Genomic DNA, 56,739 nt, shown 5'->3' with positions numbered 1-56,739 from the left:
ATGGCGAGCAGAGCGGCCCACGGCATGTCCCACCACGGGTCCGGCGCCGGGATGCTCTCCGTCCACGCCTTCGCCGCGCTGGCCTCGGCGGCGTGGCTGCACCGCTGCGAGACCGGGTTGGCCGGGTTCCTCGACCTGGTCGCCGCCGTGTTCACCGACCTGCTCTGGACCTGCCGTTACCTGGGGCGACGTCCGATGCTGCCGCGGCTCGTCCGGGTCCTTCCGGACTCCGGCCGGGGCCGCTGCGTCACCGTCGAACTGACCTCGATCCGGCCCCTGAGGGGGCCGCCTTCCGCCGCCGCGCCCGCTTAGCCGGGCGAACAGTCATTCACCTGTTTCAAGGCAACGAAGAAGGATCCATCAAATGCCAATTCCGAACCGCGCCCTGCCCTGGGCGCGCAAGACCGCCGCCGTGTCCACCGCCGGACTCCTCGTCCTCGGCATGGCCGCCTGCGGCGCAGACGACGAGGGCGGCGCCGAGGACGGGGACGCGCTGACCGTCTCCGACCCCTGGGTCAAGGCCACCGACGGCGAAATGGTCGCCGCCTTCGGCGAGATCGTCAACGACACCGGCTCCGACGTCCACATCACCGGCGCCTCCAGCGAGGTCGCCGGAATGGTCGAACTGCACGAGACCGTCGACGAGAACGGCCAGTCCGTCATGCGGCCCATGGCCGACGGGATCGAGCTCGCCGCCGGCGAGACGTTCGCGCTGGAGCCCGGCGGGGCCCACATCATGCTCATGGACCTGGGAGAGGAGCTCCAGGCGGGCGACGACGTCGTCGTCACCCTCGACCTGGAGGACGGCTCCGAACTCGAGTTCACCGCGCCGGTCAAGGACTTCGCGGGGGCCGACGAGGAGTACCAGAGCGGATCGGGGAACTGATCCCATGGGCGACAAGGGAATATCCCGGCGCGGACTGATCGCGGCGGGAGCCTTCGGAGTGGCCGGGGGTGCGGCCCTCGGCGTCGGCGGGACGGCCCTGGCGCTCGACGCGGAACGACCGGACAGCGGGCCGGAGGTCGGCACCGCGACGGTCCCGTTCTACGGCGAGCACCAGGCGGGGGTGGAGACGCCTCCTCCCGCGCACGGCCTGTTCTTCGCCCTGGACCTGAAGAAGGGCACCGACGCCGACCGGTTCGCGCGCATTATGCGGCTGCTGACCGACGACGCCGCCCGCCTGACGCAGGGACGGGCGCCGCTGGCCGACACCGAGCCGGAGCTGGCGGAGCTGCCGTCGAACCTGACCGTCACTTTCGGCTTCGGCCCGAGCCTGTTCGCCAAGCTCGGGCGCGAGGACGCCATGCCGGAGAACTTCGCCGGGCTGCCCGCCTACGAGTCGATCGACCGGCTCGAGGATCGGTGGAGCGGCGGGGACCTGCTCGTCCAGGTGTGCGCCGACGACCTCATGGCCGTCGCCCACGCCCAGCGGATGCTGCTCAAGGACTCCCGGTCGTTCCTCGGCGTCCGGTGGGTCCAGCGCGGGTTCCGCAACTCGGCGGGCGTCGTCGAGCCGGAGAAGACGCAGCGCAACGTCATGGGACAGCTCGACGGGTCGGCCAATCCGCGCCCGGGGAGCGAGGAGTTCCGCGAGACGGTGTGGGCCGGAGGGTCCGGGCCGTTCGCCGGCGGGACCACCTTGGCGCTCCGGCGGATCCGGGTGGACCTGGAGACGTGGGACAAGCTCGACGTCGGTTCCAAGGAGGTCCACGTCGGCCGCCGCCTGGCCGACGGAGCGCCGCTGACCGGCGGGAAGGAGTCCGACGACCCGGACCTGGAGGCGAAGGAGAACGGCCTGGAGGTCATCTCTCCCAACGCGCACGTCCGGCGCTCGACGGCTCCCGACGGCCGGAAGATCTACCGTCGCGCGTACAACTACGACGACGGCCCGACCTCCGAGGGCACCAGCGAGACGGGTCTCCTGTTCGCCTCCTACCAGGCCGATCTGGAGCAGTTCACGGTGATCCAGGAGCGGTTGGCGGAGTCCGACCTGCTCAATAACTACACGACGCCGGTCGGTTCGGCCGTCTTCGCGATCCCGCCGGGGTGCGAAGAGGGCGGATGGGCAGGGGAGACCCTGTTCTGAACCGGTGAGGTTCCGGGGGCGGTGTCGCCGCCCCCGGAACCTCCGCCGTTCCCGCAACGGCTTGTGGCGAACAGCGGCCATGCTGGAACTATGAGTGACATCCCCCGGTCATTGACCTTCCCGCTGCGCGAATTCGCCCGCATGCAGGACATCGAGTACAGCTATTGGAGCCACCGCCTGGCGGCCGACTACCTGGAGCACCGTCGCCTGTGGAGGGCCGTGCCGCCGCTTCTTTGCCTGGCCCTCGCGGCCATCGGCGAGGGCGAGGCCTCCGACTTCTTCTTCATCCTGGTCTTCCCCGCCTGGTGGGCCGGCGCGGTTCTCGCCGAGCTGTCCCTGGATTACCGGCTCCGGCGACGCTGGATCCTGGTGCCCTCGGGGCGCCGCAGCATCTTTTCCTACCAAGCTCCCTGGACTTACGCGCTTACTCTGGCCGCCGCGCTGTTCGCGATACCGGAGTTCCCCAGCCCCACACTTGCCGTGGCCGGGATCTGGGCATTCGGCGTCTGGTTCGTCGCCAACCGGCGGCAGATCGGCGGCGAGGACAGGGCGATGGCCGAGGTCGACGAGGCCATGCGGGCCCGGTCGATCCACGCGCTCACCGGAGGGGCCTTCCTGATGTTCGCCATGATCGCCGCCTCCGACGTGGAGTTCGGCCTGTCCCTGGTCGTCGTCGTCCCGGTGGCGCTGTGGATCGGTACGCGCCCCTGGAAGGTCGTCATCGCCGACGAGGCGCGCCAGGAGGCTTAGCCGCCGAATCGGTCCCCGGTAGGACGCCCTTGTCGGCGCGGCGGGCTAGATTGGAGGGAACACCACCGTAAGGAACACCTGAACACACCACGGAGTAGAAGATGGCTGACACGGCCGTAGATTCAGCGCGCCCCGAAGAGGGGGCACCGGACGCTGCGCCGGCGGAGAAGGCGCCGATCAGCCGACTCTGGTATTACGCCCGGTTCCACCTCAAGGCGCTCCTGGTCGGCGGGGCGCTCACCTTCCTCGGCAGCATCCTCGGGCTCGTGCAGCCGATCATCGCGATGCAGCTGATCGAGACGCTCGGCGAGGGCGGGAGCCTGCGCACCCTGCTCGTCCTGCTGGCGGCGGCGGTCCTCGCCGGCGCGGTCCTGGAGGCCTTCGGGCCCTACATCATGCAGCGGGCCGGACAGGACATCATCCTGACCGTGCGGCGCCGCCTCGTCTCGCAGCTGGTCCACCTCAAGGTCCCCGAAGTGGACCGCCTCAAGCCCGGCGACCTGGTCTCCCGCCTGACCTCTGACACGAACCTGCTGCGGACGGTCGCCAGCACGACCGTCATCGGCGGCGTCACCGGCCTCATCATGCTCGTCGGCGGACTGGTCGTCATGGCGTGGATCGACATCGTCCTGTTCGGCATCACCCTGGCCATGGCCCTGCTGGTCACCGTGGTCATGCTGTTCGTCATGCCGCGCATCGGCCAAGCCACGGAGGCCTCTCAGACGGCCCTCGGGCAGATGGGCGCCGTGCTGGAGCGCATCTTCACGGCCTTCCGCACCGTGAAGGCCTCGGGAGCGGAGGAGCACGAGATCGGGAAGCTCGACGAGGCCGCGATCCGAGCCCGCGACAAGGGCGTCATGGTCGCCGTATGGGAGGCCCTGGCGGGAGTGCTCGCGTTCCTGCCGGTCAACATCGCCTTCCTGATCGTGCTAGGCGTCGGCGGCTCGCGCGTCGCCACCGGCGACATGACCATTTCCTCGCTGATCGGCTTCCTGCTCATGCTCTTCTACCTGATGGGGCCGATCACCTCGCTCACAGCGGCGCTGTCGCAGCTGCAGACGGGGCTGGCGGCGGTCCGCCGCGTCGAGGAGGTCGCCGACCTGGACGCCGAGGACCTGAACCACGGCCGCAGGACGGCCGGCGACGGACCTGCCGCGGTGGTCTTCGACGACGTCGAGTTCCGCTACGACGAGGGCCTCGAACAGGTCCACCACGGCGTCAGCTTCACCGCCTCCGGCAAGGGCCTCACCGCCCTGGTCGGCCCGTCCGGAGCGGGCAAGACCACGGTCTTCTCGCTGATCGAGCGGTTCTACCCGGTCAACTCCGGGCGGGTGCTGGTCGACGGGACCAATGTCGACGACTGGCCTCTGGGGGACCTGCGCCGGACCATCGGCTACGTCGAGCAGGACGCGCCAGTCCTGCACGGCACGCTGCGGGACAACCTGATCATGGCCGCCCCGGACGCCACGGACGAGGAACTCCACGACATTCTCGGCCGGGCCCGCCTCTCGGGGCTCGTCGAGCGCCTGCCTGACGGCATCGATTCGCTGGTCGGCTACCGGGGCCTGACGCTGTCGGGCGGCGAGCGGCAGCGCATCGCCATCGCCCGGGCGCTGCTGCGCCGCCCGCGCCTCCTGCTGATGGACGAGGCGACCTCGCAGCTCGACGCGGCCAACGAGGCGGCCCTGCGCCAGACCATGATGGACGCGGCGGAGCAGACCAACGTCATCGTGGTGGCCCACCGGCTCTCGACGGTCACCAGCGCCGACCGGATCGTCGTCATGGACGCCGGTCGGGTCCGCGCCATGGGGACTCACGAGGAATTGCTGGAGGAGGACAAGCTCTACCGCGACCTGGCGGCCGAGCAGTTGCTCACTTCCGAAAAGGACTGAAACAGTGGGTATTGCCCGATCGATGTATCGACGGTAGGGTATGCGCGTGAGTCCAGATCCAGGCCGAGAGGAGACCCCTGTGGCCACGACCGCGTACCCCACGCGTCCCGCCCCGCGCTTCGACATAGAGCCCGACCGGGCCGTGGAGATAGCCCGGGAGTTCCACGAGGTGATGGCCGAGCGCCGCACCGTCCGCGAGTTCTCGCCCGAGCCGGTCGACATGGCCGTCGTCCGCGAGGCCGTCGCCGCAGCGGCCACGGCGCCCTCCGGAGCGAACCTGCAGCCGTGGCGGTTCGTCGTGGTCACCGATCCGGACCTCAAGCGCCGCATCCGCGAGGAGGCGGAGGCCGAGGAGCGCGAGTTCTACCACCGCCGCGCCTCGGAGGAGTGGCTGGAGGCGCTGGCGCCCTTGGCGACCGACGAGCACAAGCCCTTCCTGGAGAAGGCTCCGGCGCTCATCGTGGTCTTCGAGGTCCACAAGAGCGAGACCGAGCCGCGGCCCTACTACGTCAAGGAGTCGGTGGGCATCGCGGTGGGCTTCCTGCTGGCGGCCCTGCACCAGGCGGGCCTGGCGACTTTGACGCACACTCCGAGCCCGATGAAGTTCCTCGGCCCGATCCTGGGCCGCCCCGCGAACGAAAGGCCCTATGTGGTCGTTCCGGTGGGGCGCCCGGCCGAGGACGCGACGGTCCCGGACATCACGAAGAAGGACCTCTCGGAGGTTCTGGTAGAACTCTGAGGGTGTCCTCCCTTTTCAGTTTCTTCGCGGCCGCCGCGATCACGGCCGGTATGACCGTTGCGGCGGCCGTCTCGGTCTTTCCCGTCGGCGGCCTGCTGTACATGGCCAAGACTCCCAAGGAGAAGAGGTCGTGGTCCGGCTTCGCCGTCCAGCACGCCGCCGTCACCGGACTGATGACCGCGGCCTGCCTGATCTACTTCACCGGCGCGCTGAACGTCGAGAACGGCGTGTTCAGGGCGGCGGCGGTGCTGACGCTCCTCCTCGGAGTACCCGCCGCGATGGCGTCGTGCACGGCGCTGCTGGTCGGCAAGGCCGGACGGGGACGCCCGAAGGGATTACCGGCCCGCCGACAGCCGCAGCGACCTCGGCGGACGCGTGATACGGGAGAGGCGGCCGGAGCGTTTACTCCCTCGAACCGAGTTGCCGCTGGAACTTCAAGGCAGCCAGGGCCAACCCGGCGGTGAAGCGCGGGTTGGCCTCCATCTGCGGCTTGACGCGCGCCAGCGCTCGCCAGGCGGTGTCCTTGTAGCGCTCCTCGCCGGTCTCACTCCAGGCCTTGACGAACGCCTCGGCGGCGAGCGCCCAGCCGGAGGCGGTGGGGCCGTCGTGGATCTCGGACAGGCGCGTCACGAGCCGCTCGGCGTCGTCGGCGGTGTCGAAGAACCCGCCCTCGCCGTCGGCGAAGTGCGTCTCGACGCGGTCGAGGAGGACCTTGCCGAACTCGGTCCACTCGCCGCCGATGTCGAAGGCGGCCAGGGCGAGCGCGGCGTAGTCCTCCAGGACGCCCTGGTTGTCGCCGACTCTGCCGTCGAGGCTGGTGCGCTTCAGGCGCCCGTCCGCGAAGTGGTTCTCGCGCAGGAACCGCGCGGCGGTGAGCGCCCGCTCGCGGGCGTCGGGGCGGTCGAACTTCGCGGCGTAGCGCAGCAGCGAGCGTACGGCCAGGGCGTTCCAGGCCGTCACGACCTTGCCGTCGCGGTGCGGTTGCGGCCGTTGGTCCCGGGCGGCCAGGAGCGCGTCGCGGACGCGGCGGTGGCGTTCGGGGTCGTCGACGCCGCGGCGGAGCGTGGGAACGTTGGCGACGTCCTCGAAGTTGGGGCTCGCGTCGGAGATTCCGAACGTGCGCGCTGCCCAGTCGGCGTCGTCCTCGGAGAGGACTTCGCGCAGTTGGGGCTCGGTCCAGACGTAGGTGAGGCCCTCTTCGCCCTCGGTGTCGGCGTCGAAGGCGGCGGCGAAGGCGCCCTCGCCGGTCGCGAAGTGGGAGGCGAGGAATCCAGCGGTCTCGGAGGCGATCTCCTCCTCGCCCAGCTCGGTGTAGAGGTCGAGCAGTTCGGCCTGGTCGTAGAGCATCTTCTCGAAGTGCGGCACGGTCCAGTCCCGGTCGACGCAGTAGCGGGAGAACCCGCCGGCGAGCTGGTCGCGCATTCCGCCGGCGGCCATCTGGTGGGCGGCGAACTCGACGGTGCGCCGCGCTTCGGGGGAGTCGTACTCCCACAGCAGCCGGAGCATCGGCACGGCCGGGAACTTCGGTGCGGCGCCGAATCCGCCGAACTGCGGGTCGGCCTGGTCGAGGAGGTCGGTGACGGCGTTGTCGACGAGGTCGCGGTCGATCGGGGGAGCGGGCGGGCAGGGGCCGTCGAGGGGGCAGGCGACGGTGACGTCGGCGAAGTCGGCCCCGCCGGTGGCGGAGGCCTGCACGATGGCAGCGCCCTGGAGCCGCAGCTCCTCGCGCTTGTCCTCCCACGCGGTGACGACGGCGCGGAGGAGCTGGAGGAAGTTGGGCTTGGGGAAGTACATGCCGGCGTAGAAGGGCGTCCCGTCGGGGAAGGCGAAGACGCTCATGGGCCAGCCTCCCTGGCCGGTCATGGCGAGTGTGGCCCTCATGTAGACGCCGTCGACGTCGGGGCGTTCCTCGCGGTCGACCTTCACGGAGGTGAAGTGGTCGTTGAGGTAGGCGGCGACCTCGTCGTCCTCGAAGGACTCGTGCGCCATGACGTGGCACCAGTGGCAGGTGGAGTAGCCGACGGAGACGAAGAGCGGGCGGTCGTGGGAGGCGGCGTCGTCCAGGGCCTCCTGTCCCCACGGCCGCCAGTCCACGGGGTTGTCGGCGTGCTGGAGCAGGTACGGCGAGCTGGCTTTCCCGAGTCGGTTCATGTCCCCAGCCTCCCACAGGAACGGCGGCGCGGCCACGAGCCGTGGGGCGGCGGCCGGGACGGTTCGAACGCAGTTTCGCCGCCTCCCCGCGCACTGGAGTGGGCCCGCGCTTACAATTCCATTCCATGGACGCTGATCCCCTGAGTAGGAGGCGCTGTGGAGCAGCGCCGACCGAACCTTCGACCATGGCGTGCGACTCGGGTCCGGTGGGGACCGAGTGACCGAGGCCTGGATTCTCCTCTCCCTCGTCGTGGTTCTCATCGCGGCGAACGCGCTCTTCGTGGCGGCCGAGTTCGCCCTGGTCACCGTCGACCGCCCGACCATCGCCCGCATGGCCGACGAGGGCGACCGCCGCGCTGACTCGGTGAGGTCGGCCCTGAAGACCCTGTCCACGCAGCTTTCGGGCGCGCAGTTGGGCATCACCGTCACCAGCCTGGTCGTCGGCGCCATCGCGGAGCCGTCGATAGCGACGCTCCTCAGGGGAGGGCTGGGGGCGCTGGACCTGCCGGAGGGCACGGCCCTCGCGGTGTCGGTCACCGCGGCGTTCCTCATCGCCACCACCGCGCAGATGGTGTTCGGGGAGTTGGTTCCCAAGAACTGGGCCATCGCCGAGCCGGTCAGGGTCGGCCGCGCCGTCGCCGGCGCACAGCGGGCCTTCAGCTGGGTCAGCAGGCCTCTGCTCGCCTTCCTCAACGGGACGGCCAACGCCATCGTGCGCCGTCTCGGCATCGAGCCGAAGGAGGAGCTCGCCTCGGCCCGCTCGGCGCAGGAGCTGGCGGCGCTGGCCTCGCGGTCGGCCGACCAGGGCCTGCTCGAAGGGGACATCGCCCAGCGGGTCGCACACTCGGTCGCTCTGGGGGAGCGCACCGCCTCGGACGCCATGACCCCGCGGCCCAGGGTTCACTTCGTCCAGGCCGACGACAGCGCCGCCGACATCCTCGACCTGGCCGCCCGGACCGGTATCTCCCGTTTCCCTGTGGTGGGCGAGACGGTCGACGACATCATCGGGGTCGTGCACTTCAAACAGGCGCTCACCGTGCCCCGTGGGGAGAGGTCTACGACCGGTGTCGCCGACATCGCCGCTCCGGTGAGGTCGCTGCCGGGGGTGATGCCGCTCGATTCCGTCCTCGAACAGCTGCGGGAGAGGATCGCCCTGGCCGTGGTCGTGGACGAGTACGGGGGCACTGACGGCATCGTCACCCTCGAGGACATCATCGAGGAGGTCGTGGGCGACATCGCCGACGAGCAGGACCCCGTCGGGGACGCTGTCCGTAGCCTAGAGGGCGGGCGCTGGTCGCTGCCGGGGATGATGCGCCCGGACGAGGTCGGCGAGGCCACCGGGCTCCGGCTGCCCGAGGGCGAGGAGTCGGACACCCTCAGCGGTCTGCTCACCGAGAGGCTGGAGAGATTTCCCGAACAGGGGGACGAGGTCACCGTGGACGCCTTCGACGTCGACCGCGCCGATGACAGCGGCCTTCCGCGCCCTGTCGCGGTCCGCTTCACCGTGGAGTCGGTGAGCGACCACCGTGCCGAACAGGTGGTCGTGGAGCGAGTGGAACCGGTGGAGGACCCCGATGAATGACCTGTACGCCGTTCTTTTCACCGTGGTCCTGCTGGCGGGCAACGCCTTCTTCGTCGGTTCCGAGTTCGCGCTCCTGGCCGTCAGGCGCTCGCAGATCGAGCTGCGCGCCGCCGAGGGCTCGCGCGTCGCCCGGCTGACCCTCAAGGCCCTGGAACAGGTGTCGCTGATGATGGCCGGCGCGCAGCTGGGCATCACGGCCTGTTCCCTGGGCCTCGGCGCCGTCGGCGAGCCGGCCATAGCCCACTTGATCGAGAAGCCCATGGAGGCCGTCGGCATCACCGGCGCCGCGCTGCACGGCATCGCGTTCGCCATCGCCATGAGCATCGTCGTCTTCCTGCACATGGTGCTGGGGGAGATGGTCCCCAAGAACATCGCCATCGCGGGGCCGGAGCGTTCGGCGATGGCGCTGGGACCGGTCCTGTACGGGATCGTGTTCCTGCTGCGGCCGTTCATCGCGCTGCTCAACGGGCTGTCCAACCTCGTGCTGCGGATGCTTCGCGTGTCGCCCAAGGACGAGGTGGCCTCCGCGTTCACCGCCGAAGAGGTGTCGGCGTTCATCGCCGAGTCCCACCGAGAGGGGCTGCTTGACGAGGAGGAGCGGCGTCTCCTGACCACTGCTGTGGACATGGACAGGGAGACGGTGGCGTCCACGCTGGTTCCGCTGGAGGAACTGGCCGTCCTTCCGCACGGGGCGACGCCGGAGGCGGCCGAGGAGGAGTTCCTGCGGACCGGTTTCTCCCGCTTCCCGGTGTTCGGGGCGGACGGGTCCATGACCCGCTATATCCACCTCAAAGACCTGCTGAGTCTTCCGTCGTCGGAGGCCGGGGAACCGATCCCGGCGTCGAGGATGCGGCCCCTGTCCACCCTCGCGACGGACACGGCTCTGGACGACGCGTTGGACCTCATGCAGGCGCAGGGCGCCCATCTCGCGCTCGTGGAGCGCAACGGCGCGGTCGTCGGCGCCGTCATGCTGGGCGCCGTCGTGGACCGCCTGGCGGGGACCCGCTAGGCCGACGCAGCGAATCCGCTCGGCGGGACCGGTTCCGCCGAGCGGGCCTCACGGCGCCGGGTTCAGCGCTTCGGCCAGTTCCTGTTTCGTGTACTCCGGCAGGCCCGGGGGCTCAGCGATGCGCCGGAGCTCCTCTCGGTCGCGCATGTACGCGCGGAAGAAGCGGGCGACGGTGACTCCGTGCCCGGGTTCGCCGAGGACGGTGATCGCGTCGCCGGCGCGAATCTCCCCGGCCTCGGCTACGGCGAAGTAGGTTCCGGGGCGTTCTTCGGCGGTGAACGTCTTCAGCCAGCCGGGCACGTCCATCCAGCCGCGGAAGGTCCCGCAGGGGATGCGCGGGCCGGTGGCCTCCAGGACCACCGAGGGCCCCACTCGGATCCGCTGTCCGAGGACCAGGCTGTTGAGGTCGACCCCCTCGGTCGTCAGGTTCTCGCCGAACCGGCCCGGGCCGAGGTCGCGGCCGAGTAGCTCGGAGAAGAAGCCGTAGTCCTCGCTCGCGTAGGCGTACACGGCTTGCGCGGGTCCGCCGTGGTGCTCGCGGTCGCCGATGAAGTCGCCGCCCGCTCCGCTTCCGGAGGGGGAATCGGGCGCGGAGACGGCGACCGGCCCCGTGACGGGGCGCTTGTCGATGCCGGTCTTCGCGGCGCTCTTCCAGGGGTTCGAACGGGGGCGGGCGATGTTGACCGATACGGCGTGCATCGTCTCAGTCTAGAAGGGACGCCGTGCGGGGGAAATCGATTTTCCCTCGCTAGGAGGCGAGTTTCCGCTCCAGGTAGGCGGCCACGTACTCGGGCAGTCCCGGCGCGGCGTTCATGTCGTGGAGGATCTTCTTGTCGCGCATGCGGCCCTCGAAGTACTTCGCGATGGTGTAGCCGTGGGCGGGCGCCTCCAGGGGTTCGATGGCGTCGCCGGCCCGCACCTCGCCCTCCTCGATCACGCGGAAGTAGGCGCCGGGTTTCATCTGGGCGGTGAAGGTCTTGAGCCATCCGGCGGTGTCCATATATCCGCGGAAGGTGTTGCAGGGGATGCGCGGGGCGCTGGCCTCCAGGACGACGTCCGGACCGACGCGGACGAGCTGGCCGAGGACGAGCGCGTTGACGTCGAGGCCCTCGGTCGTGAGGTTCTCGCCGAAGGCGCCGGGGGCGAAGGTCCGGCCGGTGATCCGCTCGAACAGCCGGTAGTCCTCCGCCGCATAGGAGTACACGGCCTGAACGTGGCCGCCGTGGTGCTTCTTGTCGCCCAGCTCGTCGCCGGCCACGCCGCTCTCGCCGAGTTCGGAGGGGGAGTGGAGTGCGACGGGACCCTGCACGGGGCTCTTGTCGATGCCGGTGTGCTCGTAGTCCTGCCAGGGGTTCTCTTGCAGCTTGCCGATGTTGACCGAGGAGACTCTCATGGCGGACAGTCTACTCCGGGGAGGCGTGGATTTCGAGGTGGCGGAACGCGGCGGAAGCCTCGGTCGACCGCCCATAGGTCGGACGCGGAGCGGGAGCCGGGTCGGGGCCGCATTGGTCGGTGATCCGCCGTCCGTCGCCGAACTCGGGCCGTTTCCGCCGTCGGGCCTCCCTCTACCGGGTGTCCGGCTCCAGCGTGTTGTAGCGCCCCTCGGCGCGCGGTGCGGTATCGTCGGGATTGACCAGCGCGCAGTTCTTGGCTGAGAGGCAGCCGCAGCCGACGCACCCGTCGAGGTCGTCCCGCAGGGTCACCAGTGTGGCGATCTTGGCGTCGAGCCGCTCGCGCCAGATCGTGGAGATCGACTGCCAGTCCTTCGGGGTGGGGGTCCGGTTCCCGGGGAGCCGGTCGAGGGCCTCCTTGATCTCGGCCAGCGACATGCCGACCGCCTGCGAGGCCCGGATGAAGGCCACCCGGCGCAGTTCGCGGCGGTGGTAGCGGCGTTGGTTCCCGGACGTGCGGTGGGACCGGATGAGCCCCTTGTCCTCATAGAAGCGCAGCGTGGGCTGCGAGGCGCCGCAGCGGTCCGAGAACTCTCCTATGGTCATCTCCGACAAAACCATGTGACCTCCATCACCAGATGCTTGATCTCAAGTTAACTTTAACTTTAATACTGAGTGGCATGCGCACCGTAGATTTCACCACTCTCAAGAACTTCGCAGGAGAGCTGCAGCCCGACAACCGCTACGTCGACGACCACTACGCCCTCGACCTCCACTGGACCATGTACGACCGGGTCCTCGACATCACCCCGGCCACGGTCGACAGCCCCTACCGCGACCGCTACTTCATCTCCAAGGGGCACCGCGCCACCGCCCTCTACATCGTCCTGGCCCGCAAGGGGTTCATCCCCTTCCACTGGCTGGAGTCGATGTACGAGCCCGAGTCGCCCCTCGGGGGCCACCCCGACCGGCTCCGCATACCCGGCGTGGAGATCTCCTCCGGCTCGCTGGGCCACGGACTCCCGCTGGCGCTCGGCTCCCTCGCGGCGATGCGGGCTCAGGGGCTCACCAAGCCGCACATGTACGTCGTCATCGGCGACGGCGAACTCGACGAGGGCAGCAACCACGAGGCCATCGCCTACGCCGGGCTGACCGGCACCGCGGGGCTGACCGCCATCGTCCTCGACAACGACTCCGCCTCCCACGGCTGGGGCGGGGACCTCCCGGGCCGCTTCACCGCTCACGGCTGGACCGCCGAGACGGTGGATACCTCCGACCACGACGCGCTCGCCCGGGCGGCCCTGGACCACCGCGCCGACGGCCCCAAGGTCGTCGTCGCCCGCTACCGCGCCTGACCGGCGAACAATACTCAAAGAAGAGGAACGAGACCATGCGCAACGTCATCACCGCCGCCGAGATGCGCGAGACCTTCATGCAGACCACCGCCGAGCTGATGGACGCCGACTCCCGGCTCAGCCTCGTCCTGGCCGCCATCGGGGCGGGCGGGGACCAGCTCGGGCCCCTGCTCCGGAAACACCCCGAGCGCGCCTTCGACGTCGGCATCCGCGAACAGCTGATGGTCGGGATGGCCGCCGGCACCGCCCTGGAGGGCTACCGGCCGATCCTGCACTCCTACGCGCCCTTCCTCGTGGAGCGGGCCTTCGAGCAGATCAAGCTCGACTTCGTCCACCAGGGACTCAGCGGGATCCTGGTGAGCACCGGCGCCTCCTATGACTGGTCGCAGGGCGGCTACACGCACTACAGCCCCTCCGACGTCGCGCTGCTGGGCTCGATCCCCGGGTTCACCGTCCACGTCCCCGGGCACGCCGCCGAGGTCGACGCGGTGCTCCGGGAGGCCGCCGGGAGCGAGGAGCGCGTCTACGTCCGCCTGTCCACCCGCTCCAACGCGGAGCCGTTCCCCGAGGGCATCGGCGGCTTCGCGCCCTTCTCCCAGGGGCGGCAGGGCGTCGTCGTGGCCGTGGGGCCGATGCTCGACCCGGTTCTGGAGGCCGTGCGGGACCTCGACATCACCGTTGTCTACACCGCCACGCCGAGCAACCTGGCGAAGTTCCCCGTCGACGCCTTCGGGCGGGAGGCCGTCGTGCTAGTGGAGCCCTACCTGGAGGGGACGAGCGCGTCCCGGATCAGCGAGGCCATGGGCCGCAAGATGCACCGCCTCCTGTCGATCGGCGTGAAAAACCGCGACCTGCACCGCTACGGAACGCCCGAGGACCACGACCGGTGGAACGGGATCGACCCGCAGTCCATGCGCGCGAGGATCGTCGACTTCCTCTACTGAGACCGGTCCCCTTCGGAGGACACGGCACCCGGGTCCGCCGGACCCGCTCTCCTCCGGAGGGGACGCCCCCTGGAACGCCGAGAGGGGCCGGACGATACGTCCGGCCCCTCTCGGCGACTTGTCCTCCGCCGGCGACCCGGCGGTGTCTCCCGGTGAGTCCCCTGTGGAACTCTCCGGGAGCGCCCCTCACATGTAGGGGTGCTGCGGCTGCTCCTTGCGGAAGAACTCGTTGGCCTTCGGCAGGGCGAGGAAGATGATGATGAGCAGGGCGCCCAGAGTGGACATGATGAGCGCCAGCCACCAGACTCCGTTGACCCACGCGGGGATCAGCTCGTCGATCTTCTCGGCCGCCGCCTGCTGCTGGACCGCCGCGGCGTCGGTCGGAGGCGTGTCGCCCCCGAGGACCTCGCTGAGGCTGCCGAGCCCGCAGCAGGCCAGCATGATCGCCGACGTGATCCAGGAGAGGATGCGGGCCGGGTTCTTGCCCTTGGAGTTGAAGATCGCCAGGATCACGTGGACCGCGGCGAAGACGGCGAGGATGATGAAGGCGATGGTGGCGAACACGCCGATGACGCTGGCCAGGTTGTTCAGGATGTCCGTCTGCTCGGCCTGGGGCAGGTCGTCCCAGCCCTCCGACTGCGGCAGGAAGTCGCGCAGTCCGTCGGCCACGGGGTCCTTCAGGGCGAACAGGGAGATGCCCGCCAGGATCAGGACGGCGGCGGTCGCGTACTGGAGAAGGACGGCGACTGTGACGACGCCGGGGCGGGCCTTCGGCGCGGGTCCCCGTCCCGGTTCGGGTCCGGGGAACTGGGGCAGGTCGGGTTGAGCCATGAGAACTCCTCCTAATGCTCGGGCGTTCAAGGAGAACGGTAACAGTTGGTCCCGACCGCGCGGACGCTGAGTGGTCGGCGTACGACTGGCTTCATTCTAGGCGCCGCCCGCCGACCTCGCAGCTGGATCGGCGTCGGCGTCAACTGGCGGCGACGGCCGCGACGGCGCTCCGGAGCTCCGGCATGAACCCGTCGGCGTGCCCGGTCGCGTTGGGGTGGTAGGACTCCGCCAGGTCGGACTTGAGCCCGTTCACGTAGGACCCCGAGGCGCAGACGCCCCTGCCGTCGAACTCGTCGATCGGGTCGGCGAAGGAGAATCCGGCGCGTCCCGCCGCGGCGGCGACCACGTCGCGCAGCACGTAGGTGGCGTCGTTGATGAACTTCTGCTCGGTGGTGTTGATGCCCAGGTTCCCCCAGCAGGTCTGCTCGACGAAGAGGACGGGGTAGCCCACGATGAGGACGTCCGCGTTCGGGGCCGACTGGCGCACTTCGGCGTAGAGCGCGTCCAGTTCGGACGGCAGGTCCTCGGTGGCCTGCCGCTCGGCCTCGTCGACGCGTGCCTCACAGGTCGAGGTCCCGTTGAAGGTGCACGTGCTCAGCACGTCGGCGAAGCCGATGTCGTTGCCTCCCACCGAGAGGGTGACCAGCCCGGTGGAGTCGTCCAGGGCGTCGACCTGGTCGGCGTAGATGTCGGGGATCCGGGCGCCGCTGCAGGCCCGGAAGTCGAGGTCCGCCCCGAGCTCGGTGCCCAGCAGCGGGCCGTAGGCGTTCTGCGAGCGGTAGCAGCCGTCGCCCTTCTTGCTGGCGGTGTCGGGGTAGTAGGAGCCGGCCCCCGCGCCGGAGGCGAAGGAGTCTCCCATCGCGACATAGGAGGTCCCGTCGGCGGCGTGGGACATTCCGGGCATCAGCGAGGTGAAGAAGAGGACCAGGGCGGCGAGCGCGGCGGTCTTGACGATTCTCATGGGAACCTCCGGCGGGTCGGGAGCACGGGCCGTGCCAAATATTGGTAATTATCTATAGATGGTACCGATTAGGGATGAATACGGCGAGACCCCGCAGACGACGCGAGGCGACCATGGGGGAAAGAATAGGACAGAACGACCCCTCATGAGAGAACGGCAACGGCGCGCCGCGAACCGTCCCCGACTTGAGTTAGAATCGATCGGTTCGCGCAGAACCACGCGGCGAACCTCCACGAGACTCTCCGACCGGGGCCGCCCGGTCCGACCGGAGCCGCCCGGCCCCACAGGGCCGCCCGGCCGTCCGCCAACACCGCCAGAACACACCGCGATCCGTTCGGGAGCAACGAGTGCCAGCCACACCCGCCGACCACGGCCCATCCTCCGCGCCCGCCCTCACCGCGCTGCTCGAAGCCGAGGGCGCCAACCCGCGACTCCAACGCCTCGCCGCCCTCGCCGGAGAACGCCGCGACGACGTGGACATCGTGACTGTCCCCGCCGCCCAGTCCCTCGCCCTGGCCCACCTCAGCCGCCGCGCCGAAGGCGACGGCAGGCCCTACCGGCCCCTCGTCGCCGTCACCGCGACCAGCCGCGAGGCCGAGGAACTCGTCGAGGCCCTCACCTCCTACCTCGACGAGGACTCCGTCGCCTACTACCCCGCCTGGGAGACCCTCCCCCACGAACGCCTCTCCCCGCGCTCCGACACCGTGGCCCGCCGCCTCGAGCTCCTCCACCGCCTCCACACCGGCGACGTCCCCCGCGTCATCGTCACCCCCGTCCGAGGCGCCCTCCAGCCCCAGATGAAGGGCCTGGGCGTGCGCGCCCCGCTCGAACTGCACGCCGGCGACGACCACGACCTCGACGACCTCACCGCCCGACTCGGCGAACTCGCCTACGAGAGGGTCGACCTCGTCGAGAAGCGCGGCGAGTTCGCCCTGCGCGGAGGCATCCTCGACCTCTTCCCGCCCACCGCCCCCCACCCAGTCCGCATCGAGTTCTTCGGCGACGAGATCGACTCCATGCGCGAGTTCTCCGTCGCCGACCAGCGCTCCCTCGACGAAGTCCGCTCCGTGCGCGCCGTCGCCTGCCGCGAGCTCCTCCTCACCGACGAAGTCCGCCAGAAGGCCGCCCACGTCGCCGAGGAGTACCCCGGACTGGCCGACACGGCCGAGAAACTCTCCCAGGGCATCCCGACCGACGGCATGGAGTCGCTCATCCCGCTGCTGGTCGGAGCCGACAACCTCGAACTGTTCAACGAGACGCTCCCCTCCGACACGCTCGTCGTCGCCATCGACCCCGAGCGCATCAAGGCCCGCGCCGTAGACCTGACCCAGACCTCCACCGAGTTCCTCAACGCCTCGTGGGAGGCCGCCGCCGTGGGCGGACAGGCCCCCGTCGACCTCGGCGCCGCCGTCTTCCGCGACCTCGCCGACGCCCGCACCACCGTGCTGGCCAAGGGCCAGAACTGGTGGACGCTCTCCCCCTTCGCCGCCGCCCCGGACACCGACCTCGACCCCGTCGCCGCCGAACTCGCCGACATCACCGGCGAAGGCGGATCCTCCTCCGTCGCCGAGTTCGGCACCACCGTCGACCTCGGGATCGCCTCCACGCCCCGCTACCACAACGACGCCGCGAAACTCGTCGCCGACATCCGCGGCCACCTCGGCGAGGGCTACTCCGTCGCCGTCGTCTACCCCGCGCTGGGCGGAGCCGAACGCGCCGCCGAACAGCTGAAGGAGGCCGGAGTCGGCGCCCACGTCGCCACCGTCCCCGAGGCCTTCCCCGCCGGCGAGGTCACCGCCTGCGTCGGACACCTCCAGCAGGGCTTCACCGACCCCGTGGCCAAGACCGCCGTCGTCACCGCCGCCGACATCCTGGGCGGCAAGGCGCTCGCGGCCGTGCGCCCGCGCCAGGGCAAGGCCGTGCGCCGGCGCGGCACCGTCAACCCCATGGAGCTCAAGCCCGGCGACTTCGTCGTCCACGACTCGCACGGCGTGGGCAAGTTCGTCGAGATGGTGCGCCGCGCCATCGCCGGGGCCGAGCGCGAGTACCTCGTCCTGGAGTACGCGCCCTCCAAGCGCGGCCAGCCCGGCGACCGGCTCTTCGTGCCGACCGACGCGCTCGACCAGCTCTCCCGCTACGTCGGCGGGGAGTCGCCGTCGCTGCACAAGCTCGGCGGGTCCGACTGGCAGAAGACCAAGCGCCGCGCTCGCAAGGCCGTCAAGGAGATCGCCGGCGAGCTGATCCAGCTCTACGCCCAGCGCCAGGCCGCGAAGGGGCACGCCTTCGGAGCGGACTCGCCGTGGCAGCGCGAGCTGGAGGACGCCTTCCCCTACATCGAGACGCCCGACCAGATGTCGGCGATCATCGACACCAAGTCCGACATGGAGGCCGAGATGCCGATGGACCGGCTCGTCTCCGGCGACGTCGGCTTCGGCAAGACGGAGATCGCCGTGCGGGCCGCCTTCAAGGCCGTGCAGGACGGCAAGCAGGTCGCGGTGCTCGTGCCGACCACCCTCCTGGCGTCCCAGCACTACAACACCTTCGTCGAGCGCATGGGCCAGTTCCCGGTCAAGATCCGGCAGCTCTCGCGCTTCCAGACCACGCGCGACGCCATGGAGATCCAGAAGGGTCTCACCGACGGGTCGGTGGACATCGTCATCGGCACGCACCGCCTCCTCCAGGCCGAGACGGTCTTCAAGAACCTCGGACTCATCGTCGTCGACGAGGAGCAGCGCTTCGGCGTGCAGCAGAAGGAGCAGCTCAAGGCGCTCCGCGCCTCGGTCGACGTGCTCACCATGTCGGCGACGCCCATCCCCAGGACGCTGGAGATGGCGGTGACCGGCATCCGCGAGATGTCCCAGATCGCCACGCCCCCCGAAGAGCGTCACCCGGTCCTGACCTACGTCGGCGCGTGGGAGTCCAAACAGGTCGCCGCCGCGATCCGCCGCGAGCTGCTGCGCGACGGCCAGGCCTTCTACCTGCACAACAGGGTCGAGAGCATCGACCGCGCCGCCGAGCGCCTGCGCGAGCTCGTGCCCGAGGCGCGGATCGTCGTCGCCCACGGCAAGATGTCCGAGAAGGAGCTCGAGACGATCATGCAGGGCTTCTGGGACGGGGAGTACGACGTCCTGGTGTCCACCACCATCATCGAGTCGGGCATCGACATCCCCAACGCGAACACGCTGATCGTCGAGCGCGCCGACGTGCTGGGCCTCTCCCAGTTGCACCAGATCCGCGGGCGCGTCGGACGTTCCCGCGAGCGCGCCTACGCCTACTTCCTCTACCCGTCCGAGACGCCGCTGTCCGAGACCGCGCACGAGCGGCTCGCGACGATCGCGCAGCACTCCGAGCTGGGCGCGGGCATGTACGTGGCGATGAAGGATCTCGAGATCCGCGGCGCGGGCAACCTCCTCGGTGCTGAGCAGTCCGGCCACATCGCCGACGTCGGCTTCGACCTCTACCTGCGCATGGTCGGAGAGGCTGTGCAGCAGTACAAGGAGGAGGGCGCGCCGCCGGCCGAGCCGATCAAGGTGGAGCTGCCGCTCAACGCGAGCATCCCGATCGACTATGTGTCGGTGGAGCGGCTCCGCCTGGAGGCCTACCGGAAGATCTCGGAGGTGCGGAGCGAGGGCGAGCTCAAGGAGGTCGAGGAGGAACTGTCCGACCGCTACGGGCCCGCTCCGGAGGAGTTGCAGAACCTCTACCACTTGGCGCGCTTCCGGATCATGGCGCGCAACGCCGGGCTCCAGGACGTGTCCGTGCAGGGGCGCAATCTGCGGTTCTCGCACGTCGACCTGCCCGAGTCCAAGCAGGTGCGTCTCAAGCGGCTCTATCCGGAGGCGACGTACAAGGCGCCCGCCGGGCTCATCTCGCTGCCGCGTCCGAAGGCGGGCGGCATGGGGGCGAAGCCGTTCGACGGCATCGAGCTTCTGCAGTGGTGCGCGACGTTCATCGCCGACATCATGCCGGCTCCGAAGGAGGCGGCCGTATGAGCGTGACCGTACTCAGAGCGTCGAGCGCCGTCGCTCCGGGGCTCTATTCCGGTGCGGCGTGGAAGGCTCTGTTCGCGGCTCCGACCGTGGCCGCGTCGCGGGAGAGCGAGGCGACCGAGGCCGTCGTGGCGGCAGGGGTGGACGTCAAGGTCCTCGGTTCGGTTCGCGATCTGGACGAGGGCGTGTGGATCGAGAACGAGGGCGACGATCTCGGCGAAGCCGAGATACTGGAGGCCTCATGGGGGCGCAGAGGATCGCGCGTGCTCGACCTGGTCGACACAGTGGACGCTTTGCACGGCGCGGAGAAGGGCTGCCCGTGGCACAAGGGGCAGACGCACCAGACGCTGTCCAGGTTCCTGCTGGAGGAGACCTACGAGACGCTGGAGGCGATCGACGGCGAGTCCGCCGAGGACCTCGAAGAGGAGCTGGGGGACCTGCTGTTCCAGCCGATCCTGCACGCGCGCATAGCGGGGGAGTTCGACATCGACGCCGTGGCGGCCGGGATCGTCGACAAGATCGTCCGCCGCCACCCGCACGTCTTCGGCGATGCCGAGGCCGAGGATCTGTACGAGAACTGGGACAAGATCAAGGGTGCGGAGAAGTCCCACCGGACCTCGCCGGCCGACGGGGTGCCGAAGAACCTGCCGGCCCTCGCTTACGCGCAGAAGATCTTGCAGCGCACCGACTCAGAGTGGGCCGTCTCGGAGCATCCGGAGAACTACGGGTCCGCCGCGATGGCGGAGGAGGTAGGGGAGAAGTTGCTGGAGCTCGTGGACGAGGCCCGGAAGGGCGGAGTCGACGCGGAGACGGCGTTGCGGCAGGCCGTGGCCCGTCGACTGGAGTGATCCCTCCGATTGCTAGTTCTGGTTCGCACCAAGACTTTCTGCGCGGCGGCCGAGCATGATATTTCTGTGCCTTCTTCGACGGACCCTGACAAGTCCTACCAATCGTGCTCGTTTTCGTCGGTGGCCGACTCATCCACTGAAGCCGTCCCACAAGCATCGACACGCCGGCCTCAAACTCACCACGAGAGCTGCCACGGTCTTGTTCCACGCGGAACAACCTGCCCTCGCTTCGGCAATGGAGGTCGTCGTGGCCGCTCTACTTGGAGGGAGAGCAGTCGAACGATTCGGCGACTTTGGTGCCGCACAGCGCGTATTCCCACGTGTGTTGGAGGGTGAATTCGTCGCCGTTGCCGGTCCGATAATCGATCTCGATGTCGCGGATGTACGCCCCCTGTGGGCCCGCTTGGAGACTGATGATCAGTTCGTCGCGTTCGTCTGCTGTAAGCACATCATCGCACCGTGCAGTGACTTTGAAACCGTCGACGCCCTCTCGCATCGTCCCACCGATCTCGTAGTTGACCGGGTCATCAATCGTTCCGAGGAGTCCCTCGAAGCCGGTGTCGTCCGGTGTTCTTGTGAAGTGGCGAATGACGACACGGGATTCTTCTGGTTCGGTGCCTTCGGGACTATCCCAACGAATCTCTTCCAAAGTCAGGGATTCGCTGTCATCGACGACGCACGGTGTCATAGCTCCGAACAGGGCGTTCCATGACGCGTCTTCGGCGAGGCCTTCGGGTCGGTATTGCGCGTATGATCCCTTGTCTCCGCCATGTCTGAGCGAGAGGGGGTCGGTGGAGTTCTCGATGTGTTCTACTCGGCCGTCGTTGCCACAGGAAGTCATGGCAAGAATGACGGGCACGGTGATCAGCAGGCGTCGTTTCACGGTGGTCCTCGCTCAATGGGTGCGGTGCCCGCTCGGTTGAGCGGGCACCATGAAGCACGGTCTACTGGTAATTGAGCGCTAGGCGCCCGGCAAAGGCGGGGTCCGTCTCTTTCCCGCACATGGCCTTGTTCCCTCCGGTTACGTTGTAGTTGTAGATCTTCCCGCTGCTGAAATAGGAGATCACCTTCATATTGAACCCGAGGATGTCCTTGACCTTGAATCCTCCTGAATGCTCATAGGCCCTGTAGCCGCTGTATTCGCGTGTCCACGTACCGTTGCTCACCGCCTGGCAGTGGCGGTATTGGGGATGGCTACCGAGCTCCAACGTGCGGGTGCCGCCGGTCTCGTGGTGGGCCATCCAGGTGTCCTTGCGAATACTTCCGCACGCGACGTAAACCCGGTACTTACGGAATTCGACGTTGATTCGGTACTGCCGATACGTGTTCACGTAATTGAAGGTTTGGCCCCAGGTGTCCCTGCGGGTTCGCGTCTCGCTTGCGGAGTATTCTCCGCCGCCGTAGGAGACGGCCGCACCGAATGTGGTGCTGTGTTCCCTGCCGCTGTTGTAGATCATTTGTGCCGTACTGTCGCTGGTCTTCAACGTGAAGGTTTCACCAGTGGCGGCCCAGCGGTTTCGGGTGAGGAGATGCCGCGGCTTCGTAATCGGGCAAACGCCACCGCCCTCTTGGACAGTGACATCGCTCTTCAGGGACGCGAACTTCGCCTCGTCTGACAGGAGCTCATCCAGGTCCTCGGTGACTTTCACCTGCTTCATATCGACCGTTGCCGGTTGCTTCTGCTCATTGGACAGTGTCGCGACCTCACCTAGCTCTGGGGGAGTGTCGGCGGGATCGACCCAGCCCTCCCATGATCCGGCGGAGGCGAATCGGATAGTAGTCCCCGTGTCCGCCAGCTGGGGATCGCTACCAGCCGTCATGACCTGCACATTGATGTCGGCGAAGCCGGCTGTGTCCATGTAGTTGGCTGGAAATTCGGTAGGTTCCAGATAGACCCACACGGTATTCTGGCTGATGGAGAATTCTGGGATGATGCGATGGGCGGGGAGCTGCTCATCTGGGGTGAATTTTCCTTCGGCCTCCTGGGTCGGCCAGACATCGACCATGACCAACGTGTCCGTCTCGGAGGGAAGGTCGAATGGTACGGCGACTTCCAGGGCCTTAAGGTCTTCGGCCTCCAAAGTCTGGCTGTTCGCCGCAGGTGCTGCGGCCAGCAACGCGACGGCAGACATGGCCGCAGCACTAATTGCGGAAATGAATCTGGGTTTGACCGCAGCCGGGGGTCGGTTGGAGTCGTTCTGTTTCATATCAAACTTTCGAGTGGGGGTTGTCGGGGATCCTGAGCGTGTCCGACCAGGGGGATCCGGAGGCCGCGGTGTCCAGTCCGACGGGGGCCTCGACTCACGGGCACCACACGCACAAGTGTCAGTCTATGGATCCCCGGTAGCCCAGTCCAGTACCTTTCATTCTATTCATTGAGTGTTAAATAGCTATATGCTTTGTGCCATCATTGCGCATGCGCAAGGTTGACGGTCCTCGTGTTGAGCGTCCTGCAAGGCGTCCCGCAGGGCCTCGATTTTCTGACGCGCCTTCGTCGACTCCCTCTCTGCCTGGGTTTTGCTCGACTCGAATGGTGGACTTCCGCTCTCAGCCGTTTGATCATCCGGCGGAGGCCGGTGGGTTCCGCAGCCGGGACGAGGGTCGACAGCAGCTGTCGGTGCCGACCGATTCCCAGCCGGCGGTACCAACCTGTTGAACGCTTTTCCAGACGAGCAGCATGGATTTCACGGCAATGGCCACTATTCCGGTCCGAGAATTCTAGGGCTGTGATGAACGGCCCGAGGGCGAAAAGCGCTGAGGTTCCGCGAACAGGGCGGTGGCGGACGCGTCCGGCGTTGTGGAAGTCGCCCGATCGGCCCAGAGCCAGGGCTTTCGGCCGATGCGCGGGCAAGGGTCATCGCAGCGCTTTCTCCCGGTGCTCCGCCAATATTGGGCGCAGCAGTAGGATTCCCGTGAGTGACAGGGCGGCGGCACCCCAGAGGGCCTCCCGCACCCCCAACGGCTCGCCCAGAAAACCTCCGGCCAGAACTCCGGCCAGGGTCGCTCCGCTGGTGACGAGCCGCAGGGTCACGATGAACCGGCCGAGCCTGTTCTCGTCCGCCGCCACCCGCACGTCTTCGGCGACGCCGAGGCCGACGATCTGTACGAGAACTGGGACAAGATCAAGGGCGCGGAGAAGTCCCACCGGACCTCGCCGGCCGACGGGGTGCCGAAGAACCTGCCGGCCCTCGCTTACGCGCAGAAGATCCTGCAGCGCACCGACTCAGAGTGGGCAGTGTCCGAGAATCCGGAGAATTATGGATCCGCCGCGATGGCGGAAGAGGTAGGGAAGCGGTTGCTGGAACTCGTGGACGAGGCCCGGAAGGGCGGAGTCGACGCGGAGACGGCGTTGCGGCAGGCCGTGGCCCGCCGTCTGGAGTGAGCGGAACGGATTCCAGTACGGTGTCGCACCAGGGTGTTCAGAGCGGCGTCCGAACACGGCATTTCTGTGTCTTCTTCGACGGACCCGGCCAAGCTCTGCCTCCTGTTCGATTTCACCGGTGTCCGATATGGCACGGGAAGGCCGTGCTCGACTCCCAGTCGGGGCGTTCACGCCGGTTCTTCCTGTGCGTTTGAACCGCTCTGATTCACCCGACCGCGACGTGTACCGCTGCAAAAGCACCGGCGAAGACTGCCACGATGGCGATATTCCACCAATTGACGCGCCGCCGGACCTGTTCTCGATTGCCCGGACCGGAGCTCTCGAACCGACGCTCGTTGATCTCGTCGGCGCACCAGTCAGCTTGGGGAGCACCGAACCAAGTGTTCCAATCGGTTCGACCGAATGCCGCTCCCACCAATGACTTTCCGCCGCGAAGAATAATGAACAGTTCCCCCTTCGCCACGGTCGCCCTTGCGATGGCACTGTAGTCGACGTACTGAGTCACCCACTGGCTGACTATGACGACGTGATCGCGGTGGAGCTCGTACCGGGGTTGGATGAAACCAAGCCACCCCAAAAGACATCCCCCGATCGTAATGGCCAGTGCGATGAAGATGTCGCCGGGCCGGTGATTCGGGCTCAGGGCCTCGGCTACGAGGACGAACGTGACTATGATCGTGGCGGCCATGAAGATTCCCACTGTGATGCCACCGCTGATCACATAGGAACGGCGTCGGAAAATCAGGGGTTCGGAGCTCATATCGGATCTCCATATAGTGGTATTTCGGGGTGCCACCAGGCTACTGCAAAACTCTGAGTATCCTGTCCCGCATGCCGGTCGATACTCGCTCGGCCCAGTCGTCGACGGTATGTGACATGTCGGTGGAGGCGGATCGTTGAGAGCGGTAGCGACCCGTCCCCGATCGCTGTCACGCCTTTGGCTTACAGGTTGAACCGACCGGATCGATGTCCCAGCGGGCCCGCGACAGATCGTCTCTCTCGTCGGGGAACTCGTCCCAGAGAAGTGCGAGTCGTCGAGTCCGTTCTGCCCCGGCCTCAGTGAGCTCGAGATCGTTGAAGGGGAGGTCTCCTTCGAACCGATGGACTTGAACTCGTCGAGTCAGCGTCCGTTCTCGTCTCCGATCCTGATCCGGACCTTCCCCGCTCGCCAGAAGCCGACCGTAGCGCCGGTCCTGGACTGTAATAGCTCCAGGGAGGACATAGAACGGCCCCGCATCGTCCGGCACTCCTACTTGTTGAACTCCTGCCCAGACGAGCAGTGCGGACTTCACCGCAAGGGCCACCGTTCTGGACCGGGAGTTCTTGGGCTTGATGAACAGCTAGATGGCGATCCGCGCTGAGGTTTTGCAAACACGGCGATGTCACGCCGGCACTTTATCCCGGTGCTCCGCCAACAGTGGGCGCAGCAGCAGGATTCCCGTGAGCGACAAGGCGGCGGCACCCCAGAGGGCCTCCCGCACCCCCAACAGCTCGCCCAGAAAACCTCCGGCCAGAACTCCGGCCAGGGTCGCTCCGCTGGTGACGAGCCGCAGGGTCACGATGAACCGACCGAGCCTGTTCTCGTCCACCGCGGTCGTGATGAAGGTGGTGATGCCGATATTGTGCATGGAGCTGAGGAGGGCCGGCGCGGAGATCGCCATCGCCACCAACGCGACCGCCACTGGGAACGGCCCGGAGGCCGCCGGCAGCAGGACCACGCTCGCGGCCATACCGACTGCGGTGAACGTCGTAAGCTTCCGCGGGTCCATATCGGCACACCAGCGGGCGACGATGAAGGTCCCGGCGAAGGCGGCGGCGGTCGCCCCGATGAACATGAGCGAGTACCACTCCTCGCTGACGCCGATCACGGTGAGGATCAAGAGCGCCATGAGGGTGCGGGTGACGCCGCCGACGAATGACTGCAGCGAGGTGTAGGCGGTGTACCAGCGCAGGAACGTGTTCTCACGGAGCACGCGGAACCCCGCGAACACGTCCGACCAGAGAGACCTCTCCTCATCGGCCTTTTCGGGCGCGGGCGTTTCCGGCGTACGGATCCTCGTGAGGGCCAGAGCGCTGAGAACAGACGTCACCGTGTCCACTATGAACACCACGGGGGCTCCCAAAGCCACCAGCGGACTCGACGTCCCCTGCCCGAGGACTCGGGCGGTCTGCTCGCCGCCCTGCAGTCGCGCTCGCGCGGCCATGACGCCGTCGTCGGGGACGATGGACCGCAAGTGCGAGAAGTACAGCGACTCGATGGCGACGCCGACAGCGCCCAGCCCCAGGTTCACCGCTATCAACAGCCACAGCGACGCGCCGGAGGCCAGGATGTACAGGCCCGCCAGGGCGACGATCCCCGCGGAGGCCAGGTCGCAGGCGATCAGACCGGGCCGCTTGCGCCTCAACCGGTCGGTCCACGTGGCGATCAGGAGCCCGAAGAAAAGCATGGGGGCGATCGAGGCGGCCGTCAAAAGCGACACCTCGAACGGCCCGGCACCAAGCTCGCTGACGGCGATCAGTGGCACGGCGAACGTGACGACGGTGGCGCCGTAGACGGAGGACGTCTGTCCGAGGAGGTAGGTGCGGAGGTCGGGTGTCATCATCACGTCCCAATCCGGTCGGGGGTCTGCCGAGGCTCTGGCGTCTCTTGCGCCGACGAGGCGGGGTGGCACCGCGTCGGAACGAGCGATGCCATTGCGGCCGCCGAGGAGAGTCGGCGACCGCATGTCCGGGGGCGGGCGGGACGCGCCGTGCGATCCGGTCCCGCCCGCCCCCGGAGTCAGCCTGCTACTGGAGGGCCTGGTCGCCGCAGCTGCAGCTGGCCGTGGACCAGTTGGAGGAGGCGAGGACGCCGTCGTTCGCGTCGAGGTCGTCGTTCTCGATGGTCTGGAGGTCCAGCACGTCGATCATGGTCATATCCTTTCGTAGGGTTTCATCGATGTCATTCCGGTCGCGTCCGCCGGACGGCGGGGTGTTTCCGGAACTGTGAACTCGAAACCGGGGAGTTCACAAGTCTGTGGGCGGGAGAGCACCTCGTCGACCATGGCGACTCCCGCCGAACCCGTGGCCAGGTCGGTGGAGAGGCGCAGGCCGAATCTGCCGATGACGGCCGGTCCGTGCGGGCTCCGGCCGAAGTAGATCTCCTGCCGGCGGCGGCACTCCAGGGCGTCCCCATGGCGGTCGGGCAGGATTCTCGACGCCTGGGCAAGGAAGTAGGTGAGTCCGGCGCGCCCGTTGAACAGGCTCCCGTCGAGGACCACCCGGGCACGGGCCGCGTCCAGCGCCAGCCGCAGGTGTTCGGCCAGGTCATCGCCCAGTCGATCGTTCCAAGCCAGCAGGGCCAGGCCGTATCCGGCAGAACCGTTTCCCAGATAGGGGTAGAGGCCCGTCCTCTGCCGCAGACCGAGCGCGGTGCCGTGGGGATTGGTCTCGGCGTGCCGGGACTCGGCCTCCAGGGCGTCCAGGCCGGCCCGGACCCAGGACGGGTCGCCCGTCAACGCGTGGCAGCGGGCGAAGAGGAGGGCCGCCCCCGAATGGCCGTGGAGCGCACCCGGACCCGAGAACGCCAGAGGATCGTCGAGCGAGTCGGCGACCGCTCCGGCCAGCTGGAGCCCGTCGTCGGGGCGCCCCGTGTCCAGGCAGAGGTGGGCTCCGCCCACCGTCCCCGAGATCAGGCTGTGGGTCAGCCGCGAGCATTCCTCGACGACCCTGTCCCGGACTCGCCCTGCCGACGGGTGCCCCAGCCGGTGCAGGAGGAGGGCGGCACCGCCCAGCCCGTCGTACAGCCCCGGCGGAGTCCCTTTGGGGGCCGCTACCGCCCTGGCGGCGAGCCAGTCGACGTGGGCGCTCGGCGGTTTCCGGCCGCAGGCGAGCAACGCCAGGAACACCCCCGAAGCACCCCACGCGAGCCCCAGGTTGCCGCCGTCCTCCAAGCCGGCGGGGTCCCCGGGGTACAGCTGGTCGGTGCGCTCGCTCCGGGCGGAATCCAGAATCGCGTCGAGCAGGCCCGGCCGGGTAACCGGCAACGTCCGCCCGCCGATGTCGCGTCCTCCTCCTAGCCGGCTCCTCATCTGCGCGACGATGTCTCGGCGGCAGTCGAAGTCCTCCTCGACCACGGCCACCGCTTCGTCGATCGCCGTCGGGTTGAGGTGGAAGAGGGTGTTGAACGGTGCCATTGCCCCGATCTGGCAGGCGGCGAAGGCGAACCAGTCCTTCTCGACGGGGTCGTCGGTCGCGGTGGTCATGTAGCCGGGCACCCCGATGGCGAGGTCTTCGGGTGCGTCGATGCGCCCCGCCGCCTCGAAGTCGATGAGCTTCAACGATCCGCGCGGCGTGACGATGACGTTCTTTATGTGCAGGTCGCCGAAGTAGAGGCCGCGCTGGTGAAGGTCCTCCACGATCGCCTCCAACTGGGCAAGGTAGCAGAGTGTCTCATCGCGGTAGGCGCGCCGGTCCTCAATGGGCGGGTCGGGGTGGATGAGCGGGTACCCGTCCACGACGTACTGCTGCAGGGACTTCCCTTCGATGTACTCCATGGCCAGGAAGTGGTGCTCCCACACCTGGAACAGGCCGTGGACCTTCGGGGCCCACGCCGCGTCGGCCAGTCGGAGCAGCGTCTCGTACTCGTTCCGGAGCCGGGAGACCGCGTCCCGCCCGCGCCCGTCCACACCCGTGTGCGGTCGGGCCTCCTTCAGGACCACCGGGCTGCCCTGGTCGTCTTCGGCCAGGTAGACGCCGCCGGAGTTGGAGTAGTGCAGTGGCTTGAGGACCTTGTATCCGCCGACGCGTCGGTCGGGAACTCGGTCGGGGTCATGGCCGGTGCCCTCTTTGAGCCAGGCGGGCATGTCCACCCAGTCGGGGAGGGCGAACCCCGCTTTCCTCCTGTCGGGGGTCAGTTCGCCGTCCGGCCGCCGCAGCGCGGGGACGGGCCGACCCTCGCCGTCCAGGCAGACGAGGCGCGCGAAGGCTCCGTACCGCAGGTAGACCGGCACATTCTTCCAGCGGAGATCCGAGAGGATGTAGGGGCCTTCGCAGCCCTTCAGGGCGGACTCCAGGCGGTCGAGGAGTTCTTTCAAACATTGCTCTCCGTCCGGATAGACGGTGACCGCCTTCCCGCTTGCGCCGCGATGCGAGGCCTTGTCGTTCTGAGCGTTCAGAATCGCGGTGTGGGAGAGGAATTTCCAGGGGACGCGCATCTCGGAGCACACTTCCCAGGCCCTGTCGACGACCGCCTCGTGGTCGGCGGGCGTCGAGCTCAGGTGGACTTTCCAGCCCTGTTCGGGGAGAACGCACCCCACCGGGTTCAGCTCGGTCCAAATGCCGTGTGTGGAGCGGCTCCAGTCCTCGAGCGATTCCCGGGTGAGGCGGTGTGCGGAGCCCCGGCCGGCGAGTTCGGCGGGATTATCGAACCAGAAAGGATCCGCCAAAAGGTAGCTCGCTGAAATCGCTCTGTCCATAATGTTCCACTCCTTGCCGGCCGGTCTGGTGCGACTGCAATTCGATTCTGAGGGCAGTGGAAGTGGGATGGCAAGAGTCACAACAGGACCCGGATTCCATGTCCGGAATGGGAACCGGACACCGTCATGTCCTCAATAGGAAGTTCCTTTTGAGGACATGACGATCGTATTGACCCGCGAGCGGTCAGCCGATAGAACTGAGGAAGGCCGATCCGATAGGAGAACCCCTTATGTTCAAGATCCACCGGACCGCTCTCGCGGTCACCATGGTCGGAGCGTTCCTGCTGGGATTCGCGGGCACGCAGGCTCAGCCCGCGGCCGAGGCCGCGGACTCGAAGGTGCTGAACTGCGCCATCGCCTGGGAATGGTGCGACCCGGCTTAGGGATTCGCGTCGCGCGATAGAGGGCCGCGCCCGGAAGAAGGACCGTCCGGGTCGGCCCTCATACCGAGTCGTGCGGATCTATCCAGTTCTGGGACACGGCGAGGACGCCGGCCATGAACCGGCTCTTGGCGCCCATCTTGTCCATGAGGTCGGAGCTTATGCGGCGAATGGTCCGCGACGTCAGGCCCATCTTCCGGGCGACCGCGTCGTCCTTGAGACCCTGGCTCCACAGCCTCAGGACGTGAATTTCCTGGCGGGTCAGAGTTTGCTCTCCGCCACGGTGCCCGGTGTCGATGGGCGTGGACTCCCTCCAGACGTCGAGGAAGAGGGCGGCCATGGCCGTGACGACGTTCTCGTTGACCAGCAGGAGCGCGCCGTCCGAGCATCGTTCGTTCGCGATGGGGATGAGGGCCCGCGCCCGGTCGACGATCAGCATCCGGACGGGCAGTGAGGGAATGGTCCGCACTTGCCCGCCTTCGGCGGTCAGCCATCGCAAATGGTCCATGGTCGGCTTGTCCTGACGGACGGAGTCGAGGTAGACCGCCCGGATGCGGATGCCTCGGGCCAGCGACTGCCGGTAGAGGGGTCTGCTTTCCTCTATTCGCGTGGGCGGTAGGGAATTGACGGGGCTGAGCGACAGGACTTCGGACTCGCACTCGCTTTCGAGCCGCTGCAACCGCGATTGGATGTTCTCTCGGCCGAGGATCCTCTCCGCGTCGGGTTCGGGAGAGGAATCGTCTCCGCTGTAGCGTGTCAGCCAGGTGGCCACCGCCAGCCGCGATCGTTCTATGTCCTGTTGCCTGCGGACGAGGTCGGCGTGTTGGTTGGTGAGCATGGCGGCGAGACCGAGCTGAGGGTCGACCGCTGCCAGTCTCCCCAGTGAGTTCTCGACGATGAGTTGCATCTTGGCCAGGTTGTCGACGGTCTGGGCCACCGTCTCCTGCGCCAGTTTCAGGGATTGGGCGATCCCGTCGACACTGGTTTCTCGTTCTTCCAGGATTGCGGTGTAGACGACTTCGGTCAACTGATCGAAGCCCAATGGTTCCAGCATGCGAACCCTCCAAAGGGTGCCGGGACATTGCCGGCGGGGTAGCACCCCGTATTCGGAGTATTCGCTGGTCCTCATTCCGAGTGCGGGGTGTGGGGTGATTGACTCGGGCACAATCATCGTATCGGTTGGCGGAGTGGGAAAGCGAGGTTGGATTCTGCTGCCGTCCACTTCCCGTTCGTCCGGTGAAGAGGCTGAGGGGGTCGGCCGGACCGGCTGGACCGACCGACCCCGAACGCGCCCGTCCTACCGGGTGCGGCGTTGGACGTGGATCATGATGGCGTCGCGGATTTCGTTCTCCCAGTTGGGGAACGTGCGGGCTTGTTTGTAGAGTTCGTCGGAGTAGAGCGTGAGTTTGGCCCAGACTCCTTTTCCGCAGACGGCGATGACGGTCGGTACCCGTTGTTGGATCGGTGTGTCGTCGCTGGTGGGTTCGAGGAGGAAGACCGTGCCGGCCTCGGCGTCGTAATGGACGTCGAAGATGTGCTCGTAGTGGTGGAGCGTGCCGAGGTCGGTGGTGTTAGGTGGCAAGTACAGCACGGTCACGGCCCACCTCCTGACACTGACCCTGAGGCTGCGGTCGGGGACGCGAATGCGACGGTGGCGGCGGTTGCGTCCACACCTGCGGCTGAACCTGCGGTTGCCGGTGTTGTTGTGCTCGCTCGTCCGGTGAGACGTACGGGTCTGCGGTCCAGACTTCTTCGTGGAAGCGTGGTGGGAGGTCGGCTCCGAAGACGGCGCGGTCGATGACGGCGTAGACGCGTTGTTCGAGCGCGAATTTCAGGCGACTGTTGTCGGTGAACAGTGCGTGTCGTTTGGGGTCGGGCGACCAGTAGACCCTGCCGGGGTAGCCCCAGCCCCAGTCGGCTTCCCCGACGATGAGACGGTCTCCGCCGGGTTCGATGGCGATGATGACGCCCGTATAGACGTCGATCTCGCGGACCTCGAACGTCCGCGCCAGAAACGACACCGCCCCCAAGACAGTCCCATCCGTACGCACTGTTCGGGCCCGAGCGCGACCCGACACACGCCCGGCCGGTCGCCCGTGGCGGTGGGCTCGCCCGTGGGCCGTGTTCGCACTGGTGGCTTGGTCGGACGACTGTTGGTCGTTGTGGCCGTAGATGTTGCCGTGGTAGACGGCAAAGGCGTACAGGCCGATCGCGACGACGAAGACAATGGCGGCGTAGACGTAATCGGAGTGCTCGGAGAACTGAGTGATGAAGGAGTTCATTAGGGGTGGACTCCTTTCGCGAAGCAGTAGGCGACGAAGTGGGAGTGGGCGCGCATGGTCTGCTCCAGCAGCCAGTCGGCGACGTCGTCGCGGATCGTCCATCCGGGTTGGGGGAGGAGGAACCGGTCGTGGGTGTGGACCATGGCGGCGGTACGGCCGTCGACGGTGATCCAGAAGATCTTGCGTGCCGCTCGGCGGACGATCTGGACCTTGCGGCCCTCGATGGTGAACGAACCGAGAGTGAGTGGCATTGAGATAGGCATGAAAAGCCTCCAAACTCCCCTGCACGCCTGTTTCAGGGCAGGGGGAACTAAGGAACTGAGCTGGTGTTTTCTCGCCGGGGAACATGGCGAGGTGCGGCCGTGGCGGACCGAACGCGCGTATCTGCAGCTACGAGCACGTACGGGCTTGCTCAAGGTCGTTTTGAGCGCACGGCGGCTGGACGCGATCGGCGCGATCGCGGTCAACTACGGAAAGGCGGCTGGATTCAGCCGAACAGATCAACTACGATGAGTCAGTAGAACCGCTCCCTTCGGGGGGTTGTTTTTTGGGGGCGGCTCGCCAGGCGTTAGTTGGTAGCTTTTGCTGGCGAGCCGCTATCGAAGAAGACTGGATGTCCACTGCGATCTTCGGCGGCATCGGATCCGTCGAACCGATATCCAGTGTCACCCAGCCCATATTGGGTAGTCAACCACGACACGCCGGTGCGAGTATCGGGCGTCCAGTTGTGTCCGGAAAGATTCCATCCCTCACCGGAGAAGGCAAGTCGAACATCTACTGAGTTCGGGTACGTCTTTTTGCAAGAGGCAGAGTCACATTGAAAGTGCCTGCCCACACGGCACGGCTGGCGGATTCCAGCATTCGGCGAGGGCTGTCCCAGCTGTCGGCCGATTCTAGAGCCCTAAATCTGAAGGCATTTGCCGGCCGATAGCTTTCTGTCATGGATGGACCGGAATTCCGCAGCGTCGTTCGTGGAAGCCGAAGGACAGATCGTGGGTGAACTGCGATCGTGTGGCCTGCTTCGCCACCGAGAGGCGCGTACGCTGTGGGTCGCGAGCGCCTTCGCTTCGGCGGGCATGTGGCTTTTGCAGATCGCCACCGCGCTGTTCGTCCTTTCCGTGGCCGACGCGTCGACTCTGGCCGTCGTGCAACTCTGCGGCGCCCTGCCGGGACTCTTCGCGACACCGTTGGCCGGGTGGGTGGCCGACAGGCTTCCCGTTCGACGAGTCTGTCTGGCGTGTCAGGGAGTTCAGGTTCTCGCCGCCATAGGCATGGGAGTCTCGGCCCTTCACGGCGACCTAGTTTCCATGGCGCTGCTTTTCGCCGTCCAGTCCGCCGCCATGGCCTTCTGGGCTCCAACTCGTCAGCAATGGCTGTACGCGGTCGTCGAGCCAGATCTTCGCCAGCGGGCCAATGCGGCCCTGGGATCGTTGAACGGTGCGATGGTCATCGTCGGGGCTCTCGGCGCGGGCGTCGCTTCGGCATTGTCAGCGTCCGGCGGCGTCTTCGCTGCGGCGTCTCTGTTCGGGCTGTGCTGTGCGGCCCTGGTGCTTCTGCGAGAACCAGGGCCGGCGCTTTCCAGTGAGGATGTTCGCCTGCGAAGCACGGGACACGGATTTCTGAGCGGCCTGGTCGCCGGCTTCGCCGCCGCCCGCCATTATCCGCTGGCCAGGTCCGTCATCTGGATAGGCATTGCGTGGGGATTCATCGGCGGCGGGTACACGGTCATGGTCTCCGCCCGCCTGCTGGAGGATCTGAGAGGTCCGGCCATGGCCGTTTCGTGGGCCTTCGTGCTCGACGGGACGGCCGTGCTGGTCGCGACGATGATGGCGGGGCGCCTGGCTCCGCATCGTCGGTTGACCGTCTGGGGCGCGGCCTATGTCGTCCAGGGGCTGGCGTGGACGGCGTTCTTCCTCGTCCCCGACCTGGCCACCGCCTTGGTGATTCTGGCGGTCATGCGGTTCGCCGGAGGATTCATCGTCGGGCTGGACACGACCATCCTGCTGGAGACGGTTCCCGAAGGGTTGAGGGGTCGCGTCATGGCCCTGCACATCACCACGTACAACACTATGGCCCGGTTGTCGCTGGCGGCGTTGGGGCTGCTGCTCGGCGCCGTGAGCCTTCAAGTGCTCGGTACCGTCGCCGGAATAGCGGCGGCCCTCGGCGGGGCGTTGTGGTGGGCGTTCGCACGGAGTCTCCGTACCGAGGACAGCGATCGGGATTGAGGGAGGGGCGTCGGCTGGGGCGCGCCGACTGGACGACGATCGTTTGAGGAAAACACGATAAAGGCCCCGGCATAAGCCGGAGCCTCCATCAAATCGGGGTCGAGGCTATTGCTCGTCTATCCGTCCCTCTACGAGTTCATCGGCAGCTGAGAGGAAGTTCTGCAAGTCAGGGCGCACGGTCGTGCCCGAGAGTGCGAGCTTGCCGATGACGAGGGTCTGTACGGAAGTGATTTCTTCGCCGGGGATTTCGTCCAGCAAATGGACTTCGCCGGCGCTTCCCCGAATCACCCCTTCGGCCGTGAGCGGTTTGAACTTCGGCTCTGCCGTCCTGTACTCGCGGCGCATCTGGTCGACGAACGAAGCGATGCCGTCTCTGCTGATGCCGCCCCTGAACCTGTCTTCCAGGAGGACGGCGAACAACGCCGCCATGTACTCGGAGTACTTCTCCGCTTGATGAGCGGGAAGAGAAGCAGCCAGCTCCTGGGCCTCCTGGTATTCGTGGGAGGCCAGTGCCTCTACCAACTTCCGGTACTGCTTAGGGTCTTCAGTCACTCGGCCCTCCTTCTTCGTCGCTGTATTTGCCGCTTTGAACGTCGCGGGGGCCAAGCGTAACAGCGTGCAGCACAGATTCAACCTTGTTGAAGGTCTGTGAAAGAGGTGCGGCTATCGATGGGTGTGAGGGGGGCGTCGTGTCGACCGGAACGCTGGTCTATGGTGTGCCGCCCGATGATCCTGGCGTCAGCTGGAGTTCTCGGAGCGTCTGAGCACCTTCTCCAGCCCGTTAGACGACGTCTTTGGCGTCGTTGGTCTATTGAACTCAGGCTCCTTCTCGACGGCTTGGGGAGTGGGCGAGGGTGAGATTCCGCAAGCGGTCCCGACCATGGGGCCAGGTGGACTGCTATCTGTCGACGGGACGACGATCGTCTGCGCATGGAATGCGATCAAGAGCGTTCGCACGCCGGATACCTGGTATTCGACAGTGGCGGTCGATCCGAGTCAGCACCGATGCCATTGACAACTACCGCTTAGTAGTCAAGTCTCCTAGGCATAGTGCGCCCCCTAGAGGCAACGGTTCTCCCGGAAAGCCGCACAGAAAAGGACAGAGGCATGAAAACCATGCGACGCATCTCCATGGCGGCCGCCGTGCTCATCGGCGCCGCCGCGACAACGGTGGCCACGGCTGCCCCGGCACAGGCTTACGAGGACGAGCCGCCGGACGAGCAGATCACGATCGAAGTGGCGACGGTCAACGGATCGGGTTGCGCCCCTGGCACGGCCGCGGTGGCCGTCTCCGGCGACAACACGGCCTTCACCGTGACCTACAGCGACTACCTCGCCGAAGCGGGAGGCAACTCCGACCCGATCGACTTCCGCAAGAACTGCCAGATCAACCTGATCGTCCATGTGCCCCAGGGGTTCACCTACGGCATCGCGAGCGCCGACTACCGGGGCTTCGCGCACCTGGAAGAGGGCGCTACGGCAATGCAGAAGGCGTCCTACTACTTCCAGGGGCAGCCTGACACCGTGACCGAGGAGCATCCGCTAGAGGCACCATTCACGGACAACTGGCAGTTCACCGATGAGACGGATGTGGGCCAGATCGTCTACAAGCCCTGCGGGGAGGACCGCAACTTCAACATCAACACGGAGCTGAGGGTGGGGGCCGGCGACGACCCGACCCGGAAGAGCTTCATCGCGATGGACTCGACCGACGGGGACATCGACACGGTCTACCACTTTTCGTGGAAGAAGTGCCCCAGGGCCTGATCGGCTTGGGCTGCTCTGCAGGTTAGGGCGTGGGGGCCACGGCAATGCCGTGGCCCCCACGCTATGAACATATGCGGTCAATCTGCCAGGTCGGGCAGCTGTAGCGCCGTATGGGCCGGGCGGCCGGTTCTCGGCGGCACGACGCTGAGGCGGCGAAGCCTGTCGTTCCGACGTTCGAGAGCCTCGGCGGTGGTCGGGAAGAGCGCCGCGTCGCCCTCGCCGACCTGCGCCTGGTTGAGTTCGACGAATCCGCGCGTGCCGCGTTCGTAAGCGGCGAAGGCGGTGGTGTGCCCACGGTGCTCCGCCAGCGAAGCGGCGAGCATGTAGGCTCCGACGAGCGCGAGGCTCGACCCCTGCCCCGTCAGGAGCGACGGCGCATAGCCCGCATCGCCGACCATCACGGTGCGCCCGCTGGACCACCACGGCAAGCGGATCTGGCTGACGGTGTCGGCGAACAGGTCGCCGGCACTTCGCATGGCGTCCACCATCGCCGGGATCTCCCAACCGTCTCCGGCGAAGGTGTCGGCGACGAGTTCACCCAGCGCCTCAGGATCGCGGAGGGCCCGGCGGGGCGGTTCGGGACGGGCGAAGTTGAGGAACGCGTGCACCTCGTCGCGCTCTCCGACCGCGTACAGTGCGGCGGCCCTGCCGGGCGTGTTCCAGAGGACCGCTTCACGGGAAAGCCCCATCGTGTTGGGCATGGTGAAGATGGCGAAGCAATAGCCGAGATAGCGGTGGAACGGCCGTTCGGGCCCCATGACGAGTTCCCGGGTGCGAGAGTGCAGCCCGTCGGCGCCCACGACCAGGTCGAAACTGCGCTGGACGCCGCTGCGGAAGGTCACGTCGACGCCGTGGCCGTGTTCCTTGAGCGTCTCGATGGAGTCGTCGAACACGAACTCCGCATCGTCTCGCACGGCACCGTACAGGGCGTCCGCCAGATCCCCTCGGCGAACTTCGACGTCGTGCCCCTCTACGCCGCCGACCACCGCCTGCGGATGGACGGTTGCCACCTCGCCGCCGTCGGCGTCGAGGAAGGTCATCCGGCGCGAGTCGATATGCGCCTCTTGGAGTTGCGGCAGAATCCCCATCCGGCGGACCACCTCCAACGCGGTGCCGCGCACGTCGATCGGGTACCCGCCGGAGCGCAGCCCGTCGGCCTTCTCCACTATCGTCACCGCGAATCCGTAGCGGTTCAGCCAGTACGCAGTGGCGGGGCCAGCGATGCTCGCGCCGGAGATCAGGACCGTTCCCCTCGATGCGTGTCTCGTGTTCATGCGTCGACTCCTTCGTCTCCAATGTGGTGGGGCGTTCGATGAGGATTCTGGGGGCCGTGCCAAGTCATGACGCGTTCCGGACCAGGTCGGCGGACGAAGCGCCGTGGCCGCGACGGGTTCTCCGCACGAGCATGACGGCGAGGACCACGGCCGCGGCGAACGCTCCGGAGGCGATCGCGATGTAGCCGAAGACGCCCGCCGCCGAGTACACAGTCTCGCCCCCGACGGTCACGGTGTTCGACTTGAGGACGGCCGCGCCCACGAAGTTCAGCACCACCGCCCCGATCGACACCATCACCATGACGAGGCTCGACACGATGCCCTGCCGTTCGGGGGAAGCCAGGCTGCCGGCCATGTTGAAACCGGAGGTTCCAAGCGCTCCGACCGTCACGCCGAGCAGGAACGCGAAGCAGAGCGCGAAGGCGAGTTGGGAAGCGCCGATGAACATCCCGAGGGTCACGGCGGTCCCGAGCGTGACCGACCCGGCCAGCGTCAAGGCGGGTCCGACGCGAGCGGCGACCCATCCGGACACAGGCCCTCCGAGCATGACGCCGATCCCCGGAGCCGCCAGAATCAGCGCCACCGAGCCCTGGTCGGCCAGTCCGTACCCGAGGCCCATGCCCGCCGAGACGTCGCCGATGAGGGGGATGAGCTGAAGCATGCTCTGGTACGAACCGGCCGCGAGGAAGACGACGAGGAGTGTGAGGACCAGGGGCCGGCCGAGGTTCGCGACGTCGATCAGCGGATCGGGTTTCCGACTCGAGACCAGGAACCACCGGGCCAGGGCCGCTGCGCCGCCCGCGAGGAGCGCCAGCGGGCCGATGGCGAGCCACCCGAGGTCCGAACCGAGGCTGATGTACCCGAGCGTCCCGGCCAGGCCTCCGCCCAGTAGGAGGGCGCCGCCGATGTCGAGCCTGCCCGGCGTCCTGATCGCGGACTCGGGAAGGGAGGAGCGCACGCAGACCGCCATGGCGGCGGCGACGGCGGCCGATATGACGAACAGGATCTGGAAGCCGAACTCCACGGCCAGTTTCTCTATGAGGAACCGGGACGCGATGTTGAGCACCGCGGACCCGGAGGTCACGATGCCCACGATGATCATGCCGATGCGCGGCGCGCAGACGCTGCGGATGATGGCGACGGAGAGGAAGACGGCCGCCAGGGACGCCCCCTGCAGCACGCGTCCCAGCACGAAGATCCAGAGGTTCGGCGCGACGGCGCAAATGACGGCGCCGGCGCCGCTGAGGAGCAGCGTCAGAACGAGCACTCGGCGTTTGCCGTAGATGTCTGCGCTCTTCCCGAGCAGGGGCGCCCACATGACGCCCGCCAGCATCGCGGTGGCGTTGAGCCACGCCGGCTGGTCGGTACCGAAGTGGTCGAGCATCTCCGGGAGGACGACGAGCGGCGCGGTGATGGCCGAGTCGACCACGAAGTTCACCATGGCCAGGACGAATACCAGGCCGATGAGCGGCCCGCTCCATCGTGTGTGCAGGCCGGCCTGGTCGTGGCCGGTTCCTGTCTCTTGCATTGAGGTCTCCTTGAGTCGGGGTCCGCGACGGGCTCGCGCGGCCCAGGGTGTTGTCGACTGGGGCGTGACCGGGGGCCCGAGTGAGCGGGGTGTTCGTCCGCCCGCCCGGGAACAAAAACTACACTACACCGTGTAGTTTTATTTTGCTACCCTTATGATGGGAGGATGGGGACGATGAAGACGACCGCACAGACACCGGGCCGACGACGGCAGTCCGAGGCCAAGCGAGCGGCCGTACTCGACGCCGCCGAGGCTCTGTTCGTCTCGGACGGATACGAGGTCACCAGCGTTGATGCGATCGCGGAGAGGGCCGGGGTCTCCAAGCGCACCGTCTACGACCACTTCGGCGACAAGCAGAACCTCTTCCGGATCGTCCTGGGGCGCGCCAACGACGCCATGGTCGCGACGATGCGATCGGCGATCGACGAGGAGCTCGCCGAAGGACTGGACTTGCGCGATGCGCTGTGCGCCTTCGCGGAGCGGGTCGCGACCGAGACGTTCCCGATGTCGACCTATGCGGTGTTCCGGCGGCTGAACTCGCAGGCGCCCCTCGGCTCGCCGTTGCGGGAGGACTGGCGCGAGCGGCGTGAAGGGATGCTTGAGAAGCGGTTCGCCGAGTACGCCGCGGACGGCGAGTTGAAGTTGTCGGACCCGCACAGGGCCGTCCAGCACTTCGTCGCCCTGACGCTCCGCCTGGCGCTCGACGCGATAGACCAGGATTCGGCGGACGCCGCGGAGATCCGTGCGATCATCTCCGACGGAGTGGACGTGTTCCTACGCGCCTACCGCTGATCGGCGCTCCTGTAAAGGTTGCCGGGAGGCATGTTCGACGCATTCCGGCCGAGGTGCCGGGTGCGTGCGTTCTGCCGATCCCGGTCAGGGGCGGGGACATGGTGCTGTCCCCATGAGACGCTCTGTCGACGACCTCGACGACCTCGACGACCTCGACGACCTCGACGACCTCGACGACCTCGACGACCTCGACGACCTCGACGACCTCGACGGACTGAGGGACCGCGGAAGACGGCGAGGCGGCCGCGGGGTGCTCCCGCGGCCGCCGGTCCATTGTCTTCTCTAGGGTTTCTCTGAGCTTCGGGGTCCTTTTAGATGAAGCTGAAGAGGTTTCCGCCGGTGTCGCGGTCTCCGACACAGGGGTTGGGGAACTCGTCCTCGTAGGAGACGATCTGGCCGTCCCAGAAACCGATCGCGCGGAACTGCGCGGGCCGGAGTTCGAGGGTGCAGGCGAAGGAGGCGGGCTGGATGTCGGCGATGGTTCCGCCTGCCTCGGCGAGCTGTTCGCAGGAGGTCTGGGCGGCGGGGTGGTCGGAAGAGTCGGACTGGCAGTCCAGGGTCTGGGTCGCGATGGTTCCGTCGTCGAAGGTGACGCTGAGGAACAGCGTTCCGCCCTCCCCGCCGGTGGGCGAGGCAGAGGCGGAGCTGCCGACCGCGAGGGCCAGCAGGATGGCGGCTGTTACTAGGGTGATTCTTTGCGTGATCTGTTTGATCATGCCCTGAGTCTAGGGCCGGTTCCGGGGGTGCCCTGGGAAAGCGTCTAGACGGGCTGATACATTGACCTGCAATGATATCAACGTGAGGACACATAGGACCCGACAAAAGGCGGTACCCGGTCGCTTCCCCGGGGTGGTCGCGCTCCCAGTGTGTGCAAGTAGTGACAATAAGCTATTGCATGACGTCCGTTACTTTCCTTGACAAACTCCGGACACCTCGCCGGAGCGTCCGGATCGGCGCCGGGGAGGATCGTCCGCAAAGGGGTGTTCAGGGCGCCTGTGCCAGGGGTAATACCAGGGCATCCGTCAGACGGAAAGCACCGGGCACCGCGCTGCACGCACAGTCGTGCCAGAATTAGACTGGAAGGGTCGTTCCACGGGCACGAATTTAAAGGAGTAATGGTGAGCACTGCCTCCGAAGAGAGATCGCGGATGCCGAGAAGCGAACGGCGAGCCCAGCTGCTCCAGGCCGCGCAAGCCACGTTCGTCGCCAACGGCTACCACTCGACTGCCATGGACGATATCGCCGAGAGGGCCGGCGTCTCGAAACCCGTCCTCTACCAGCACTTCAAATCGAAGCTCGACCTCTACCTCGCTCTGCTGGAGAAGAACGCCCGAGAGCTGGTCGACAACGTGCGCGGCGCCATGGCCGCCTCGGACGACAACAAGGACAGGGTGAACCTCGCCATGAGGGCCTACTTCGACTTCGTCGACGGCCAGGGTGAGGGCTTCCGGCTCCTGTTCGACTCCGACCAGCGCAACGATCCCGCCGTCGCCAAGGTGATGAAGCAGGCCGAGCAGGACTGCATCGACGCCCTGGCCGACACGATCATGGGCGACACCGGGGTCGACAAGGCCCGCGCCGAAATCCTGGCCACGGGCCTGGCGGGCTCGGCGGAGATCGCCGCGAAGAAGTGGCTCGCCGTCGGACGGCCGATCCCGAAGGACGAGGCCGTCGCCCTCATGGCGACGCTGTCCTGGAGGGGCATCTCGTACTTCCCCTTGGAAGACGAGAAATAGAGCCCCTTGGAAGACGAGAAGCAAGGCCCCCTCGGAAGACGGGCAGTAGAGTCCTCCGAGGGACCGGGGTCGAGGGGCCGGGCGGCGGCCGGAGTCCGTCGGCCGGTGCGCACGGATTCCGGCGCGTGGGGCCCGAACGGGCTATTCCCGTTTCGCCCTGAGCGCAGAATCTCGTATCCCGCGACGCCGCAGAGTAATCTTGGACCGGGGATTCCCACACGACTTAGATGGAGAATGAGCTGATGGAGATCAAGATCGGTGTGCAGTACGCCCCGCGCGAACTGGTCATTGACGTCAAGGAGAAGGCCGACGACCTGGCCGCGACCATTGACAAGGCGCTGGCCGACGGAGGCCTCCTCCGCCTCGCCGACAAGAACGGACGCCAGGTCATCGTGCCGGTCGACAAGCTCGCCTACGTCGAGGTCGAAGGACGCGAGGCCCGCCAGGTCGGTTTCGCCGTCGAGTAGACGCCGCTCAGAATTTCTCAGGCCCGGGCTCGTCCCGGGCCTTTGCCGTGTCCGGAACCGGGCCGGCGGTCGGCCGACCCGCCGCCGTCACTTCGGGGCGGTGTTCTCCGCCCCCTGCAGCACCACGAACGGGCTCTGGGCCCCCTCCGTGCCCTCCAGGTCTACCAGGGTCGACGTGTAGCTGCGCATCAGCCGCCCGTTGGCGACCCCGACCAGAGGCTCCCCGAACCGCGCCTGCGGGTCGGTCGGGTCGGCCTGGCGAGCCGCCAGGTCGGTGAACTCCAACGCGATGGCGTCCTGCTTCTGCTCGCCCTCGGCGCCGTCGATCGTCTGCCGGTGGATCGAGGGGGACAGGTCCCTCTTCGCCCCGGCGATCCACAGGTTCGACTCGCTGGCCCAGGCCACGCTGGTCACGTCGCCGATGTCGTAGGCGATCCGGGTCGGCGACCCCAGCGAGACGCTGTCGCCGGAGAAGATGATCGGGGCCAGGAACACCTTGCCGTTGGAGACGTAGGCGACGCGGCGCTTCTCGGCGGAGACGGCCACGTCGGTGACCGGCGACTGCGACAGCTCGGAGTCCGTGCCGTCGACGACGTTCACCAGGGAGAGCCGTCCGTCGACGATGCACAGCAGGTGCTTGGAGTCCAGCCATTGCGGATGGGAGAACTCCTTGCCCTTGAGGACGGGCACGAGGTCGTTCGCGGGGTCGCTCCAAGAGGAGGTGTACAGCCCGTCGCCGATGACGGCGGCCAGGCGCTGGTCCTCGACGGCGACGGCGGTCAGGCCCTCGGCGTGGAAGCCCACCCACGGATACACCGGGGAGGGGGTGCTGTTGTGGGTGTTGTTGTTGTCGTACTGGTAGACGGTGCCGTCCTGGATGTAGAAGGCCGCCTCGTCGGACCCGGAGGGAGAGGGCACGGCGTTCCAACTCCGCCAGTTGTCGATGGTCCCCGCAGCCCGCGTGTCGCCGCCGTCGAACGAGAGCTCCAGCGGCTGCGCGGCCGAGTTCAGCCCGAGGCTCCACACCAGTTGCGCGGCGATGGCGCTGATCTTGCCCGGGTCGATCTCGGTGGTGGAGTCGGTGCGGGTGAGGTCCACGGCCACGACGTCGTCCTCGACGGTCATATCGGCGCTGACCCCCGAGGGTATGGCGTTGCGGGCCGTCTGGGAGACCAGGTCGCTGGGGCCCTGGAGCACCCAGGAGAACCGCTTTTCCAGGCTCTCCTTGCCGCCCCGCGGGTTCTTGTAGATCCAGCGGAGGTCGGGCACCAGGAGGTTGGTGGAGCCGCCGCCGGTGGCCTCGAAGTAGACCGGCGAGCTCTCGTAGAGCTCGTGGAAGGCGTCGCGGAGCATGACGAGGTCGGTCGGCACGTCGACGATCGTCCAGGTGTCGCCGTAGTCTTCGCGCTCGAGCTCGAAGGTGAAGTTGTACTCCGCGGGGTCCGGGTTGGTGCGCACCCGCCCGTCGGGCAGATAGGTGCCGGTCCTGCGGCCCGTGACCTCGACGGTGGCGTGGGAGGTGTCGTCGAAGCGGCCGTCGTAGCCGGTGGCGGCGACGTCGATGATGCCTATGCCGTCGGCGGGGTTGGAGTAGTTCTCCGGCTCCTCGGTGAAGGCGTCCAGGCGGTTCTGCCGGTCCACGTCGGACCCGGCGGCCGCGTGGAGGAAGTTCTTGACCGTGCTCTCCGAGTCGTCGGTCGGCACGTACTGCTGTTCGGCCGGACCCTCCTGGTCGGACTGGACGGGGTCCTGGTCCCAGACCTCGACGCCGCCGGAGGAGGGCACGCCGCATCCGGTCAGCAGCGCGGCGGACAGGAGGACGGCGGCTCTGTTCCTACGCACTCTGGTCTCCTTCCAGGTCGAGGGGCAGGGGCGAGTTGGCCGCCCGGTTGCCCTTCTGCAACGGCAGGGTGAGGACGAACAGGCTGCCCTTGCCGGGCTCTCCGACGGCGCGGAGGGTCCCGTTGTGCAGCTTGGCGTCCTCGAGGCTGATGGCCAGGCCCAGCCCGGTGCCGCCGGTCTTGCGGTTGCGGGACGGGTCGGCCCGCCAGAAGCGGTCGAAGACGCGCTCGGCCTCGCCGGGCTTGAGCCCGATGCCGTGGTCGCGCACTCCGATGGACACGGCGGTGTCGCTGTCGCGGACGATGACCTCGACCGGCTCCCCGGGGGAGTGGTCGATGGCGTTGCCGATCAGATTGCGGACCACGCGCGTGACGCGCGGGACGTCGATCTCGGCGACGATGTGGTGCTCGGGGGCGTCGAAGGACAGGGTGACGTCGGAGTCCTCGGCGAGGGCCGCGAACCCGGCCATGACGTCCTCGACGATCGGCTGGACGTCCACGGCCTCGGTGTCCAGCTGGGCGAAGCCGGAATCGAAGCGGGAGATCTCCAGCAGCTCGGTCAGGAGGGACTCGAAGCGGTCGAGCTCGTTGCCGAGCAGCTCGATGGAGCGGCCGGTGGGCTCGTCGAACTCCTCGCGCGAGTCGTAGAGCATGTCGGCGGCCATGCGGATCGTCGACAGGGGCGTGCGCAGCTCGTGGCTGACGTCCGAGGTGAAGCGCCGCTGCATGACCGACATGGTCTCCAGACGGCGGATCTGGGTCTGGAGGGTCTCGGCCATGAGGTTGAACGATCCGGCCAGCCGGGCCAGGTCGTCGGTGCCACGGACCTCCATCCGTTCGTGGAGGAGCCCGGCGGCCAGGCGCTGGGCGGTCTGGGCGGCCTCGCGGACGGGGTTGACGACCAGGCGGGTCACCAGCCCGGCCACGATGCCCAGGAGCAGCACGAGCGTGCCGCCGGCGACGACGAGAGCGGTGCGCAGCAGGTTGACGGCCTCGGCCTGCGCCTGCAGCGGGTAGAAGACGTAGAGCTGGTAGTCGACCGCCTGGTCGATGGGAACGCCCACGGCCAGGTAGGGCTCCTCGCCGTGGTCGCCCAGGTCGAGGGAGGTGTACTGGGTGGCGGTGGCACCGTTCTCCACCTCTGCCGCCAGTTCGGGGGAGGGCGCGATGACGGTGCCCCCGGGGTTGGAGGCCGCGGCCTTGCCGCCGTCGATCTGGAGGGTGTAGACCGCCGCCATGTTCTGGTCGTCGGCCAGCTGGTTGAGCATGACCGGGAAGGCGTTGTCGAAGGCCGGCTCCGAGGGCGACGTGTACGGCCTCAGCTGCGGCGCGAGGAAGTCGCGGGCCTCCTGGGCGTCGACGACGGCCACCTCCTTCTGGTCCCCGAGGAGGCCGTTGGTCACCGTGGCGGCGACGACGAAGCCGAAGATGATGACCAGGACGGCCGAGGCCGCGAGCGTGGCGGCGACGACGCGCAGCTGGAGCGACGAGCGGAAGCGGTCGACGACCGGCCGGGCGAAGCGCCGCAGCCGGCCGGCCAGACGGGCGGCGGTGCTCTCCACGCCTAACCCAGGCCGGCCTTGTAGCCCACCCCTCGCACGGTCTGGATGAGCTGGGGGCGCTCCGGGTCGGGCTCGATCTTGGCGCGCAGGCGCTGCACGTGCACGTTGACCAGGCGGGTGTCGGCGCTGCGGTTGTAGCCCCAGACGTTCTGCAGGAGCACTTGGCGGGTGAAGACCTGGCGGGGCTTGCGGGCGAGCGTGACCAGCAGGTCGAACTCGAGCGGCGTCAGCTTGACCTCTTCGCCGTTGAGCATGACCTGGTGGCCGGGGACGTCGATGACGACCTTGAGCCCGTCGCGGCCGATCTCCAGCCGCTCGGGGGTGACGTCGTCGCCGCGGCGCAGGCGGGCGCGGATGCGGGCGACGAGCTCCTTGGGTTTGAAGGGCTTGACGATGTAGTCGTCGGCGCCGGACTCGAGGCCGAGGACCACGTCGACGGTGTCGGACTTGGCCGTCAGCATGACGATCGGGACGCCGGACTCGGCGCGGATGGCCTTGGCGACGTCCAGGCCGCTCATGCCGGGCAGCATGAGGTCCAGCAGGACTATGTCGGGGCGGTGCTCCTTGAAGGCGGCGAGCGCGTCCTCGCCGTCGGAGACGAAGGTGGGCGAAAAACCGTCGTTGCGCAGGATGATTCCCAGCATCTCCGCCAGGGCGGGGTCGTCGTCTACGACAAGTACTCGTGCTCTCATACGACTAGTCTTCCACCTCGTGAAAAAAGGAAAGCACCATGGGGTAGGCCACCATGGTGCTTCCTAGATTAGCGACTCGTCGCGGAACGTGACCCGCTTCTGTGCCGCCGATTACATGGACTTGAGTTTTCGCACTTCACAATGGGTGTGAGAATGCTACTGGTCGCCGCTCTTGACCGTTCGGTAGGGCTTTTCGCCCTGCGCGATGGCCTCGAACGGGCGGCGGCCCTCCTCGATCTCGGACAGCTGGGCCATCTCGCGGCTGGAGAGCGACGTGACGAGCCAGTCGATGAGGATGCGGGAGCGGCGTCCGATCCCGGGGACCTTCATCAGGTGGTAGCCGCGGTGCATCATCCACGCCATGAAGCCCTTGACCTTCATGCCGTAGACGTGCGCGACGCCCTTGTAGAGTCCGAGCCCGGCCACCGAGCCGATGTACTTGTGCTCGTAAGCCTTGAGCTCCGAGTTCAGGTACGCGGCGTAGATGTTGTCGGCCAGGATCGGGGCCTGCCGCACCGCGTGCTGCGCCGAAGGCGTGCAGTACGGGAGCGGGAAGTCCGTCGTGTCGGGGATCTGGGCGCAGTCTCCCGCGGTCCAGGCGCCCTCGACGGGCTTGCCGAAGTTCTCCTTCGGGTTCTCCGGGTCCTCTTCGACGACCTGGAGGCGCGTGTTCCCGATGACGTGGCCCTTGGGTCCCAGCGGGAGGTCGGTGTCCTTGAGCATCGGGGTCGGCATGACGCCGGCGGTCCAGATGATCGTGTCGCAGTCGAACTCGTCGCCGTCGGCGAGGACGACGTGGCCGTTCTCGCAGGACTTCATGACCGTCTCCAGGCGGATGTCCACGCCGCGCTTGGTCAGCTGACGGGCGGCGTAGGCGCCCATCTGCGGGCCGACCTCGGGCATGATGCGTCCGGTGGCCTCGATGAGGTACCACTCGAGCTCGTTCTTGTCGAGGTCCGGGTAGCGCTTCTTGATGATGGCGTGGACGGCGTCCTGCAGCTCGGCCATGGCCTCGCAGCCGGCGAATCCGCCGCCGACGGTGACGAAGCGGAGCGCGGCCTTGCGGACGTCCGGGTCGTCGGTGGAGGCGGCGACGTCCAGTCGGGTGAGGACGTGGGAGCGCAGCCAGATGGCCTCGCCGATCGACTTGAATCCGATGGCGTTCTCCGCGAGCCCGGGGACGGGCAGCGGGCGGGAGACCGCACCGGGGGCGACAACGATGTCGTCGTATTCGATCTCGCGCGACGGGCCAGTCGCGGGCTGGACGGTGATCGTCTTGTCCGAGTGCTGCACGTTGACCACCTCGGCGGTCACGATGGTGCAGTTCTTCAGGACGGAACGCAGTGGAATGATCGCGTGACGGGGCGACAGTGACCCGGCGGCGGCTTCGGGGAGAAGCGGTTGGTAGGTCATGTGCTGGTTGCGGTCGATGACCATAACCTCCACGTGACCCTTTTTGATTTCGCTTTTAAACTTTTTGCCCAATCGTTCGGCAACGTAAAGACCGACGTGACCGGCACCTATCACGACTATACGTTTCACTCGTTCAATTCTGCCTATGGAAGGTGTCCCTGTGTAGGAAATGGGCAAGGAGGTACATCACGTCTGTGACTGTGCGCAGTAACGCACGTTACGCGTTACATATGGACGACCTGTGGAAACGGTGCTCAGTCAGAGCCGGGCGAGGCCATTCTGGCGGCGGGGCCCACCGCCGCGCGGCGGAACGCTGAGACCGGTGAGTAACATCTCATCGGCCCTCCGTAGTGGACGAACGACGGGGAGCGATCGGAACGCCTGTTCCGTTCGCTCCCCGGTGGATTCGCAGGATGGGGTCCGGCGGTGCCGTCAGACCTTCGCGGGCTCCCTCTCGGCGGCCTCGCCGGGCTTCTGCCCGTCGGCCAGGGACAGCTCCGGCTCCGGGGCGCCCACGGGCAGGACGTAGGAGGTCTCGCCGTGCTCGGCGGAGTCGATGCCGGCCTTCTCCTCGTCGGCGCCGACGCGGATGCCTACGGTGTACTTCAGCGCCAGGCCGATGAGGGCCGCGACGATGAAGGAGTAGGCGGCGACGGCGAGCGTGCCGCCGGTCTGGACGCCGAGCAGGCCCCAGCCGCCCCCGTAGAACAGTCCGTTCTCTCCCGCCGCGGTCGACTCGACGGCGAAGAGACCGACGGCGATCGATCCCCAGAGTCCGGCGACCATGTGCAGTCCGACGACGTCGAGCGAGTCGTCGTAGCCGAAGCGCTCCTTCAAGCCGACCGCGAGCGGGCAGACCGCCCCGGCCACGGCGCCGATGGCGAGCGCGCCCAGCGGGCTGACGAAGCCGGCGGCGGGCGTGATGGCGACCAGCCCGGCGATGACGCCGGAGCAGCCGCCGATGATGGAGGGCTTGACGCCGCGCAGGCGGTCCACGGCCAGCCAGGCGAGGACGGCCCCGGCGGTGGCGACCTGGGTGGTGGTCATGGCAAGCCCGGCGATGGCGTCGGAGGCGAACGCGGAGCCGGCGTTGAAGCCGAACCAGCCGAACCACAGCAGTCCGGTGCCGAGCATGACCATGGGCAGGTTGTGCGGCGCGAAGTCGGAGTCCTTCTCCCGCCAGCCGATGCGGCGGCCGACCACGAGGGCGAGCGCGAGGGCCGCGGCTCCGGCGTTGACGTGGACGGCGGCGCCGCCGGCGAAGTCGAGGACGCCCCACTGGTGGAGGAAGCCCCCGCCCCAGACCCAGTAGGCGACGGGGAAGTAGACGAGGACGGACCAGACGGCGGTGAACAGGATCCAGGCGCCGAACTTCATGCGGTCGGCGACGGCCCCGGCGATGAGGGCGACGGTGATGATCGCGAACATCATGGAGAAGGAGGTCATGGCTCCGTCGGAGACGCCGGCCTCGTCGGCGCCGAGCCCCATGACGGTGCGCAGGCCGAAGTCGGAGGTGAGGCTTCCGAAGAGGGAGCCGCCCTCCCCAGCGGACATGGACGATCCCACGAGGGTCCAGGCGACGGTCACGATTCCCATGGCCGCCAGGCATTTCATCATCATGTTGACGACGCTGGTGGCGCGGGTGAGACCGCCGTAGAACAGGGCGAGGCCCGGGGTCATGAGCAGGACCAGGGCGGCGGAGATGAGGATCCAGGCGTTCGATCCGGTGTCGATGGAGTTCACGGGCGAGCCGCCTCCTTCCGGTGGTTTGCGGGCGTGAGTCCGCTCCGGCGCGGTGGGTCGGGCGACCGCTCTACCGCCTCCGGGCAAGGCGCCGGCGGCTCTGCTGAACGTGTCTCTGGCGGCGCTGCCAGGTTCGGTGCGAAGGGGCCCGCCCTCGCCGAGGACGGGCCCCTTCGTCTGGACTCCTACCTACCGGAGTGCTCACCAGTGTGGGGTTCCGGTGTTTCACCGGCGCGGCACCGGTATTACGGCTTTGTCGCCGTTTGTTTCAGGCTTGTGAAATCCATGGGAATTGATTTCTGGATTGTTAAAACGGTGGGATCACCCGCCGATGTTCACGCGGATGAACAGTTTCCCCTCTCCTTCTTCGGAAGCCGCGGCGAGGCCGACGGTGACCTTGGTGTCGACGTCGGTGTCGAGCAGGTCGGAGTTGATCCAGGCGGCGGCTCCGGCCTCGAAGTCCACGGCCTCGGCGAAGGAGGCGAAGGCCTCGTTGTCGGCGAGGGTGCGGTCCGGCTCCCCGACGGTGGACATGGTGGCGGTGCCCTCGCCGCCGTCGTAGGACAGCTCGGTCCTGTCGAGTGTGAGGGAGTCGGTGTCGGGCAGTTCCTCGCCGAGGAGGTCGGACAGGAACCCGAGGAGGCCCTCTCCGTCCAGGACCTGCAGGCGGGCGAAGAAGGTGTCGGCCTGCTCCTCGGCGTAGCCGTAGGCGAAGTCGAGGCGGCCGCCCTCGAAGTGGGACATGCCCTCCTCCATGCGCTCCTTCAGCTCGGCCTTGTCGAGGGACGTGGCGTCGTCGCCGACGACGCCGCAGGTGACGTAGTCGGTCCAAAGGCGGTCGATCTCGTCTTCTTCCGCGGAGGTCAGATTCTCGAAGTCGGACCAGTACAGGTCGGTGAACCGGTTGTACTCGGCGACGTCGAGCGCTTCGCCGGTGCAGGGCACGAAGATCTCGTCGAGGTCCTCGGTGGCCACGGTGGTGCCGCAGTTGACGTACTGGTGCATGAGGTCGTTGTACTCCTGCTCTTCCTCAGGCGGGAGTTCCCTGTCGTTGAAGAACTTGAGGTTGAGGTCCGAGAAGCGTTCGAGGTCCGCTTCAGTGGCAGGCTCGTCTACGCAGAGCTCGAAGTACTGGGGCCCCACGGCGATCTCTTCGCCCTCTTCCATCGTGTCGATCTGCTCGGAGGCCGCGTCGCTCGCCGCGTCCGCGAGCCCTTCGGGGAGGGAGATCGAGGCGGCCAGTCCGGTCGAGGGCAGCTCGGAGAGCGCCTCCATGACGTCGCCGTCGACGTCGATCGCGGGGTCGGCCCCGGTCTGGTCGGCACGGATGTCGAGGCCGTCGGCCGTCGCCGTCACGCCGAAGGTCAGGGTTCCCTTGAAGGAGTCCTCCATCTCCTCGAAGTCGGGAACGGCGGACGCGATCCTCTCGGCGTGGACCTGCCCGAACAGGACGGAGCCGTCATACTTCTCGACAGCGTCCGCGAAAGCGCCGTCATCGGCCAGGGGGCTCTCCTCGGCGGCCTTCTCGAGCGCCTCCAGGGCCGCCTCGGCGTCGCCGACGTTCGCCTCGCCCTGGACGATCACCACCGAGTTCCCGTCGGCGGAGTAGGAGAGGTCCTGCGGCGACCGGTAACCGTCCTCTACTTCCTCGGCGAGCACCTGGTCCGAGGCCTCCGCGTCGGTGGTCTCCAGGACGGCGACCTCGTACATGTCGTCCTCGTACTCCCACATCGCGGAGGCGTGGCTGTGGCCGAGCCACGGGAGTACTTCCTCCTCGGCGTCGAACTGGAGGCCGAAGTTCTCCAGAAAGCCTTCGGCCAGTCCGGCTTCGCCCTTGGAGGTCTCGTCCACGCTCTCCATGTGCGACAGCAGCCTCTTGGCCTGCTCCTCGTCGGCGGCGGGGTCGAATCCGATGTAGGCGGCGGTGTCGGCAGGGAGCCGGTCGGCGGGGTCGAAGACGTTGAGGACCTTGTCCCACAGGACGTATCCTCCGCCTCCGAGCACTATCGCGCCGACGGTCGCGAGGATCGCGATGGCCGCGGTGTTCTTGCGTTTCGCGGGGACGGGAGGCGGCGCCTCTCCCCGCAGGGGAGTGACGGTCACTCCCGGCGGTGCCGTCGGCGGGGCGTCGACGACGGGGGATTGAGCGGGTGTTTCCGCTGGTGGGCCTTCGATGGGGGCGGGTGTCGGAGTCTCCGGTGTCGCTTCGCCACTATCGGGGACCGGCTCCGCCGCGGGGGCTTCGCCCTCGGGCCCTTCCATGCGGGGCGCCGACGCGGGTTCGCCGCCGATGCCTTCCGAGGGCTCCGCTGGCGGGGGATCGCCGGCGGCGTCGTCCTCTCTCTTCGGTTCTTCGGGGTTCTCATCGTGGGGATTCAGGGGTTCTCGGGACATCACTCAACTGTAAATTGGGCTTTATTACTCCTGTGCAACGAAATCATCGCAATCCGGTCAGAGTGGAGGCAGTTGCTCTCTTCACCCCCAGGAACCGCCATCGACATCGGATGCGGAACCGGTAGGCTTCCCGCCGAGCTATCTGGACGGCAAACCGGACCACATGCTTGGACACAAGGACGACATTCCCACCGTCCCAAATCGATCGAGAGCCACGGCTGCGACGCCGAGTACGCCGCCCGCACGCTCCGACTCGCCTACCAACGACAAGAAGTCCTCACCGACGTCCACCCGCTCGGATCGCCTTCGGATTCGGTCACCATGAACAGCCGAAATGACCTTCACATGACGTACACATGATTTCGCCCCATACCGTTCTGTAGTGACCCTGAACCGAAAGGAATCACGGTGCGTCAGAAACATCGCCACGTCGCTGCGTTCGCCACAGGCGTCCTCGCGGCGACGCTGTCCATCATCGCCGTCCCTGCCAGCGGGACTGCGATCACTGCAAAGACGACGGAAGAAGTCGCTCCCGGCGTCATCTACGAGGCCTATACCTACGAAGGCCAACCGGTTCACCAGTTGTCCGTCAGCATCGCCGAAGACCACATCACCGCCGATGTTCTCGTCCCGGACGCCATCGCGGATGCCGAAAAGCCATCCACGATGGCCGAAGCCGCCAACGCAACTACCGTAGTCAACGGGGACTTTTTCAACAATAGTGAGGATGGGTGGGACACCTATACCAATGCGCCTGTCGGCCCCATGGTCACCGACAACGCGGAACTCTTCCCTGCATATACTGGGCGAACATACGAAAAGGGTGCCGTGCCCGGCGCCCAGCGCATGGGACCTCCACGACCGGGCGGCTCCCCGAATGAGAGTGTGCTCGGGTTCCGCGACGGAGAACCTGTGATGACAGAGATGAACGTAGAAGGGGAAGTCAGCCGAGAAGACGGAACCTTCCCCCTTGAGGGAGTTAATCAGTACGGCCTGCGAGGCAACGGCATGGGCTACTTCGACGCCGACTGGGGTTCAGCCGAACGTCTACGAGCGGCGTGTGGCGACAGTAATGACCGGCACGCGCCATGCAGTGAGAACATTACTGACGTTCTTATTCGCAATGGCAAAGTCGTCGATATTGACGACCTATTTCCTGACACAGTGCCTGGTGAAAACACTCCATTCGAGCATTACAGGCCAATTGGGGAGAACGAGTACGTCCTTTTCGGGCGTGGCGCTGCAGCTGACTGGCTGCGGGATCTCAATCCTGGCGATTCTGTGACTGCTGACTGGTCGTTGACCTCACCTGCTGGCGATCTGGACACAGCGCTAGGTGGTATGCCGATTGTTCGTGACGGGGCCATCATCGATGGAATCCCCAACGACGATCCAGCCATTCGCACGGCGGTTGGCTACAACGCTGGAGGCAACGTCCTCTACATGGTGACCGTTGGGGACTGCCAGAAGATCAGCGTTGGTTGCGACCGCGATGGCCTGTCACTTGCCGGATTGTCCGAGCTGATGATCGAGATTGGAGCTGTGGACGCTCTCAACCTTGATGGTGGCGGGTCCTCGATGATGGGGACGGCTGAGGACGACGGCACGATCAAAACACGCAACAATCCATCCGATCCGCTTGGTGAACGCCCTGTCGCCAACGCCCTGGCGATCTTCGCGACTGACAAGCGTATCTCTTACATGGAAGGCCGGTGGAAGATGCAGAACGGCAGCCCGTTCGCTCCGTCTCTGCTGGTGGACGAACGTGGTGCGGCCCGCTATGTAGCTGACGGCGCCTACGACTTCTTCGGACCGCTTGAGCTGTCATCTGACTCATCGGACACGGAATGGTCGCTGTCCTCGGACTTCCAGAAGTACTCCTACCTGGACGACTCCATCACTGAGGGTTTCACGTTCTCGCTGAGCGTCGATGCCGGCTCCGCGAACCCGACGCCAGAACCTGGCGACCAGTTCACCGACGCGGACGGAAACGTGTGGGAACGACAGGCCGAATAGCGGTTGCCGTTGGGCGCGGACAAGGCCGTGCGGAGTGGAATATCCGCACGGCCTTCCCCTGTCGCGGTCCTCTCAGTAAAGCGTTCCCGGTGCGGTGGGCGGGTACTCGTTCAGCTCGTCGAAGCGCCCGGACAGGACCTTGGCGGCCCACTCGGGGTCTCCGAGCAGCGACCGGCCCACGGCCACGAGGTCGAACTCGTCGCGCTCCAAGCGGTCAAGGAGCCCGTCGAGGTTCTCGACCCGGGCGGTGTGGCCGGTGTTGGACTCCCACAGCCACTTGTCGAGCCCGACCGAGCCGACGGTGATGGCGGGCTTGCCCGTCACCTTGCGAGTCCAGCCGGCGAGGTTGAGGTCCGAGCCCTCGAACTCGCTCTCCCAGAACCGCCGGGTCGAGGCGTGGAAGACGTCCACCCCCGCCTCCGAGAGGGGCTCCAGGATCGCGGCCAGCTCGTCGGGCGTCTCGGCGATCTTCGCGCCGAACTCCATGATCTTCCACTGGGAGAAGCGGAACAGCACGGGGAAGTCAGCCGAGACGGACTCGCGGACGGCCTCGACGACCTCGGCGGCGAAGCGGACGCGGGAGGCGATGTCGCCCCCGTACTCGTCGGTCCGCCTATTGGTCCGCGACCAGAGGAACTGGTCGATGAGGTAGCCGTGGGCGCCGTGGATCTCGACGGCGTCGAAGCCGATCCGCTCGGCCGCGGCGGCGCCCTCGGCGAACGAGGCGACGATCTCCTCGATGTCCGAGGCGCTCAGGGACTCCCCGCCCTTCGACCCGTCGATCCGCAGGCCCGAGGGGCCCACCGGCGGGGCGTCGGGGTAAGGGGGCTGCCCTGGTTCGCGGAACATGCCGACGTGCCACAGCTGCGGCGCGATCCTGCCGCCCTGGGCGTGGACCGCGTCCACCACCTTCTTCCACCCCTCCAGCGGCTCGGTGCCGTGAAAGCGCGGGACGGTGGAGCGCTCGGAGGCCGTGGGGTGCCCCACGTAGGTCCCCTCGGTGATGAGGAGGCCGACGTCGTTGGCGGCGCGGCGGGCGTAGTAGGCCGCCACGTCCTCCCCGGGAACGCCCTCGGGGGAGAAGTCCCTCGTCATGGGGGCCATGACGAAGCGATTGGGGAGCTCGAGGCTTCCGACCGACAGCGGGCGGCGCAACAGCGACTGGACGCGTTCGGTGTGTGCGGTGCTCATGGTGTCCTTTCCGCGGACGGTGGGGTCAGGAGGTCTGCTTCTGCTTGACGGAGTTGCGGAGTGCGGAGACTACCAGCAGGAGGGTGGTCACGGCGGCGACGCCGACGACCACGTACATGCCCTGGTGGTACTGCTGCACGGTCGTCTCCGAGGCGTCCTCGGAGGTGTGGGCCCCGGCCATGGCGGCCGTGGCGAAGGCGAGGACGACGGCCGCGCCGACCTGGTAGCCGGTCTGCAGGATGCCGGCGGCGACGCCGTGCTCCTCCTCCTTGACCTCGCTGACGGCCATGACGTTGGCCGAGACGAAGGCCATGGGGAAGCCCAGGCCGATCAGCACCATGCTGGGGAAGACGACCGTCCAGTACTCCGAGTCCGTGCCGATCCGCAGGAACAGCGCGAAGGAGCCCAGGTAGCAGGCGAATCCGATGGCCATCAGCCAGTGCAGGCCGACCTTCGGGATGACCTTGCCCATCTGCGGGGCCAGCATGAGGATCAACAGGCCGACCGGCAGGAATCCCAGGGCCATCTGGAAGGGCGACCAGCCCAGGTAGGACTGCAGGTAGAGACCGCCGATGAACTGGTAGCTCATGTAGGTGCCCAGGATCGCCGCGGCGGTGAGGCTCGCGCCCACCAGGGACTTGACCTTCAGCAGGCGCAGGGGCAGCAGCGGCTGGGCGACGCTCTTCTCGATGACGACGAAGGCGATCAGGAGCGCGGCCCCGACGCCGAAGGAGGTCAGCACCTCGGTGGCGCCCCAGCCGATCTCGGGGCCTTGCACGATCGCGTAGACGACCAGCAGCATGCCGCCGGTGATGGTGACCGCGCCGCCGAAGTCGTAGGAGCCGGTCTTCGGCTTGCGCTCGTCCTTGGGGACGAAGGCGAAACCGCCGATGATGATCAGCGCGGCGATCGGGACCGGGGCGAGGAACGTCCAGCGCCAGCCCAGTTCGGTCAGCAGCCCGCCGAGGATGACGCCGGTGGAGTACCCGAAGGCGCCCAGGGAGGTGTAGATTCCCAGGGCCTTGTTGCGGTTGGGGCCCTCGGGGAAGTGGGAGACGATGATCGCCAGGGCCGCCGGAGCGGTGAACGCCGCCCCCGCTCCCATGGCGAAGCGGCCGATGATGACGAGCAGTCCGTCGGTCGCTATGCCGCCGGTGAAGGTGCCCGCGGCGAACACGAAGGCGCCCAGGAGGAAAATCTTCCGCTTGCCGACGAGGTCGGCCATGCGGCCTCCCAGGAGGAGGAACCCTCCGAATCCCAGCACGTAGGCGCTGACGACCCACTGGACGGCGGAGGTGGACATGCCCAGGTCGGCCTGGATGGGCGGCACGGCGATGCCGACCATGATGTTGTCCAGGGTGTCCAGCGAGTAAGCGGCGCAGACGACGATGAGCGTGAACCAGACGCGGTAGCCCCAGCTGGGCTTCGCGTCCGAGTCGTTGGTTCGGAGGTCTTCGAGCCGCTCCGCGCGGCCCGGTCTGGTATCGGTGGCCATTGGCTTCTTTCCTTGCTAGTCGACGATGCCGAGGCTGTAGGGGAACTCGGGCCGTCCCCCCAGCAGGTGCGCCCCGGCGGACTGGATGAACGGGTCCTGGGTGACGATGTGCTGGCACATGGTCGTGGCGTCTCGCAGCCACCGGTCGACCGGGTTGGGCCGGTAGATCGCGGAGGAGGCGAGGAGGTCGTAGACGCGGGTGACGATCGCGCGTGCCTCGCGGAAGGCGTGCAGGCGGATCAGGGAGCCCTCGACGCGCTCGTCGGGGGCGAGGTCGTCGAGGTCCTCGACGGAGGAGAGGCGCTCCCACTGCCGGTCCAGGTGGCCGTAGACGGCGTGGCGGATCGACTTGTAGCGCATCTCCAGCTCGCCGAGCGCGAACTGCATGCGGTAGTTGTCGGACCAGCGCTCGCCGGAGCCGGGGATGGTCCGCTGCGAGGCGGCCTCCCGGAAGTGGTCGAGCGCGGCGCGGGCGAGGCCCAGCGGGACGCCGGGCATGTTGCGCAGCACCGCGTCCGGCAGCGATTGGGGGCCCTTGCGGCTCAGCGGTTCCGAGAGGCGGAAGGAGCGCGCC

General features: G+C 67.3%; 52 protein-coding genes (2 of these 52 only partly in view). 22 read left to right on the top strand and 30 right to left on the bottom strand.

What is annotated here, in order from left to right; all coding sequences use genetic code 11:
* The 7 genes from ACFTE1_RS15980 to ACFTE1_RS15950 form a co-directional block, all read left to right on the top strand.
* On the top strand, positions 1–312 hold the 3' portion of the coding sequence (locus ACFTE1_RS15980; protein WP_380621347.1) for a hypothetical protein. 276 nt of this gene lie to the left of the window's left edge; 312 of the gene's 588 nt are visible here — the last part of the coding sequence; the start codon falls outside the window, past its left edge; the stop codon is at positions 310–312.
* Between the two features lie 52 nt (positions 313–364).
* Positions 365–886, top strand: coding sequence for a copper chaperone PCu(A)C (locus ACFTE1_RS15975; protein ID WP_380621345.1), 522 nt, complete (start codon positions 365–367; stop codon positions 884–886).
* A gap of 4 nt (positions 887–890) precedes the next feature.
* A complete protein-coding gene (locus ACFTE1_RS15970; protein WP_380621343.1) occupies positions 891–2,087 on the top strand; it encodes a Dyp-type peroxidase in 1,197 nt (398 codons plus the stop codon).
* 90 nt (positions 2,088–2,177) lie between these two features.
* Positions 2,178–2,837, top strand: coding sequence for a hypothetical protein (locus ACFTE1_RS15965; protein ID WP_380621341.1), 660 nt, complete (start codon positions 2,178–2,180; stop codon positions 2,835–2,837).
* A 101-nt stretch (positions 2,838–2,938) separates the two neighbouring features.
* Positions 2,939–4,729 (top strand): ABC transporter ATP-binding protein, encoded by a 1,791-nt coding sequence (locus ACFTE1_RS15960; protein WP_380621339.1) that lies wholly within the window; start codon positions 2,939–2,941, stop codon positions 4,727–4,729.
* Positions 4,730–4,769: 40 nt separating this feature from the next.
* Positions 4,770–5,468, top strand: a complete 699-nt coding sequence (locus ACFTE1_RS15955; RefSeq protein ID WP_380621337.1) for a nitroreductase family protein — start codon at positions 4,770–4,772, stop codon at positions 5,466–5,468.
* Positions 5,469–5,470: 2 nt separating this feature from the next.
* Positions 5,471–5,932, top strand: a complete 462-nt coding sequence (locus ACFTE1_RS15950; protein WP_380621335.1) for a hypothetical protein — start codon at positions 5,471–5,473, stop codon at positions 5,930–5,932.
* On the opposite strand, the gene ACFTE1_RS15945 is transcribed toward ACFTE1_RS15950, so the two are convergent.
* Positions 5,871–7,619 carry a thioredoxin domain-containing protein gene (locus tag ACFTE1_RS15945; protein ID WP_380621333.1) on the bottom strand — a complete coding sequence of 583 codons (1,749 nt, stop codon included), beginning with the start codon at positions 7,617–7,619 and terminating at the stop codon, positions 5,871–5,873. The two genes, ACFTE1_RS15950 and ACFTE1_RS15945, sit on opposite strands and share 62 nt — an antisense overlap.
* 217 nt (positions 7,620–7,836) lie before the next feature.
* Here ACFTE1_RS15945 and ACFTE1_RS15940 point away from each other — a divergent pair, with 217 nt between their 5' ends.
* The gene (locus ACFTE1_RS15940; protein ID WP_380621330.1) at positions 7,837–9,201 is read left to right on the top strand and encodes a hemolysin family protein; all 1,365 of its coding nucleotides are present in this window, start codon (positions 7,837–7,839) and stop codon (positions 9,199–9,201) included.
* Complete coding sequence (locus tag ACFTE1_RS15935) at positions 9,194–10,210, top strand: hemolysin family protein (RefSeq protein ID WP_380621328.1); 1,017 nt, start codon at positions 9,194–9,196, stop codon at positions 10,208–10,210. The genes ACFTE1_RS15940 and ACFTE1_RS15935 overlap by 8 nt, the downstream gene beginning before the upstream one ends.
* 48 nt (positions 10,211–10,258) lie before the next feature.
* On the opposite strand, the gene ACFTE1_RS15930 is transcribed toward ACFTE1_RS15935, so the two are convergent.
* The 3 genes from ACFTE1_RS15930 to soxR all read right to left on the bottom strand — a co-directional run bounded on the left by ACFTE1_RS15930 (position 10,259) and on the right by soxR (position 12,222).
* A complete protein-coding gene (locus ACFTE1_RS15930; protein WP_380621326.1) occupies positions 10,259–10,909 on the bottom strand; it encodes an MOSC domain-containing protein in 651 nt (216 codons plus the stop codon).
* 49 nt (positions 10,910–10,958) lie between these two features.
* Positions 10,959–11,603, bottom strand: a complete 645-nt coding sequence (locus ACFTE1_RS15925) for an MOSC domain-containing protein (RefSeq protein ID WP_380621324.1) — start codon at positions 11,601–11,603, stop codon at positions 10,959–10,961.
* A 172-nt stretch (positions 11,604–11,775) separates the two neighbouring features.
* Positions 11,776–12,222: a redox-sensitive transcriptional activator SoxR gene (soxR, locus tag ACFTE1_RS15920; RefSeq protein ID WP_380621322.1), complete on the bottom strand. Its 447-nt coding sequence runs from the start codon at positions 12,220–12,222 to the stop codon at positions 11,776–11,778.
* A 59-nt stretch (positions 12,223–12,281) separates the two neighbouring features.
* Here soxR and ACFTE1_RS15915 point away from each other — a divergent pair, with 59 nt between their 5' ends.
* A complete protein-coding gene (locus tag ACFTE1_RS15915) occupies positions 12,282–12,956 on the top strand; it encodes a transketolase (RefSeq protein ID WP_380621320.1) in 675 nt (224 codons plus the stop codon).
* A gap of 35 nt (positions 12,957–12,991) precedes the next feature.
* On the top strand, positions 12,992–13,900 hold the full coding sequence (locus ACFTE1_RS15910) for a transketolase family protein (protein ID WP_380621318.1): 909 nt from the start codon (positions 12,992–12,994) through the stop codon (positions 13,898–13,900).
* A gap of 186 nt (positions 13,901–14,086) precedes the next feature.
* Here the strand turns inward: ACFTE1_RS15910 and ACFTE1_RS15905 are convergent, their stop codons facing one another.
* Together ACFTE1_RS15905 and ACFTE1_RS15900 are read right to left on the bottom strand one after the other, a co-directional pair.
* On the bottom strand, positions 14,087–14,731 hold the full coding sequence (locus ACFTE1_RS15905) for a hypothetical protein (protein ID WP_380621316.1): 645 nt from the start codon (positions 14,729–14,731) through the stop codon (positions 14,087–14,089).
* Between the two features lie 139 nt (positions 14,732–14,870).
* Complete coding sequence (locus ACFTE1_RS15900) at positions 14,871–15,692, bottom strand: SGNH/GDSL hydrolase family protein (RefSeq protein WP_380621314.1); 822 nt, start codon at positions 15,690–15,692, stop codon at positions 14,871–14,873.
* A 347-nt stretch (positions 15,693–16,039) separates the two neighbouring features.
* Between ACFTE1_RS15900 and mfd the strand changes: the two genes are divergently transcribed.
* Positions 16,040–19,684, top strand: coding sequence for a transcription-repair coupling factor (gene mfd, locus ACFTE1_RS15895; protein WP_380621312.1), 3,645 nt, complete (start codon positions 16,040–16,042; stop codon positions 19,682–19,684).
* Entirely contained in the window at positions 19,681–20,529 is an 849-nt protein-coding gene (locus ACFTE1_RS15890; RefSeq protein ID WP_380621310.1) for a MazG nucleotide pyrophosphohydrolase domain-containing protein, read from the top strand. Before mfd ends, ACFTE1_RS15890 begins: the two co-directional genes overlap by 4 nt.
* Before the next feature lie 256 nt (positions 20,530–20,785).
* Here ACFTE1_RS15890 and ACFTE1_RS15885 read toward each other — a convergent pair whose 3' ends face one another.
* The 7 genes from ACFTE1_RS15885 to lanKC all read right to left on the bottom strand — a co-directional run bounded on the left by ACFTE1_RS15885 (position 20,786) and on the right by lanKC (position 29,367).
* Positions 20,786–21,412, bottom strand: coding sequence for a hypothetical protein (locus tag ACFTE1_RS15885; protein ID WP_380621308.1), 627 nt, complete (start codon positions 21,410–21,412; stop codon positions 20,786–20,788).
* A 61-nt stretch (positions 21,413–21,473) separates the two neighbouring features.
* Positions 21,474–22,736 (bottom strand): hypothetical protein, encoded by a 1,263-nt coding sequence (locus tag ACFTE1_RS15880; RefSeq protein ID WP_380621306.1) that lies wholly within the window; start codon positions 22,734–22,736, stop codon positions 21,474–21,476.
* 647 nt (positions 22,737–23,383) lie between these two features.
* Entirely contained in the window at positions 23,384–23,674 is a 291-nt protein-coding gene (locus ACFTE1_RS15875) for a hypothetical protein (protein WP_380621304.1), read from the bottom strand.
* A gap of 442 nt (positions 23,675–24,116) precedes the next feature.
* Positions 24,117–24,671: a hypothetical protein gene (locus ACFTE1_RS15870; protein WP_380621302.1), complete on the bottom strand. Its 555-nt coding sequence runs from the start codon at positions 24,669–24,671 to the stop codon at positions 24,117–24,119.
* 622 nt (positions 24,672–25,293) lie between these two features.
* Positions 25,294–26,514, bottom strand: a complete 1,221-nt coding sequence (locus tag ACFTE1_RS15865) for an MFS transporter (RefSeq protein ID WP_380621703.1) — start codon at positions 26,512–26,514, stop codon at positions 25,294–25,296.
* Between the two features lie 184 nt (positions 26,515–26,698).
* The gene (locus ACFTE1_RS15860; protein ID WP_380621300.1) at positions 26,699–26,821 is read right to left on the bottom strand and encodes a hypothetical protein; all 123 of its coding nucleotides are present in this window, start codon (positions 26,819–26,821) and stop codon (positions 26,699–26,701) included.
* Positions 26,822–26,823: 2 nt separating this feature from the next.
* A complete protein-coding gene (gene lanKC, locus ACFTE1_RS15855; RefSeq protein ID WP_380621298.1) occupies positions 26,824–29,367 on the bottom strand; it encodes a class III lanthionine synthetase LanKC in 2,544 nt (847 codons plus the stop codon).
* Positions 29,368–29,597: 230 nt separating this feature from the next.
* Here lanKC and ACFTE1_RS15850 point away from each other — a divergent pair, with 230 nt between their 5' ends.
* Complete coding sequence (locus ACFTE1_RS15850; RefSeq protein WP_380621296.1) at positions 29,598–29,750, top strand: hypothetical protein; 153 nt, start codon at positions 29,598–29,600, stop codon at positions 29,748–29,750.
* Between the two features lie 58 nt (positions 29,751–29,808).
* On the opposite strand, the gene ACFTE1_RS15845 is transcribed toward ACFTE1_RS15850, so the two are convergent.
* The 4 genes from ACFTE1_RS15845 to ACFTE1_RS15830 all read right to left on the bottom strand — a co-directional run bounded on the left by ACFTE1_RS15845 (position 29,809) and on the right by ACFTE1_RS15830 (position 32,292).
* Entirely contained in the window at positions 29,809–30,801 is a 993-nt protein-coding gene (locus tag ACFTE1_RS15845) for a LuxR C-terminal-related transcriptional regulator (protein WP_380621294.1), read from the bottom strand.
* Positions 30,802–31,044: 243 nt separating this feature from the next.
* The gene (locus ACFTE1_RS15840) at positions 31,045–31,344 is read right to left on the bottom strand and encodes a hypothetical protein (RefSeq protein ID WP_380621292.1); all 300 of its coding nucleotides are present in this window, start codon (positions 31,342–31,344) and stop codon (positions 31,045–31,047) included.
* Entirely contained in the window at positions 31,319–32,029 is a 711-nt protein-coding gene (locus ACFTE1_RS15835; RefSeq protein ID WP_380621290.1) for a hypothetical protein, read from the bottom strand. Before ACFTE1_RS15835 ends, ACFTE1_RS15840 begins: the two co-directional genes overlap by 26 nt.
* Positions 32,029–32,292 (bottom strand): hypothetical protein, encoded by a 264-nt coding sequence (locus ACFTE1_RS15830; RefSeq protein WP_380621288.1) that lies wholly within the window; start codon positions 32,290–32,292, stop codon positions 32,029–32,031. Before ACFTE1_RS15830 ends, ACFTE1_RS15835 begins: the two co-directional genes overlap by 1 nt.
* Here ACFTE1_RS15830 and ACFTE1_RS15825 point away from each other — a divergent pair.
* Together ACFTE1_RS15825 and ACFTE1_RS15820 are read left to right on the top strand one after the other, a co-directional pair.
* Positions 32,291–32,542 (top strand): hypothetical protein, encoded by a 252-nt coding sequence (locus ACFTE1_RS15825; protein ID WP_380621286.1) that lies wholly within the window; start codon positions 32,291–32,293, stop codon positions 32,540–32,542. The genes ACFTE1_RS15830 and ACFTE1_RS15825 overlap by 2 nt on opposite strands.
* 479 nt (positions 32,543–33,021) lie before the next feature.
* Positions 33,022–34,254: an MFS transporter gene (locus ACFTE1_RS15820; protein WP_380621284.1), complete on the top strand. Its 1,233-nt coding sequence runs from the start codon at positions 33,022–33,024 to the stop codon at positions 34,252–34,254.
* A gap of 105 nt (positions 34,255–34,359) precedes the next feature.
* On the opposite strand, the gene ACFTE1_RS15815 is transcribed toward ACFTE1_RS15820, so the two are convergent.
* A complete protein-coding gene (locus ACFTE1_RS15815; RefSeq protein ID WP_380621282.1) occupies positions 34,360–34,806 on the bottom strand; it encodes a hypothetical protein in 447 nt (148 codons plus the stop codon).
* Positions 34,807–35,385: 579 nt separating this feature from the next.
* Here ACFTE1_RS15815 and ACFTE1_RS15810 point away from each other — a divergent pair.
* Positions 35,386–36,021 (top strand): DUF4360 domain-containing protein, encoded by a 636-nt coding sequence (locus tag ACFTE1_RS15810; RefSeq protein ID WP_380621701.1) that lies wholly within the window; start codon positions 35,386–35,388, stop codon positions 36,019–36,021.
* 77 nt (positions 36,022–36,098) lie between these two features.
* Here ACFTE1_RS15810 and ACFTE1_RS15805 read toward each other — a convergent pair whose 3' ends face one another.
* Positions 36,099–37,295: an FAD-dependent monooxygenase gene (locus ACFTE1_RS15805; RefSeq protein ID WP_380621280.1), complete on the bottom strand. Its 1,197-nt coding sequence runs from the start codon at positions 37,293–37,295 to the stop codon at positions 36,099–36,101.
* 64 nt (positions 37,296–37,359) lie between these two features.
* Positions 37,360–38,823: an MFS transporter gene (locus tag ACFTE1_RS15800; protein WP_380621279.1), complete on the bottom strand. Its 1,464-nt coding sequence runs from the start codon at positions 38,821–38,823 to the stop codon at positions 37,360–37,362.
* A gap of 174 nt (positions 38,824–38,997) precedes the next feature.
* On the opposite strand from ACFTE1_RS15800, the gene ACFTE1_RS15795 reads away from it, so the two are divergent.
* Complete coding sequence (locus ACFTE1_RS15795) at positions 38,998–39,615, top strand: TetR/AcrR family transcriptional regulator (protein WP_380621277.1); 618 nt, start codon at positions 38,998–39,000, stop codon at positions 39,613–39,615.
* Between the two features lie 112 nt (positions 39,616–39,727).
* Entirely contained in the window at positions 39,728–39,901 is a 174-nt protein-coding gene (locus tag ACFTE1_RS15790) for a hypothetical protein (protein ID WP_380621275.1), read from the top strand.
* 25 nt (positions 39,902–39,926) lie between these two features.
* On the opposite strand, the gene ACFTE1_RS15785 is transcribed toward ACFTE1_RS15790, so the two are convergent.
* Positions 39,927–40,331, bottom strand: coding sequence for an SSI family serine proteinase inhibitor (locus ACFTE1_RS15785; protein ID WP_380621273.1), 405 nt, complete (start codon positions 40,329–40,331; stop codon positions 39,927–39,929).
* Positions 40,332–40,763: 432 nt separating this feature from the next.
* Between ACFTE1_RS15785 and ACFTE1_RS15780 the strand changes: the two genes are divergently transcribed.
* Both ACFTE1_RS15780 and ACFTE1_RS15775 read left to right on the top strand, forming a co-directional pair.
* Positions 40,764–41,351: a TetR/AcrR family transcriptional regulator gene (locus ACFTE1_RS15780; RefSeq protein ID WP_380621699.1), complete on the top strand. Its 588-nt coding sequence runs from the start codon at positions 40,764–40,766 to the stop codon at positions 41,349–41,351.
* 242 nt (positions 41,352–41,593) lie between these two features.
* Positions 41,594–41,818 (top strand): DUF3107 domain-containing protein, encoded by a 225-nt coding sequence (locus ACFTE1_RS15775; protein ID WP_380621271.1) that lies wholly within the window; start codon positions 41,594–41,596, stop codon positions 41,816–41,818.
* An 87-nt stretch (positions 41,819–41,905) separates the two neighbouring features.
* Here the strand turns inward: ACFTE1_RS15775 and ACFTE1_RS15770 are convergent, their stop codons facing one another.
* The 6 genes from ACFTE1_RS15770 to ACFTE1_RS15745 form a co-directional block, all read right to left on the bottom strand.
* The gene (locus ACFTE1_RS15770; RefSeq protein WP_380621269.1) at positions 41,906–43,660 is read right to left on the bottom strand and encodes an LpqB family beta-propeller domain-containing protein; all 1,755 of its coding nucleotides are present in this window, start codon (positions 43,658–43,660) and stop codon (positions 41,906–41,908) included.
* Positions 43,653–45,221: an MtrAB system histidine kinase MtrB gene (mtrB, locus tag ACFTE1_RS15765; protein ID WP_380621267.1), complete on the bottom strand. Its 1,569-nt coding sequence runs from the start codon at positions 45,219–45,221 to the stop codon at positions 43,653–43,655. The genes ACFTE1_RS15770 and mtrB overlap by 8 nt, the downstream gene beginning before the upstream one ends.
* 2 nt (positions 45,222–45,223) lie before the next feature.
* Positions 45,224–45,913 carry an MtrAB system response regulator MtrA gene (gene mtrA / locus ACFTE1_RS15760; RefSeq protein WP_380621264.1) on the bottom strand — a complete coding sequence of 230 codons (690 nt, stop codon included), beginning with the start codon at positions 45,911–45,913 and terminating at the stop codon, positions 45,224–45,226.
* 156 nt (positions 45,914–46,069) lie between these two features.
* A complete protein-coding gene (locus tag ACFTE1_RS15755; RefSeq protein ID WP_380621263.1) occupies positions 46,070–47,455 on the bottom strand; it encodes an NAD(P)/FAD-dependent oxidoreductase in 1,386 nt (461 codons plus the stop codon).
* A gap of 303 nt (positions 47,456–47,758) precedes the next feature.
* Positions 47,759–49,069 (bottom strand): ammonium transporter, encoded by a 1,311-nt coding sequence (locus ACFTE1_RS15750; protein WP_380621262.1) that lies wholly within the window; start codon positions 49,067–49,069, stop codon positions 47,759–47,761.
* Between the two features lie 321 nt (positions 49,070–49,390).
* A complete protein-coding gene (locus ACFTE1_RS15745; RefSeq protein WP_380621261.1) occupies positions 49,391–51,463 on the bottom strand; it encodes a hypothetical protein in 2,073 nt (690 codons plus the stop codon).
* Positions 51,464–51,871: 408 nt separating this feature from the next.
* Here ACFTE1_RS15745 and ACFTE1_RS15740 point away from each other — a divergent pair, with 408 nt between their 5' ends.
* A complete protein-coding gene (locus ACFTE1_RS15740) occupies positions 51,872–53,479 on the top strand; it encodes a phosphodiester glycosidase family protein (RefSeq protein ID WP_380621258.1) in 1,608 nt (535 codons plus the stop codon).
* Between the two features lie 72 nt (positions 53,480–53,551).
* Here ACFTE1_RS15740 and ACFTE1_RS15735 read toward each other — a convergent pair whose 3' ends face one another.
* The 3 genes in view from ACFTE1_RS15735 to ACFTE1_RS15725 are tightly spaced (at most 25 nt apart) and all read right to left on the bottom strand, a layout consistent with a single transcriptional unit that may run on beyond the window.
* Complete coding sequence (locus tag ACFTE1_RS15735) at positions 53,552–54,670, bottom strand: NADH:flavin oxidoreductase (protein WP_380621256.1); 1,119 nt, start codon at positions 54,668–54,670, stop codon at positions 53,552–53,554.
* 25 nt (positions 54,671–54,695) lie between these two features.
* Positions 54,696–56,165 (bottom strand): MFS transporter, encoded by a 1,470-nt coding sequence (locus ACFTE1_RS15730; protein WP_380621254.1) that lies wholly within the window; start codon positions 56,163–56,165, stop codon positions 54,696–54,698.
* A 15-nt stretch (positions 56,166–56,180) separates the two neighbouring features.
* Positions 56,181–56,739, bottom strand: the end of a protein-coding gene (locus ACFTE1_RS15725) for an acyl-CoA dehydrogenase family protein (RefSeq protein ID WP_380621252.1). The gene runs 665 nt beyond the window's last position; the window shows 559 of its 1,224 coding nt (coding positions 666–1,224); its start codon lies beyond the right edge, outside the window — the gene reads right to left on this strand; the stop codon is at positions 56,181–56,183.

It is taken from the genome of Salininema proteolyticum, assembly GCF_042685645.1.
In the GTDB taxonomy this organism is placed as follows: Bacteria; Actinomycetota; Actinomycetes; order Mycobacteriales; family Micromonosporaceae; genus Salininema; species Salininema proteolyticum.
This window is presented reverse-complemented; position numbering and strand designations above follow the sequence as displayed.

Coding starts and splice junctions, on each gene's coding strand:
- ACFTE1_RS15935 (WP_380621328.1), top strand. CDS start 9,194: ATGAATGACCTGTACGCCGTTCTTTTCACCGTGGTCCTGCTGGCGGGC.
- ACFTE1_RS15810 (WP_380621701.1), top strand. CDS start 35,386: ATGGCGGCCGCCGTGCTCATCGGCGCCGCCGCGACAACGGTGGCCACG.
- ACFTE1_RS15965 (WP_380621341.1), top strand. CDS start 2,178: ATGAGTGACATCCCCCGGTCATTGACCTTCCCGCTGCGCGAATTCGCC.
- ACFTE1_RS15780 (WP_380621699.1), top strand. CDS start 40,764: ATGCCGAGAAGCGAACGGCGAGCCCAGCTGCTCCAGGCCGCGCAAGCC.
- ACFTE1_RS15800 (WP_380621279.1), bottom strand. CDS start 38,823: ATGCAAGAGACAGGAACCGGCCACGACCAGGCCGGCCTGCACACACGA.
- ACFTE1_RS15745 (WP_380621261.1), bottom strand. CDS start 51,463: ATGTCCCGAGAACCCCTGAATCCCCACGATGAGAACCCCGAAGAACCG.
- ACFTE1_RS15805 (WP_380621280.1), bottom strand. CDS start 37,295: ATGAACACGAGACACGCATCGAGGGGAACGGTCCTGATCTCCGGCGCG.
- mtrA (WP_380621264.1), bottom strand. CDS start 45,913: ATGAGAGCACGAGTACTTGTCGTAGACGACGACCCCGCCCTGGCGGAG.
- ACFTE1_RS15925 (WP_380621324.1), bottom strand. CDS start 11,603: ATGAGAGTCTCCTCGGTCAACATCGGCAAGCTGCAAGAGAACCCCTGG.
- ACFTE1_RS15960 (WP_380621339.1), top strand. CDS start 2,939: ATGGCTGACACGGCCGTAGATTCAGCGCGCCCCGAAGAGGGGGCACCG.
- ACFTE1_RS15790 (WP_380621275.1), top strand. CDS start 39,728: ATGAGACGCTCTGTCGACGACCTCGACGACCTCGACGACCTCGACGAC.
- ACFTE1_RS15955 (WP_380621337.1), top strand. CDS start 4,770: ATGCGCGTGAGTCCAGATCCAGGCCGAGAGGAGACCCCTGTGGCCACG.
- ACFTE1_RS15880 (WP_380621306.1), bottom strand. CDS start 22,736: ATGAAACAGAACGACTCCAACCGACCCCCGGCTGCGGTCAAACCCAGA.
- ACFTE1_RS15785 (WP_380621273.1), bottom strand. CDS start 40,331: ATGATCAAACAGATCACGCAAAGAATCACCCTAGTAACAGCCGCCATC.
- ACFTE1_RS15845 (WP_380621294.1), bottom strand. CDS start 30,801: ATGCTGGAACCATTGGGCTTCGATCAGTTGACCGAAGTCGTCTACACC.
- ACFTE1_RS15900 (WP_380621314.1), bottom strand. CDS start 15,692: ATGAGAATCGTCAAGACCGCCGCGCTCGCCGCCCTGGTCCTCTTCTTC.
- ACFTE1_RS15945 (WP_380621333.1), bottom strand. CDS start 7,619: ATGAACCGACTCGGGAAAGCCAGCTCGCCGTACCTGCTCCAGCACGCC.
- soxR (WP_380621322.1), bottom strand. CDS start 12,222: ATGGTTTTGTCGGAGATGACCATAGGAGAGTTCTCGGACCGCTGCGGC.
- ACFTE1_RS15825 (WP_380621286.1), top strand. CDS start 32,291: ATGAAAAGCCTCCAAACTCCCCTGCACGCCTGTTTCAGGGCAGGGGGA.
- ACFTE1_RS15890 (WP_380621310.1), top strand. CDS start 19,681: ATGAGCGTGACCGTACTCAGAGCGTCGAGCGCCGTCGCTCCGGGGCTC.
- ACFTE1_RS15930 (WP_380621326.1), bottom strand. CDS start 10,909: ATGCACGCCGTATCGGTCAACATCGCCCGCCCCCGTTCGAACCCCTGG.
- ACFTE1_RS15915 (WP_380621320.1), top strand. CDS start 12,282: ATGCGCACCGTAGATTTCACCACTCTCAAGAACTTCGCAGGAGAGCTG.
- ACFTE1_RS15860 (WP_380621300.1), bottom strand. CDS start 26,821: ATGATCGACGTGCTGGACCTCCAGACCATCGAGAACGACGACCTCGAC.
- ACFTE1_RS15795 (WP_380621277.1), top strand. CDS start 38,998: ATGAAGACGACCGCACAGACACCGGGCCGACGACGGCAGTCCGAGGCC.
- ACFTE1_RS15735 (WP_380621256.1), bottom strand. CDS start 54,670: ATGAGCACCGCACACACCGAACGCGTCCAGTCGCTGTTGCGCCGCCCG.
- ACFTE1_RS15850 (WP_380621296.1), top strand. CDS start 29,598: ATGTTCAAGATCCACCGGACCGCTCTCGCGGTCACCATGGTCGGAGCG.
- ACFTE1_RS15865 (WP_380621703.1), bottom strand. CDS start 26,514: ATGATGACACCCGACCTCCGCACCTACCTCCTCGGACAGACGTCCTCC.
- ACFTE1_RS15910 (WP_380621318.1), top strand. CDS start 12,992: ATGCGCAACGTCATCACCGCCGCCGAGATGCGCGAGACCTTCATGCAG.
- ACFTE1_RS15835 (WP_380621290.1), bottom strand. CDS start 32,029: ATGAACTCCTTCATCACTCAGTTCTCCGAGCACTCCGATTACGTCTAC.
- ACFTE1_RS15775 (WP_380621271.1), top strand. CDS start 41,594: ATGGAGATCAAGATCGGTGTGCAGTACGCCCCGCGCGAACTGGTCATT.
- ACFTE1_RS15830 (WP_380621288.1), bottom strand. CDS start 32,292: ATGCCTATCTCAATGCCACTCACTCTCGGTTCGTTCACCATCGAGGGC.
- lanKC (WP_380621298.1), bottom strand. CDS start 29,367: ATGGACAGAGCGATTTCAGCGAGCTACCTTTTGGCGGATCCTTTCTGG.
- ACFTE1_RS15905 (WP_380621316.1), bottom strand. CDS start 14,731: ATGGCTCAACCCGACCTGCCCCAGTTCCCCGGACCCGAACCGGGACGG.
- ACFTE1_RS15970 (WP_380621343.1), top strand. CDS start 891: ATGGGCGACAAGGGAATATCCCGGCGCGGACTGATCGCGGCGGGAGCC.
- ACFTE1_RS15975 (WP_380621345.1), top strand. CDS start 365: ATGCCAATTCCGAACCGCGCCCTGCCCTGGGCGCGCAAGACCGCCGCC.
- ACFTE1_RS15730 (WP_380621254.1), bottom strand. CDS start 56,165: ATGGCCACCGATACCAGACCGGGCCGCGCGGAGCGGCTCGAAGACCTC.
- ACFTE1_RS15870 (WP_380621302.1), bottom strand. CDS start 24,671: ATGAGCTCCGAACCCCTGATTTTCCGACGCCGTTCCTATGTGATCAGC.